The sequence below is a fragment of the Halorussus ruber genome, assembly GCF_004765785.1.
Classification (GTDB): Archaea; Halobacteriota; Halobacteria; order Halobacteriales; family Haladaptataceae; genus Halorussus; species Halorussus ruber.
This window is the reverse complement of sequence record NZ_SBIT01000009.1, coordinates 280,286-325,637: the sequence shown is the minus strand read 5'-3', so window position 1 is coordinate 325,637 and position 45,352 is coordinate 280,286. Positions and strand designations below refer to the sequence as shown.

General features: G+C 64.3%; 52 protein-coding genes and 2 tRNA genes (1 of these 54 only partly in view). 29 read left to right on the top strand and 25 right to left on the bottom strand.

From position 1 onward, the window contains the following. The 3 genes from EPL01_RS16195 to EPL01_RS16185 form a co-directional block, all read left to right on the top strand. The coding region (locus EPL01_RS16195; protein WP_135824065.1) for an integrase core domain-containing protein at positions 1 to 119 on the top strand (119 nt) is incomplete at its 5' end. Between the two features lie 437 nt (positions 120 to 556). Then, positions 557 to 2,131 (top strand): aminodeoxychorismate synthase, component I, encoded by a 1,575-nt coding sequence (gene pabB, locus EPL01_RS16190; protein WP_135826311.1) that lies wholly within the window; start codon positions 557 to 559, stop codon positions 2,129 to 2,131. A gap of 7 nt (positions 2,132 to 2,138) precedes the next feature. Continuing rightward, positions 2,139 to 2,714: an anthranilate synthase component II gene (locus EPL01_RS16185; RefSeq protein ID WP_135826310.1), complete on the top strand. Its 576-nt coding sequence runs from the start codon at positions 2,139 to 2,141 to the stop codon at positions 2,712 to 2,714. A 196-nt stretch (positions 2,715 to 2,910) separates the two neighbouring features. Here EPL01_RS16185 and EPL01_RS16180 read toward each other — a convergent pair whose 3' ends face one another. From EPL01_RS16180 to EPL01_RS16160, 5 genes are all read right to left on the bottom strand, one after another. Next, positions 2,911 to 3,306, bottom strand: coding sequence for an OsmC family protein (locus EPL01_RS16180; RefSeq protein ID WP_135826309.1), 396 nt, complete (start codon positions 3,304 to 3,306; stop codon positions 2,911 to 2,913). Between the two features lie 89 nt (positions 3,307 to 3,395). Beyond that, on the bottom strand, positions 3,396 to 4,403 hold the full coding sequence (locus EPL01_RS16175) for a lysylphosphatidylglycerol synthase domain-containing protein (protein ID WP_135826308.1): 1,008 nt from the start codon (positions 4,401 to 4,403) through the stop codon (positions 3,396 to 3,398). Positions 4,404 to 4,606: 203 nt separating this feature from the next. Beyond that, positions 4,607 to 5,341, bottom strand: a complete 735-nt coding sequence (locus EPL01_RS16170; protein WP_135826307.1) for a metal-dependent hydrolase — start codon at positions 5,339 to 5,341, stop codon at positions 4,607 to 4,609. Between the two features lie 59 nt (positions 5,342 to 5,400). After that, a complete protein-coding gene (locus EPL01_RS16165) occupies positions 5,401 to 5,673 on the bottom strand; it encodes a hypothetical protein (protein ID WP_135826306.1) in 273 nt (90 codons plus the stop codon). Between the two features lie 80 nt (positions 5,674 to 5,753). Further along, on the bottom strand, positions 5,754 to 6,578 hold the full coding sequence (locus EPL01_RS16160; protein WP_135826305.1) for a CAP domain-containing protein: 825 nt from the start codon (positions 6,576 to 6,578) through the stop codon (positions 5,754 to 5,756). Positions 6,579 to 6,812: 234 nt separating this feature from the next. Between EPL01_RS16160 and EPL01_RS16155 the strand changes: the two genes are divergently transcribed. Together EPL01_RS16155 and EPL01_RS16150 are read left to right on the top strand one after the other, a co-directional pair. Then, complete coding sequence (locus tag EPL01_RS16155; RefSeq protein ID WP_135826304.1) at positions 6,813 to 7,376, top strand: gluconate 2-dehydrogenase subunit 3 family protein; 564 nt, start codon at positions 6,813 to 6,815, stop codon at positions 7,374 to 7,376. Then, positions 7,373 to 9,016 carry a GMC family oxidoreductase gene (locus EPL01_RS16150; protein ID WP_135826303.1) on the top strand — a complete coding sequence of 548 codons (1,644 nt, stop codon included), beginning with the start codon at positions 7,373 to 7,375 and terminating at the stop codon, positions 9,014 to 9,016. The genes EPL01_RS16155 and EPL01_RS16150 overlap by 4 nt, the downstream gene beginning before the upstream one ends. Positions 9,017 to 9,309: 293 nt before the next feature. Here the strand turns inward: EPL01_RS16150 and EPL01_RS16145 are convergent, their stop codons facing one another. Further along, positions 9,310 to 10,293 (bottom strand): DUF4349 domain-containing protein, encoded by a 984-nt coding sequence (locus EPL01_RS16145; protein WP_135826302.1) that lies wholly within the window; start codon positions 10,291 to 10,293, stop codon positions 9,310 to 9,312. A gap of 126 nt (positions 10,294 to 10,419) precedes the next feature. Between EPL01_RS16145 and EPL01_RS16140 the strand changes: the two genes are divergently transcribed. Then, on the top strand, positions 10,420 to 10,839 hold the full coding sequence (locus EPL01_RS16140) for a VOC family protein (RefSeq protein ID WP_135826301.1): 420 nt from the start codon (positions 10,420 to 10,422) through the stop codon (positions 10,837 to 10,839). 12 nt (positions 10,840 to 10,851) lie between these two features. Here EPL01_RS16140 and EPL01_RS16135 read toward each other — a convergent pair whose 3' ends face one another. After that, the gene (locus tag EPL01_RS16135; protein ID WP_135826300.1) at positions 10,852 to 11,817 is read right to left on the bottom strand and encodes a TIGR03557 family F420-dependent LLM class oxidoreductase; all 966 of its coding nucleotides are present in this window, start codon (positions 11,815 to 11,817) and stop codon (positions 10,852 to 10,854) included. A gap of 192 nt (positions 11,818 to 12,009) precedes the next feature. Between EPL01_RS16135 and EPL01_RS16130 the strand changes: the two genes are divergently transcribed. Continuing rightward, positions 12,010 to 12,510 carry an SHOCT domain-containing protein gene (locus tag EPL01_RS16130; RefSeq protein ID WP_135826299.1) on the top strand — a complete coding sequence of 167 codons (501 nt, stop codon included), beginning with the start codon at positions 12,010 to 12,012 and terminating at the stop codon, positions 12,508 to 12,510. 220 nt (positions 12,511 to 12,730) lie between these two features. Here EPL01_RS16130 and EPL01_RS16125 read toward each other — a convergent pair whose 3' ends face one another. Continuing rightward, positions 12,731 to 12,961: a hypothetical protein gene (locus tag EPL01_RS16125; protein ID WP_135826298.1), complete on the bottom strand. Its 231-nt coding sequence runs from the start codon at positions 12,959 to 12,961 to the stop codon at positions 12,731 to 12,733. On the opposite strand from EPL01_RS16125, the gene EPL01_RS16120 reads away from it, so the two are divergent. The 7 genes from EPL01_RS16120 to tpiA all read left to right on the top strand — a co-directional run bounded on the left by EPL01_RS16120 (position 12,938) and on the right by tpiA (position 18,476). Next, complete coding sequence (locus tag EPL01_RS16120; RefSeq protein ID WP_135826297.1) at positions 12,938 to 14,041, top strand: hypothetical protein; 1,104 nt, start codon at positions 12,938 to 12,940, stop codon at positions 14,039 to 14,041. The two genes, EPL01_RS16125 and EPL01_RS16120, sit on opposite strands and share 24 nt — an antisense overlap. Positions 14,042 to 14,179: 138 nt before the next feature. Continuing rightward, complete coding sequence (gene hisC / locus EPL01_RS16115) at positions 14,180 to 15,253, top strand: histidinol-phosphate transaminase (protein WP_135826296.1); 1,074 nt, start codon at positions 14,180 to 14,182, stop codon at positions 15,251 to 15,253. Beyond that, the gene (locus tag EPL01_RS16110) at positions 15,250 to 15,756 is read left to right on the top strand and encodes an adenylate kinase family protein (protein WP_135826295.1); all 507 of its coding nucleotides are present in this window, start codon (positions 15,250 to 15,252) and stop codon (positions 15,754 to 15,756) included. The genes hisC and EPL01_RS16110 overlap by 4 nt, the downstream gene beginning before the upstream one ends. Then, positions 15,753 to 16,361: a CDP-alcohol phosphatidyltransferase family protein gene (locus tag EPL01_RS16105; RefSeq protein ID WP_135826294.1), complete on the top strand. Its 609-nt coding sequence runs from the start codon at positions 15,753 to 15,755 to the stop codon at positions 16,359 to 16,361. The genes EPL01_RS16110 and EPL01_RS16105 overlap by 4 nt, the downstream gene beginning before the upstream one ends. A 78-nt stretch (positions 16,362 to 16,439) precedes the next feature. After that, entirely contained in the window at positions 16,440 to 16,691 is a 252-nt protein-coding gene (locus EPL01_RS16100) for a hypothetical protein (protein ID WP_135826293.1), read from the top strand. 85 nt (positions 16,692 to 16,776) lie between these two features. Further along, complete coding sequence (locus EPL01_RS16095) at positions 16,777 to 17,298, top strand: multiprotein bridging factor aMBF1 (RefSeq protein ID WP_135826292.1); 522 nt, start codon at positions 16,777 to 16,779, stop codon at positions 17,296 to 17,298. A 533-nt stretch (positions 17,299 to 17,831) separates the two neighbouring features. After that, a complete protein-coding gene (tpiA, locus tag EPL01_RS16090) occupies positions 17,832 to 18,476 on the top strand; it encodes a triose-phosphate isomerase (RefSeq protein ID WP_135826291.1) in 645 nt (214 codons plus the stop codon). A 171-nt stretch (positions 18,477 to 18,647) separates the two neighbouring features. Here tpiA and EPL01_RS16085 read toward each other — a convergent pair whose 3' ends face one another. The 4 genes from EPL01_RS16085 to EPL01_RS16070 all read right to left on the bottom strand — a co-directional run bounded on the left by EPL01_RS16085 (position 18,648) and on the right by EPL01_RS16070 (position 23,691). Continuing rightward, positions 18,648 to 20,975 (bottom strand): PAS domain S-box protein, encoded by a 2,328-nt coding sequence (locus tag EPL01_RS16085; protein WP_135826290.1) that lies wholly within the window; start codon positions 20,973 to 20,975, stop codon positions 18,648 to 18,650. 90 nt (positions 20,976 to 21,065) lie between these two features. Then, entirely contained in the window at positions 21,066 to 21,341 is a 276-nt protein-coding gene (locus tag EPL01_RS16080; RefSeq protein WP_135826289.1) for a hypothetical protein, read from the bottom strand. A 23-nt stretch (positions 21,342 to 21,364) separates the two neighbouring features. Further along, entirely contained in the window at positions 21,365 to 21,925 is a 561-nt protein-coding gene (locus tag EPL01_RS16075; protein WP_135826288.1) for a CBS domain-containing protein, read from the bottom strand. Positions 21,926 to 22,026: 101 nt separating this feature from the next. Beyond that, positions 22,027 to 23,691 carry a helicase HerA domain-containing protein gene (locus EPL01_RS16070; RefSeq protein ID WP_135826287.1) on the bottom strand — a complete coding sequence of 555 codons (1,665 nt, stop codon included), beginning with the start codon at positions 23,689 to 23,691 and terminating at the stop codon, positions 22,027 to 22,029. Positions 23,692 to 24,197: 506 nt separating this feature from the next. Here EPL01_RS16070 and EPL01_RS16065 point away from each other — a divergent pair. Continuing rightward, positions 24,198 to 25,109 carry a DMT family transporter gene (locus EPL01_RS16065; protein WP_246045719.1) on the top strand — a complete coding sequence of 304 codons (912 nt, stop codon included), beginning with the start codon at positions 24,198 to 24,200 and terminating at the stop codon, positions 25,107 to 25,109. Positions 25,110 to 25,597: 488 nt separating this feature from the next. On the opposite strand, the gene EPL01_RS16060 is transcribed toward EPL01_RS16065, so the two are convergent. Beyond that, positions 25,598 to 27,049, bottom strand: a complete 1,452-nt coding sequence (locus EPL01_RS16060; RefSeq protein ID WP_135826286.1) for a DHH family phosphoesterase — start codon at positions 27,047 to 27,049, stop codon at positions 25,598 to 25,600. A gap of 184 nt (positions 27,050 to 27,233) precedes the next feature. Here EPL01_RS16060 and EPL01_RS16055 point away from each other — a divergent pair. After that, positions 27,234 to 27,307, top strand: a tRNA-Lys gene (locus EPL01_RS16055). Between the two features lie 281 nt (positions 27,308 to 27,588). Here EPL01_RS16055 and EPL01_RS16050 read toward each other — a convergent pair. From EPL01_RS16050 to EPL01_RS16040, 4 genes are all read right to left on the bottom strand, one after another. After that, the gene (locus tag EPL01_RS16050; protein ID WP_135826285.1) at positions 27,589 to 28,035 is read right to left on the bottom strand and encodes an ATP-binding protein; all 447 of its coding nucleotides are present in this window, start codon (positions 28,033 to 28,035) and stop codon (positions 27,589 to 27,591) included. Further along, entirely contained in the window at positions 28,032 to 28,352 is a 321-nt protein-coding gene (locus EPL01_RS16045; protein WP_135826284.1) for a hypothetical protein, read from the bottom strand. Before EPL01_RS16045 ends, EPL01_RS16050 begins: the two co-directional genes overlap by 4 nt. Before the next feature lie 70 nt (positions 28,353 to 28,422). After that, positions 28,423 to 28,551 (bottom strand): hypothetical protein, encoded by a 129-nt coding sequence (locus tag EPL01_RS22510; RefSeq protein ID WP_281275379.1) that lies wholly within the window; start codon positions 28,549 to 28,551, stop codon positions 28,423 to 28,425. A gap of 15 nt (positions 28,552 to 28,566) precedes the next feature. Next, positions 28,567 to 28,797, bottom strand: a complete 231-nt coding sequence (locus EPL01_RS16040) for a DUF7979 domain-containing protein (RefSeq protein ID WP_135826283.1) — start codon at positions 28,795 to 28,797, stop codon at positions 28,567 to 28,569. Between EPL01_RS16040 and coxB the strand changes: the two genes are divergently transcribed. After that, the gene (coxB, locus tag EPL01_RS16035; protein ID WP_449272274.1) at positions 28,789 to 29,598 is read left to right on the top strand and encodes a cytochrome c oxidase subunit II; all 810 of its coding nucleotides are present in this window, start codon (positions 28,789 to 28,791) and stop codon (positions 29,596 to 29,598) included. The two genes, EPL01_RS16040 and coxB, sit on opposite strands and share 9 nt — an antisense overlap. 3 nt (positions 29,599 to 29,601) lie before the next feature. On the opposite strand, the gene EPL01_RS16030 is transcribed toward coxB, so the two are convergent. Both EPL01_RS16030 and guaB read right to left on the bottom strand, forming a co-directional pair. Further along, positions 29,602 to 30,048, bottom strand: coding sequence for a GNAT family N-acetyltransferase (locus EPL01_RS16030; RefSeq protein WP_135826281.1), 447 nt, complete (start codon positions 30,046 to 30,048; stop codon positions 29,602 to 29,604). Between the two features lie 427 nt (positions 30,049 to 30,475). Then, complete coding sequence (gene guaB, locus EPL01_RS16025) at positions 30,476 to 31,969, bottom strand: IMP dehydrogenase (RefSeq protein ID WP_135826280.1); 1,494 nt, start codon at positions 31,967 to 31,969, stop codon at positions 30,476 to 30,478. 276 nt (positions 31,970 to 32,245) lie between these two features. Between guaB and EPL01_RS16020 the strand changes: the two genes are divergently transcribed. From EPL01_RS16020 to EPL01_RS21790, 4 genes are all read left to right on the top strand, one after another. Beyond that, complete coding sequence (locus tag EPL01_RS16020) at positions 32,246 to 32,467, top strand: DUF8099 family protein (RefSeq protein WP_135826279.1); 222 nt, start codon at positions 32,246 to 32,248, stop codon at positions 32,465 to 32,467. Between the two features lie 6 nt (positions 32,468 to 32,473). Next, the gene (locus tag EPL01_RS16015; protein WP_135826278.1) at positions 32,474 to 33,415 is read left to right on the top strand and encodes a DUF5794 domain-containing protein; all 942 of its coding nucleotides are present in this window, start codon (positions 32,474 to 32,476) and stop codon (positions 33,413 to 33,415) included. 144 nt (positions 33,416 to 33,559) lie between these two features. Continuing rightward, positions 33,560 to 33,787: a DUF5795 family protein gene (locus tag EPL01_RS16010; protein ID WP_135826277.1), complete on the top strand. Its 228-nt coding sequence runs from the start codon at positions 33,560 to 33,562 to the stop codon at positions 33,785 to 33,787. A 41-nt stretch (positions 33,788 to 33,828) separates the two neighbouring features. After that, positions 33,829 to 34,008, top strand: a tRNA-Trp gene (locus EPL01_RS21790). Positions 34,009 to 34,236: 228 nt separating this feature from the next. Here the strand turns inward: EPL01_RS21790 and EPL01_RS16005 are convergent. After that, the gene (locus EPL01_RS16005; protein WP_135826276.1) at positions 34,237 to 34,830 is read right to left on the bottom strand and encodes a hypothetical protein; all 594 of its coding nucleotides are present in this window, start codon (positions 34,828 to 34,830) and stop codon (positions 34,237 to 34,239) included. A 239-nt stretch (positions 34,831 to 35,069) separates the two neighbouring features. Here EPL01_RS16005 and EPL01_RS16000 point away from each other — a divergent pair, with 239 nt between their 5' ends. From EPL01_RS16000 to dinB, 6 genes are all read left to right on the top strand, one after another. After that, the gene (locus tag EPL01_RS16000; RefSeq protein ID WP_135826275.1) at positions 35,070 to 35,693 is read left to right on the top strand and encodes a hypothetical protein; all 624 of its coding nucleotides are present in this window, start codon (positions 35,070 to 35,072) and stop codon (positions 35,691 to 35,693) included. Positions 35,694 to 35,741: 48 nt separating this feature from the next. Continuing rightward, positions 35,742 to 36,155 carry a hypothetical protein gene (locus EPL01_RS15995; protein WP_135826274.1) on the top strand — a complete coding sequence of 138 codons (414 nt, stop codon included), beginning with the start codon at positions 35,742 to 35,744 and terminating at the stop codon, positions 36,153 to 36,155. Between the two features lie 244 nt (positions 36,156 to 36,399). Beyond that, the gene (locus EPL01_RS22505) at positions 36,400 to 36,525 is read left to right on the top strand and encodes a hypothetical protein (RefSeq protein WP_255198431.1); all 126 of its coding nucleotides are present in this window, start codon (positions 36,400 to 36,402) and stop codon (positions 36,523 to 36,525) included. After that, positions 36,526 to 37,755 carry an RNA-guided endonuclease InsQ/TnpB family protein gene (locus EPL01_RS15990; RefSeq protein ID WP_135826273.1) on the top strand — a complete coding sequence of 410 codons (1,230 nt, stop codon included), beginning with the start codon at positions 36,526 to 36,528 and terminating at the stop codon, positions 37,753 to 37,755. A gap of 374 nt (positions 37,756 to 38,129) precedes the next feature. After that, positions 38,130 to 39,035: an AlbA family DNA-binding domain-containing protein gene (locus EPL01_RS15985; RefSeq protein WP_135826272.1), complete on the top strand. Its 906-nt coding sequence runs from the start codon at positions 38,130 to 38,132 to the stop codon at positions 39,033 to 39,035. 216 nt (positions 39,036 to 39,251) lie between these two features. Then, the gene (gene dinB / locus EPL01_RS15980) at positions 39,252 to 40,820 is read left to right on the top strand and encodes a DNA polymerase IV (RefSeq protein WP_135826271.1); all 1,569 of its coding nucleotides are present in this window, start codon (positions 39,252 to 39,254) and stop codon (positions 40,818 to 40,820) included. Positions 40,821 to 41,190: 370 nt separating this feature from the next. Here the strand turns inward: dinB and EPL01_RS15975 are convergent, their stop codons facing one another. Next, positions 41,191 to 41,484 (bottom strand): PRC-barrel domain-containing protein, encoded by a 294-nt coding sequence (locus EPL01_RS15975; RefSeq protein WP_135826270.1) that lies wholly within the window; start codon positions 41,482 to 41,484, stop codon positions 41,191 to 41,193. A 174-nt stretch (positions 41,485 to 41,658) separates the two neighbouring features. On the opposite strand from EPL01_RS15975, the gene EPL01_RS15970 reads away from it, so the two are divergent. Next, a complete protein-coding gene (locus EPL01_RS15970) occupies positions 41,659 to 41,910 on the top strand; it encodes a hypothetical protein (protein WP_135826269.1) in 252 nt (83 codons plus the stop codon). 39 nt (positions 41,911 to 41,949) lie between these two features. Here EPL01_RS15970 and EPL01_RS15965 read toward each other — a convergent pair whose 3' ends face one another. The 3 genes from EPL01_RS15965 to EPL01_RS15955 all read right to left on the bottom strand — a co-directional run bounded on the left by EPL01_RS15965 (position 41,950) and on the right by EPL01_RS15955 (position 44,383). After that, positions 41,950 to 43,101 (bottom strand): pyridoxal phosphate-dependent aminotransferase, encoded by a 1,152-nt coding sequence (locus EPL01_RS15965; protein WP_135826268.1) that lies wholly within the window; start codon positions 43,099 to 43,101, stop codon positions 41,950 to 41,952. Between the two features lie 373 nt (positions 43,102 to 43,474). Then, entirely contained in the window at positions 43,475 to 43,942 is a 468-nt protein-coding gene (locus EPL01_RS15960) for a type IV pilin domain-containing protein (protein ID WP_135826267.1), read from the bottom strand. 15 nt (positions 43,943 to 43,957) lie between these two features. Further along, a complete protein-coding gene (locus EPL01_RS15955; RefSeq protein WP_135826266.1) occupies positions 43,958 to 44,383 on the bottom strand; it encodes a type IV pilin domain-containing protein in 426 nt (141 codons plus the stop codon). A gap of 306 nt (positions 44,384 to 44,689) precedes the next feature. On the opposite strand from EPL01_RS15955, the gene EPL01_RS15950 reads away from it, so the two are divergent. Continuing rightward, positions 44,690 to 45,238, top strand: coding sequence for a homing endonuclease associated repeat-containing protein (locus EPL01_RS15950; protein ID WP_135826265.1), 549 nt, complete (start codon positions 44,690 to 44,692; stop codon positions 45,236 to 45,238). Between the two features lie 57 nt (positions 45,239 to 45,295). Here the strand turns inward: EPL01_RS15950 and EPL01_RS15945 are convergent, their stop codons facing one another. Continuing rightward, positions 45,296 to 45,352: the 3' portion of a plastocyanin/azurin family copper-binding protein gene (locus EPL01_RS15945; protein WP_135826264.1), read on the bottom strand. Its footprint extends 543 nt past the window's final position; the window shows 57 of its 600 coding nt (coding positions 544–600); its start codon lies off the right edge, out of view; the stop codon is at positions 45,296 to 45,298.

The following is a 45,352-nucleotide window of genomic DNA, read 5'->3' as shown; positions in this document are numbered from 1 at the left end:
GGGTGGGCAGTCAGCAAAGCGCCCGCGAGTGGCTTGTACAGTTCACCCATTATTATAACGCACAACGACCGCATCAAGCACTCGATGGACGCACCCCGATTCAGGAGGTGCGTAACTAGACAGTGCCCTTTAAACCAATATTTTTATTTCCAACGCCGATTTCCGGTGCCGGAGACGCCGCCGGGCGCGCTCGGCCGACCAACCACCGGCGAACGCTCGGTGAATCAGCCGAGGGGTGGGATGAAGGGGCCGCCCGGTCGCGGGTCGAAGACCCGTGGTCGTCTCTGCGGGCAACTATCTGCGCCGGGCGGTGTCTCACCGAACGGAGTGAGGTGATGGCTCGGAAGACGGGGATTGTCTTCCGGTGCGGAGAGGCGCAGATATCCCGCAGAGCGGCCGCGACCGGGCGGGGCTTCAGAGGCGTTCACGGCTACGAATCTCGTCGAGTCGGCAACGGCGTAAAACGACCAGCCAAGTCCCGTCCCCACGCCCAACGACAAGGTTCATTTTCGCAGTTCTGCTACGTACACCCACAATCGCGGTTCACGTGACGAGAATGAGCGAAGAAACCCACCGAACCGACCCCCGACCCGGCGACTCCCCCGCAGTCGTGACCTCCTTCGAGGAGTTCCGCGACACCGCCGAGAGCGCCCCGACCGGCGCTCGGGTCCCGGTCGAGGTCCGAGTCGAGGTCGAAGACCCCTTCCTCGCGTACCGCCGCGCCCGGAACGACTCGGGCGGCGTCTACTTCGAGACGACCGGCGGCGAGGCCGGATGGGGCTACTTCGGCGTCTCGCCGACCGAGTGGCTGGAAGTCGGTCCCGAAGAGGTGCGCGACAGAGGTGACGAAATCGAAGCGACCGGGGAAAACACCAGTTTCGACGCGCTCGAATCCCTCCTCGACGGCGAGACGTTGGCCCGAGGAGACTGCGACGTGCCCTACCCATGCGGCGCGTTCGGGTGGATTTCCTACGACGTGGCCCGCGAACTCGAAGCCCTGCCGGAGACGACCGCCGACGACCGCGGCCTGCCCCGGTTGCAGTTCGGCGTCTACGACCTCGTGGCGGCGTGGGAGGAGCCGTGGGACGAGAGCGCGACGCTCCGGATTACGGCCTGTCCCGAAGTCGAGTCCGGCCACTCGCTCCGCGAGATGTACGACCGCGCCGCCGAGCGCGCCCGCAGCCTCGCCGAGGAGGCCACGACCGGCGACCCCGCGGTCGGCGACCCGCCCGCGGAGGGCGACATCGCCGAGTTCACCAGCCAGTGTGGCCGCGAGGAGTACGCCGACCGCGTGCGGAGAGTCAAGGAGTACGTCCGCGACGGCGACACCTTTCAGGCCAACGTCTCCCAGCGACTGGTCGGCCCGGCAATCGTCCACTCGGTGGACGTGTTCGAGGCCCTCCGCGAGGTCAACCCCGCGCCCTACTCCGGACTGCTGGAGTTCCCCGGTGTGGACCTCGTGAGTACGAGTCCGGAACTACTCCTCGACGCCGACGGTCGGGACCTGCTGACCGAACCCATCGCCGGGACCCGACCCCGAGGCGACACCCCCGCCGAGGACGACCGACTCCGCGAGGCCCTGCTGGACAGCGAGAAGGAACACGCAGAACACGCGATGCTGGTCGATTTGGAGCGCAACGACCTCGGGAAGGTGTCGGAGTACGGGAGCGTCGAGGTCACCGAGTACCGGCGCATCGACACCTACTCGGAGGTGATGCACACCGTCTCTGCGGTCGAGGGGCGACTGCGCGAGGACGAGTCCGTCGTGGACGCCATCGCCGCGATGTTCCCCGGCGGCACCATCACCGGCGCGCCCAAGCCCCGCACGATGGAGATTATCGACGAGGTCGAGGAGTACCGCAGAGGCCCCTACACCGGGAGCATCGGCGTCGTCGGCTTCGACCAGAAGGCGACGATGAACATGACCATCCGGACGCTGACCCGCCACGAGGACCGGTTCTACCTCCGGGTCGGGGCCGGAATCGTCCACGACTCGGTGCCAGACGCCGAGTTCATCGAGACCCTCGACAAGGGCCGGGCGCTGGTCAACGCCATCGACGCCGCCCTCGACACCGGGCGCGAACTGACGACCGCCGACTGGCCGACGCAGGACGACTTGGAGGATAGATGACGTCGCCATGATTCTGGTCGTCGACAACTACGACTCGTTCGCCTACAACCTCGTCCAGTACGTCGGCGAGTTCGCCGACGAAATCGAGGTCCGGCGCAACGACGACATCGACGTGGCGGGCATCCGCGACCTCGACCCGGACGGCATCGTCGTCTCGCCCGGACCGGGCACCCCCGAGGAGGCAGGCGTCTCCATCGACGTGTTCGCCGAGACCGAGTACCCCGCGCTCGGGGTCTGTCTGGGTCATCAGGCCCTCTGCGCCGCCGAGGGAGTCGCGGTCGGCCACGCCCCCGAGGTGGTCCACGGCAAGCCCTCGAAGGTGCGCCACGACGGGAAGGGCCTCTACGCCGACTTACCCCCGGAAATCGAGGTCGGGCGCTACCACTCGCTGGCCGCGAGCGAGAATCTCCCGCCCGCGCTGGTCGAGACCGCGTGGACCAGCGACGACCGCGAGGTGCTGATGGGCGTCCGCCACGCGGACAAGCCCCACTTCGGCGTCCAGTTTCACCCCGAGAGCATCCTCACGCCCGCCGGGAAGCGACTGGTCGAACGCTTCTGCGAAGATATTGCGGGGAAGTCGTGATTGCGGACAGGGAAAATTGGGTTTCGAAAGCCCTCGCGCGGTTCGCGGTCGCCCTTTCATTCCACCAGGAACAGTGGATGCGTCACCGAGCGACGCAGGTGGTTGGTTCACCGGCCGAAACCAGTCGGTGAATACCCTTTTCGAGAGAGCGTCAAAGATGAGAAGGCTGGAAAACTCGCTAGTCGCGCGAACCGATTCAGAACGCGCCGCTCTCGACCGCGACGCTGGCTTCGATTTCGGCCTTCAGCGCGTCGTGGACTTTACATAGTTGATTCGCGCGCGTGACGACTTCGTCGGCCTCCTCGTCGGTCATCTCGGCCTCGGTCCTGACCGTGAACTGGACGGCTTGGAGTTTGTCGTCGTCGTTGAGGTCACCCGTCGCGTCGATTTCGATGCGGCCGAGGTCGCCGACGTCGCGCTGTTCGGCCCCGACTCGGAGCGCGGGGACGTAGCACGACCCATAGGCCGCCAGCAGTGATTCGAGGGTGTCGGGACCCTCCTCGCCCGTGGCGTCGATGGTCATCTCGAAGTCGCGGACCTCGTTGTCGGACGTGTACCCCTCGTCGGAGACAGTTGTCACTTCTTTCGTCATGCCCTCGGACGTTTCTCGGCCAGTTCCCTAAGGCTTGTTCACCGTCAAGGAGCGCCCGAGGGAACACTGACAGAATCGGCCGCCGTCGGTCACGCTCGGGGCCGCCAGCCTCGCAGGAAAGCGACCGCGAGGCCGCCCGCCGAGAGGCCGAACGGGAGGCTGACGGTCCGCACGACGACCACCGCGGCGGCGGCCGCCGCGGAGGGTGCGCCCGTCATCGCCACGAGCGCGCCAGCCAGCAGGATGTCGTACGCGCCGATGCTGGCCGGAACCGGGACCGCGCTGGCGACCTGCGGCAGGGGCACGATGGCGACGATGGGCAAGAGTGCGACCGGCGTCCCGGTCCCGGCGAGCGCGACCCAGAGCGCGCTCGCGGTCAGAATCTGCTCCAGAACGCCCCCGAGACCGATGAGCGCGACCAGCCGAGGAGTGCCCTGAAACGCCACGACTCGGGACCAGAACCGGTCGAGCGCCTCCTCGACCACCGACCGGTCGTGGGGCGTCTCCCGATAGAGCGACGAGACGAGGGTGACGACCGGTCCGAGGAGCGCCGCGAGACCCTTCGAGACGACCGCCCGAGAGCGGACCGCCAGCCCGCCGACGACCGCGAGGCCGACCAGCGACCCGCCGAGCGAAATCACGAGGAATCTGGCCGAGGGCACGTCCACAAGCAGGACGAGCGCCAGCGCGGTCGAGACGAGCAGTTGGGTCCCCGACTTGACGTACTTGGCGACTCCGCGGACTCCGAGCGCCTCGCTGTAGGTCGTGGCGGTCTCGACGCCGAAAAAGCGGGCCATGATGGGTTCGGAACTCACCGGTCCGGCGGGACTCAGGGTGTCGAAGAAGTCCCCGGCGAGCGCGAACTGGACGGCCCGGACGGGCGAGAGGCCGCTCCCGAGCGGTTTCACCGAGGCCCAGACGCCGATGCCGTCGGCGAGGCCCTCGGCGACCACGAGGGCGACGACGACCGGAATCGCCCACGGCGCGATGGCGGTGGCGCGCTCGATGACGCTGTCCACGCCGACGAACCAGAGGTAGGCCGCGAAGGCTCCGCCGCCGAGGAGGACGCCGACGAGAAACCGCATCAGGCGGCGCATCGCTGTCCCTCCGTCACGCGGTGCGCCGGAACCTCCGGCGAGGCCGGTCGAGCAGTCGCCGAGCGACGGCGCAGACGTTCCATGCGAGTGCAACTGCGCGTCACTCGGTTTACGGTTTCTATGATGTCTATATTCAACTATATATTTCTGATGAAAAATGGGGTCGGAAAGTCGGGCGCGAACGCGACGGCGAGGCGCGGGCCTCAGTAGAGTTCGTCGCCGAGGTCGAACGTCTCGTCGCCTTCGAGAATCTTCACTTCGGCGTCGCTACCCGTGCCCTTGACCTCCTTGCGGAAGTCCTCGGGGTCCTGCTCGATCGGCGGGAAGGTGTCGTAGTGCATCGGGAGCGCGTAGTCGGCGTCGACCCAATCGACCGCGATGGCGGCCTGCATCGGTCCCATCGTGAAGTGGTCGCCGATGGGCACCGCGGCGACGTCGGGTTCGAGGTACGGGCCGATGACCTCGCGCATCTCGGTCTGGAGCGAGGTGTCGCCAGCGTGGTAGAACGTCTGGCTCTCCTCGTCGCTAACCTGCGTCGGCTTGGTGTCGCTGACGACGAAGCCAGCGGGCATGCCGCCGGAGGTTCCGTAGGAGGTGTCCATCCCGTTGGTGTGGTCGGCCCGGACCATCGTGACGAAGGCGTCGTCGCACTCGACGGTCCCGCCGAGGTTCATCCCCATCCCGCCGACGGCCTCGAAGTCGCCGTACTCGTCGCGGCAGTACTCCACGACTTCGGGCGTGGCGACCAGCTCTGTGCCCTCGTAGCGGTCCACGTCGCCGATGTGGTCGGCGTGGCCGTGGGTCAGAAGCAGGTAGTCGGGGTCGAGTTCCTCGGGGTCGGAATCCGTCTTCGGGTTGTCGAAGAAGGGGTCGATGAGCAACTCGGTGTCGCCGACCTCTACGTGCCACGTCGAATGGCCGTACCAGGTAACCTTCATGGTCGGGTGGGTCTACGCCCGTTTCGCACTTAAAGGATGTTGGCGGCGAACGGCGAGTCTCACTCTCCTCGGTCCCGCTCTCGGTTCGACGCGAACAGGTTCCACCCGACCGCTCGCCGGACGCCCCAGCCCAGAGTCAGGCCGAGCGCGACCACCGCGAGCGAGAATCCGGCGAACAGGCCGACTAACTGACCGGTTTCGCCCGCCGTCGCCGTCGTCAGGAGGCCGACGACGAACAGCATCGAGGCCATGAACAGGACGGGCACGACGAACCGCTTCAGCACCCAGTGGTCGTCGAGATAGCGACTCGTTCGCCGGACGAAGTCTGACATAGTCGTGTCACCTACCGTCGAAGTTCGATGGCAAAAGTCATAACTCTAACCGTTAGAAGAGTTACACCGTTCAGACGAGTTCAACAGAACGCCACCGTGGCGTAGATGTCTCCGTTTTCGGCGACGTGAACGTCGATACCCACGCTGGACGACGTTCGGTCGAGGAGAATCGGTCGCGTTCCCGAGTCCTGTAACCAACTGTCGGCGAGAGCGTTCGCCAGTTCTGTTTCCGAGGTGTAATGTTCGATGGCGCGCTCCTCGCTCACAGTCTCGTAGCCGATTCTGTTGTAGGTTAGTGAGGGGTCCGCGCAGGAACCGAACCGCTCGAAAATCTCCTTCGAGGACTCATCTAAGGGGTACTCGCCGCGTTTGACCATCGATTTAGTGTAGTAATCCGCGATTGTCGTCACGTCGGGTTTTAACGAGAGCGTTTCGACGGCCTCGGCCGACCGCTCTCCGTTGAGTCGCTCGTAGACGTGGTACTCGACCGTGCTGAGGTCGAGGCCGCTCGACTCGTTCGCCTCGCCCGGGACGTTCTCGACCGTCGGCGGCTGCGTCTGGTCGAGGATTCCGGTACTGAACGCGGCGAACAGAACTAGCGCAACGATTGCGAGCGCGCCGACGAACTTCGCCACGTCGAAGAGGCCGAGTCCGCCCGAGAGTTCGTCCTCGTCGAACTGGTTCGCTTCGACGGACTCCAGTTGCATATTTCCGCACCGGCTACAGGGCGGGGAGTTCTTCGGATGGGTCCGGCCGCACTCGGTACACTCCCACTCGACGCTCACCGGGTCGTCTTCCGGTCGCTGTCGGACGACCGTCTTCTCGAACTGCATCGCTCCGCAGTTCTTGCACGGCGGGTTGTTCTTCGGGTGGGGTGCCCCACACTCGGCGCACATCCATTCCATGCGTCCCCTCCACCAATCGAAATTAGTTAAATTCTGTGAAATTTTCGGTAGACGAGTGACCGGACCCGCGGGGGTGACGAGTCTACGTATAATAGAGGAATCATCTATGCAATTATTTAGTTATTGTACAGACATGTCCATCATATATTTAGCTATCTCTTATGGACCTTCGGGGTAGCGCTGACCGCACCGACATGGCAACCCATAAGTTTTAGGCCAGCCTAATCCACCGACATGGAACTGACTCGTCGGGACGCGCTGGCCGCGCTGGCCGCGAGCGGAGTCGCGGTCGGAACCGCCGCGGTCCTCGACGATGACCTCGCCGACGCCTTCGATGGGGACGCCTCCGACGCTTCCGGGGGCCCGTCAGACTCCGCACCCGAGGAGCGCATGGCGACCCTCCTCGCAATCGCGGACGTCGTCTACCCCTCCCGACTCTCGGGCGTCGAGGAGTTCGTCCGGACCTACGCGCTCGGTCGAGTCGAGGACCGCGAGTCCTACCGCGAGGGGATGGTACAGGCGCTCTCGACGCTGGACGACTACGCCCGGACGTGGCACGACGCCGAGTTCCGGGAGTTGGACCCCGAGACCCGCGAGTCCGTGCTGGACCAGATGGGCGCGGACACCGCCGACCCCGACCCGGAGGGCGGCGACTCGGCTCGGGTGCGCTACTACCTCGTGAACGAACTCCTCTACGCGCTGTACTCCTCGCCCACGGGCGGGAAGTTGGTCGGCATCGAGAACCCGCAGGGCCACCCCGGCGGGACCGGAAGCTACCAGCGAGGGCCGCGACGATGACCGGGAGCGGAACGGACCGAACCCCCTCCGAGCGCGCCGACGTGTGCGTCGTCGGGGCCGGACCCGCGGGCGCGCTCGTCGCTCACCGACTCGCGCGCCGGGGCTACGACGTGGTGGTCCTCGAAGCGGGCGAGCGATTCGACTTCGAAGACCGAAAGGAGAGGATGGAGCGAGCGATTCGGCCCGGCCGCGGCCCCCTCTCGGTCTGGGAGATGGGCGGCCCGCGAGATGCGTACTCCTCCGAGGGAGAGTGGTTCTACCCCCTGAATCGCGCTCGCGTCAAGGGCGTCGGCGGCACCACCCTGCACTGGCAGGGGATGGTCATGCGCCTCCACGAGTCGGACTTCGAGGCGTGGCCCATCGAGTACGGGGACCTGCGACCCTACTACGCCGAGGCCGAGGCGGCCCTCGGGGTCGCTGGCGCGGACGACAACCCCTACGCGCCGCCCCGCGAGGAACCCTTCCCCATGCCCGCCTTCTCGCCCTCCTACAGCGATTCTCTCTTCGCGGAGGCCTGCGAGCGATTGGGGGTCACGATGCACTCGGTGCCAAACGCCCGCAACTCCGAGGGCTACGACGACCGGAGTTCGTGCGTGGGGTACGGCACCTGCAAGCCGGTCTGCCCCTCCGGCGCGAAGTACTCCGCCGACCACCACGTCGAGAAGGCCGAGGAGGAAGGCGCGCGCGTCATCGACCGAGCCCCGGTTCAGCGCCTCGAACACGACGACGCCGGGGAGCGCGTGACCGCCGCGGTCTACGCCACCCCCGAGGGCGAGACCCACCGACAGGAGGCCCGCGAGTTCGTCCTCGCGGCGGGCGGCGTCGAGATTCCCCGCCTGCTTCTCCTCTCGGAGTCGCCCCGGTACCCCGACGGCCTCGCCAACTCCTCGGGCGCGGTCGGGCGGTACTTCATGGACCACCTGTTCGCGGGCGTCGGCGGGACCGTGGACCGCGAGACCCGCCAGAACCACGTCGGGTTCATCACCAGCGAGTGCCACCAGTTCTACGACGACCCGACCCGCGGAACCGAGGGGACGGACGGAGGCATCCCCGAGTGGTCGGGCAAAGGGGAGAGAGACGGCGAACCGAGGCCAGACAGCATCAAACTGGAGTTCCTGAACTACGCCGGACCCTCCCCGGTCGAGATGGCCCTCTCGGGCGACCAGTGGGGCGACGACCTGCTCGACACCCTGCGGGAGGGCTACGGCAACTCGATTGCGATGGGCGGACTGGTCGGCCAGCGCCCCCGGAAGGAGAACCGAATCGCGCTCGACCGCTCCACGACCGACGACCACGGCAACCCGGTCCCCGAACTCCACTGGCGCGTGGACGACCGCACCAAAGCCTCGCTCCGGCGCGCGAACCGAATCCAGCGCGCGATTCTGGACGAGTTGGGCGCGGACATCTCGTGGACGGTCGGCCCCGAAAACACAGGGCCTGCCTTCCACCACATGGGCACGACACGGATGGGCACGAACCCCGACGAGAGCGTGGTGAACCCGCGACTCCGGACCCACGACTTGCGGAACCTCTCCATCGCGTCGAGTAGCGTCTTCCGGACCGGCGGTGCTCTGAACCCGACGCTGACGATTGCGGCGCTCGCGCTGAAGGCGGCGGGTCACGTCGAAGAGCGATTGTGAGTCGGTTCTGGGTTTGAATCCGGAGAGTCGGCTTTCGAAGACGGTGAATGCGAGACGAAGCTAGCTAGTGCCGAAGCCGAGGCGTCACCGCGTCCGCCCCGCACAGCACCGCCCCGCACAGCACCGCCCCGCACCGCGAACCTCACGCCTCCCCAACCTCCTCGTTCACTCCTGCTGGTCGCTCACTCGTCCCTCGCGCGTATGAGCGCGCTCACGAGAGAGCGCGCTCGCCCACGCGCCGACGTTTTGAATGTAGTACCGAGACGAGGAGAACAGCGAAATCGGGTATCGACTTAATCGTCGTCTTCGTCCGACGAGCCCCCAGACTGCGGCGACTGCGGCGAGTCGGGGAGGTTCGCGCCCGCGGATTGCCCGGAGGTGCCGGGGTTACCGGACTTGCGCCGACGCCAGAGGACGAGACCGCCGCCAATCGGGACGCCGAAGACCAGCACGTAGGGGAGCGCGTAGGCCAGTCCGACGACGAGGCCCCGGAGGACCACCACGACCCCGTTGGCCGACGAGGCGAACGCCGCGAGGAGGCCGGTCTCGTACCACGCGCTGTGGTCGTTGGTCGGTTCGTAGTCGGGCGGACGCTCCTCGAGTCGGACCGTCAGCGTCGAGTAGGCGACCTGCCGCTTCAGGGACTCGCGCTGGGCTTCGAGGGACTCGATTTCCGACTGGACCTCAGAGAGTCGCTCCTGCACTTCGAGGACGTTCTCGGTGTCGTTGGCCTCCTGATAGAGGTCCCGCAATTTCTCGCGCTGGGCCTTCAGGTTCTTGAGTCGGGCTTCGATGTCCACCAGTTTCTTGGTCACGTCCTCGGTGTTAGTACTGGCCTCTCGGACCTCGCCGGACTGCTTGGCCCGGGCGACCAGCGTCGAGAAGTTGTCCTTCGGGACCCGGAGGACGAGTTTGCCGGAGGTCCACGACTGGTTGCCTCGCGTATGGACCACCTGCGAGGAGTCGCTGACGAACCCGCCGAGTCGCCGGGCCTCTTTCGAGAGGTTGCGCCGCGTCCGGTCGTAGTCGTTGACCTCGACCGCGACTTCGCCGGTCCGAATCAGCGCGCGCTGACTCGCCTGAAAGTTCGCGCTCCCCGAGTCGCCGTTCGGGCCGCCCGCGGACACCGTCTGCCGTCCGGTCTGTTCGTAACTCGCTGCTTGGTCGCCCGACGTGGCCTGCATCGCGTCACTCCCGCCGCTGCCGGAACAACCGGCGAGGACGAGCAGAAGCGCGAGCGCCACGGGGACCAACCACCGCCGTCCTTCGCGTGCCATGTAGCCTACACGAAACTCGACTGATGTAAAACTCCGGATGGGTGAAACTCGCGTTTGAGCTACCCGCGACTATCGACGCGGTCCGACGACCGAGGACATTTATCACTCGCCCGTGCAACGACGCCCGTGAGCTACGACCACGCCGACCCCGAGCGCGCCGGACAGCTCCATCACGTCGAACTCTACGCCTCCGACCTCGGCGCGTCGGTCGAGTTCTGGGACTGGTTGCTCGGCGAACTCGGCTACGACGAGAAAAACGACTGGGACGGCGGGCGCTCGTGGATACGCGGGCCGACCTACGTCGTCCTCGTGCAGGCCGACGAGACCGACCACCCCTTCGACCGGCGGGCCGCCGGGTTGAACCACCTCGCGTTCCACGCCGAATCCCGTGAGCAGGTCGATTTGCTCACCGAGACCGTCCGCGAGCGCGACGATTCGAGCCTGCTGTTCGAGGACCGACACCCCTTCGCCGGCGGCTACTACGCGCTCTACTGCGAGGACCCGGAGGGCGTGAAAGTCGAAGTCGTCGCCCCCGAGGAAGGGTGAATTCCCGCGAACTCACTGGAATTCCGGCAGAATCTCGTCCTCGTAGAGGTCGAAGAGCTTCTCCTGGTCCGGGCCGATTTGGTGGACGTAGACGTGGTCGTAGCCCGCGTCGATGAACTCCTGAATGCTCTCGACGTGCGCCTGCGGGTCGGGGTCGGTCACGATGCTGTCGGCCTCGCGCACGTCCTCCTTCTCGACCATCTGGCAGGCCTGCTCGAAGAAGTCGGGAATCGCCAGTTCGGCCGCGAGTTGGCCCGGCAGGAGGCTGTTGGGCCACCACTCGTAGGCGGTCTCGACCGCCTCGTCCTCGCTGTCGGCGTAGCAGACCGTGAGCTGGCTGAACTTCGGGCCGTCGCCGCCCTCCTGCTCGTATTTTTCGACCACGTCCTGCGGGCCGACCGACCAGAACCCGTCGCCGAAGTCGGCGGCGTGGCTGGCGGTCTGGTCGCCGTAGGCCGAGACGCAAATCGGCGGGTTCTCGTCGGGCAGGGTGAACAGCTTGGCGTTCTCGACGGTGTAGTGGTCGCCGTAGTGGTTGACCATCTCGCCGGTCCAGAGTTTGCGAATCGCGGAGACGGCCTCTTCGAGCATGTCGAGGCGGACGTTGTGCGAGGGCCAACCTTGACCCGTGACGTGTTCGTTCAGGTTCTCGCCCGTGCCGACGCCGAAGTAGAACTGCTGGCCCGAGTCCTCGAACATGTCGGCGACGGTCGCGGTCGCCTGCGCGAGGAGCGCCGGGTGGTAGCGGATAATCGGGCAGGTGACCCCGACGCCCACGTCGATATCGTCGGTCGCGGCCGCGACGCCGCCGAGCGCGGACCAGACGTAGGGCGCGTTGCCCTGCTGGCTGACCCACGGGTGGAAGTGGTCCGAGATGGAGGCGAAGTCGAAGCCCACCTCCTCGGCGCGGGTCGCGTGGTTCACGAGGTCCATCGGGCCGTGCTCCTCGCTGGAGAGGGTGTAGCCGAGTTCGACCATAGACGTTGCACGGGAGGCGTCGGCAAGGCGGTTGTGGCCAGTCAGAAAGAAACTATATTAATCTCCTAAAAAATATCTATATTTCTCTACCGATTGTATTTGTTTCTTGTATAGGGTGAAGCAGGCATCCCGGCGAACGAACCCTGTTCCACCGAAAGTCGTTTCAAGCCGCTGTGAGATGTATCGGCTGACATGAGCCCTCCCCGCGACTCCTCCGGTGCCCTGCGAGCGCTCGCTAGATTCACCCCCGACAGCCGTCGGTGGCGGCGGTGGGTCGCCGGGCTCGCGGCGGTCGGAAGCGCACTCTCGTTCTACGCGGCGTTTGCGGTCGCTTCCGGCGTCGAGAGCGGGACGGTGTACAATCTCCTCATCGTGCTGTTTGCCGTTCTGACCCTGACTCTCCCCGCGATCGCGTCAGCGACCTTGCTCGCTCCCGATTCTGGTCTCACTCGGACGAAGACGGCCGGGCGAGGGACTACTCGAACGAGAGCGACCTCCACGGGGGCGACCCGCGGCGAAGACGCGGTCGAGACGTTGAAGCGCCGATACGCCGCTGGCGAAATCGACCGCGAGGAGTTCGACCGACGCCTCGACGACCTCGTGGAGGTGTCCGGCGATACCGGCTGCGAAACGGCCGACGCAGTCGAGACTCGCGCGGCGCGGGACCCGGAACTCGACCGCGCCGGACGGTAGCGACACCGCCAAGCCATTGGTAATTCTGCGACTTGTCGGCGTCATCGAGCCGACCGAGGTGGAGATAGAGCGCGTCCGAATCCTCGGAAAGCGAGGCGAGCAGGTGCTTCGGTACTGAGCGGCGGTTTCACTACCGTCTCGACGCTCCGGGAACGACCCGACGCTCCACGAACGACCGGACATTCGGCAAAAAAGGACGGTTCGGACGCGCAGTCCGCAGTCAGTACTGCAAGCGCTCTTCGCTACGGCGTCCGCGCTGGGACTCCTCGTCGCGGCCGCTCTGGCCGTGCTGGCTACTCTGGCCGTGCTGGCTACTCTGGCCGTGCTGGCTACTCTGGCCGTGCTGGCTACTCTGGCTCTGCTGGCCACTCCGGCCGTGCTGGGACGACGTGCCCCCGCCGCCGTATCGTCGCTCGCTCTGGCGGCCGTGGTGTTCCTGACCGCGCATCATCGTCTGCTCGACGGGGCTGAAGCCGCTTTCGGAGCTACCGCCGTACTGGTTCTGGCCCTGCTCGCGCCGACCGGACTCCTGTCCCGACTGGCCGTGGCGCTGACTCGTCTCGTGCTGACTGGTCTGCTGGTGGCCGGTGTGCTGTTGCCCGGGCTGGTGCTGACCGGCGTGCTGCTGACCACTCTGTTGGTGGCCACTCTGTTGGTGGCCACTCTGCTGGCCCGACTGCTGTTGCCCGGACTGCCGGGTCTCGTACTGGCCACCGGTTCCGCCGTGCTGGCTCAGTTCGTGGATGCCGCTCTCCTGATGGCGGGACTGGCCGCGCTCCTGATTCTGGCCGACTTCGTGGCGCTGACTCGACTGGTGACGGCCAGTCTGCTGCTGGCCAGACTGCTGACCTTGCTGGTGCTGTCCGGACGACTGGTGCTGTCCGGACGGCTGGTGCTGACCGGACTGCTGGTGGCTCGACTGCTGCTGGCCCGACTGCTGCTGGCCAGACTGCTGTCCGGACTGTCGCCCGGACTGGTAGCGCTTGCTCTGGCGACCGCTCTGCTGGCTCTGGCGACCGCTCTGTCGACGCTGGCTACCGTATCGCTTGCCCTGCTGGCCGTGCTGGCCCGACTGCTGGTGGCCAGACTGCTGATGCTGGCCGGACTGCTGATGCTGACCAGTTTGCTGGTGCCGACCGGACTGCTGGCCCTGAATGTCACTGCCGCGCGTCTGGTGTTGCGCGGTCTGATGGCTCGTCGGTTGCTGGCCCTGCTGGTGCTGACCGGACTGCCGATGCTGTCCCTGCTGGCCGTGCTGACCGGACTGCCGATGCTGTCCCTGCTGGCCGTGCTGGCTCGACTGCTGATGGCCGGTCTGGTGTCGTCCGGTCTGCTGGTTCTCCCCCATCTGGTGGCCGGACTGTGGCTGTCGGCCGGACTCTCCTCGTTGCTCTCGGCCACCCGAGGAGTATCGACCACCCTGCGTGTCGCCTTCGCCCTGCGAACTGCGCTGATGGCGGCTTGCTTCTTGACGGGTCTCTCCCCAACGGTTGCGATGTTCTCGTGCCATAATCAATCTCTCCCGTGGTGAGACTCCACAGGACTTTCCTTAGGTATACTGGGCGGAGTCTGACAGAACTCCGGCCGGGCGTCGGGGCGGACCCCGCGCTCCCGAGGGGAGACACTCCCTATAAGCACTCTTAAGGCGAGTCGCCCACACCTCTCTCACATGGAACCACGGGACCTCTCCTCGCACACGGTGTATCAGGCCGGGCGAGGCATCGAGGAGGTCGCTCGGGAACTCGGCCTGAATCCCGACGACCTCGTGAAACTCGCCTCGAACGAGAACCCCTTCGGCCCGAGTCCGGCCGCGGTCGAGGCCATCGAGGACGCCGCGGGGTCGGCCAACTCTTACCCCAAGGCCTCCCACGCCGACCTCACCGAGAAACTGGCCGCGAAGTGGGACGTCGAACCCGCGCAGGTCTGGCTGGGCAACGGCGGCGACGGGGTGCTTGACTACCTCGCCCGCGCCATGCTCGAACCCGGCGACACCGTCCTCGTGCCGGAACCCGGCTTCGCCTACTACGGGATGAGCGCGCGCTTCCACCACGGCGAGGTCGAGCAGTATCACCTCTCGAAGGACGACGACTTCGCGCTGACCGCCGAGACTGTCCTCGGCGACTACGACGGCGAGCGAATCGTCTACCTGACGAGTCCGCACAACCCGACCGGCAAGCGGTTCGACCTCGACGCTGTCGAGGAGATTGCCGACCGAACCGCCGACCACACCCTCGTCGTCGTGGACGAGGCCTACGGCGAGTTCGCCGACGCGCCGAGCGCGGTCGAACTCCTCGAATCCCGCGACGACGTGGCGGTCCTCCGAACCTTCTCGAAGGTCTACGGCCTCGCGGGCGTCCGACTCGGCTACGGCGTTGTTCCCGAGGAATGGGCCGACGCCTACGCCCGAGTCAACACCCCCTTCGCCGCGAGCGAAATCGCCTGCCGGGCGGGCCTCGCCGCGCTGGACGACGACGACCACGCCGAGAAGACCGTCGAAACCGCCGAGTGGGCGCGGGAATACATGTACGAACACCTCGACGCGCCGACGTGGGAGAGCCACGGCAACTTCGTCCTCGCGGAGGTCGGCGACGCCGCTGGCGTCGCCGACGAACTCCAGCGCCGGGGCGTCATCGTCCGCGACTGCTCCTCCTTCGGCCTGCCCGAGTGCGTCCGCATCACCTGCGGGACGAAAGACGAGACCCGGCGCGCGGTCTCGGAACTCAACGAGGTGTTGTCGTCGTGAGAGTCGCGGTGACGGGCACCCCCGGAACGGGCAAGACCTCGGCAGTCGAGCAGTTGGACACTGAGATGGAGGTGGTCCACCTCAACGACCTCATCAAATCCGAGGACCTCTGGAACGAGCGCGACGACGAGCGCGACAGCCTCGTCGCCGACCTCGACGCGGTGGCCGAGCGACTGGCAGACCGCGAGGACCTCCTCGTCGAGTCCCACCTCGCGCACCACCTCGACGCCGACAAGGTGGTCGTCCTGCGATGCCACCCCGAGGAGTTAGAACGCCGCCTCACCGAGCGCGGCGAGTCCGAGGCCAAGGCCAAAGAAAATGCCGAGAGCGAGGCCCTCGACGTGATTCTCTCGGAGGCCGTCAACGCCCACGGCGTCGAGAACGTCTACGAGATCGAGACCACCGACTGCACGCCCGGCGAGGTCGCCGACGAGATTTCGGCGGCCGTGGCGGGCGAACGCGAACCGAGCGCGGGCGAGGTGAACTACGTCGAGTACCTATGACTCTCGACCAGTTCCGACACGTCGCCGACCGGGCGCTCGAACCGTTCGTGAACCTGTCGACCCGACTCGGCCTGACCCCCGACGCGGTCAGCGTCGTCGCCTTCGCGCTGGCGGGCGGCGCTGGCGGTACCTTCTATCTGGGCGGCCAGAACCCGGTCTGGTACCTCGCCGGGTCGCTCCTCGTCTTCCTGAACGGGTGGCTCGACCTGCTGGACGGCGCGCTGGCCCGCGAACTCGGCACCGACTCGAAGGCGGGCGACCTGCTCGACCACGTGCTGGACCGCTACGCCGACATCGTGGTCATCTCGGGGTTGGCGGCCGGAATCGGCCGGTACGCCCTCGGCCTCGCGGCCGTGACCGGCGTGCTGATGACCTCGTACCTCGGCACGCAGGCCCAAGCCGTCGGACTGGACCGGGTGTACGGCGGCCTCCTCGGGCGGGCCGACCGACTCGCGCTCATCGGCGTGACCGGCGTCCTCGCGGCGGTCGTGACCGGAACGGTCGCCGGATTCACGGTCGTCGGGTGGTTGCTGGTCGTGTTCGCAGTCGTGGGCCACTTCACCGCCCTCCAGCGATTCTACTACGCGTGGCGGGCGCTGTCGTAGGTCGGTGTCGGTCGAGAGACGTTTAGATACCTTTTTTACGCCCGCTAGAATTGAAACTAATCGAGGTAGCGAAGTGTAATGACGGATGAAAGACCGGGCGAGTCGGGCATCAACGTGGACTTAGACGATATCCTGCCGGCGAACAGCCACATCACGATGGAGGAGTTCCTCGAAGTCGCCGAGGAGGTAGACTCGCTGTTCGAGTTGAGCAGGGAGACGCGCCTCTCGCGCGAGAAGTGCCGCCGGATTCTCAAGTACTTCGAGCGGAGCGAGGAGGTAAAGCAGGGCTTCGGGTTCCTCCGCGACCAGCGCGACGAGCGCGTCCCGTAACCGGGAGTCGAAGTCCGGGACGAATCGTCGTTCCGCCCCCCGCATCGGCGTGTAATTTAAGAGCGGCGACAGACTACCTCCCAGTATGGTTCAGTGTGAGATGTGCGGTGCCGAGACAGGCTCCCCCAAGACCATCAAGGTCGAGGGAGCCGAGTTGGACGTCTGCGACAACTGCTCGGACTTCGGGACCGAGGTCAAGACCCAAGACACCAGTTCCACGTCCACGAAGTACTCGACGTCTTCGTCGTCGAGTAGCTCCTCGTCCTCCTCGACGAGTACGTCGTCGAGTTCGTCCCAATCGCGGCGCTCGGACATGTTCGACGACATGGACGAAATCGCTCAAGACTACGACGACCGCATCCGGAACGCCCGCGAGAGCGCCGGTCTGAGTCAGGAGGAACTCGCCAGCGAACTCAACGAGAAGGCCAGCCTCATCCGAAAGCTCGAACGCGGCGACGTCCTGCCCAGCGACGAGGTCCAGACGAAGCTCGAACGCAAGCTGGACATCGCGCTGACGACGGGCGGCTCCGCGGACGACGAGGAGTGGAGCGGCAGCAACTCGACCGGCGAGTACACGCTCGGCGACGTGGTGAAGCGTAAAGATTAGAGACGAGCTTTTTATGCGAGCGCAGTCGCCGACGGCGACTGCGCTCGCTAAAAACCTCGATCAAAAACACGGCGCTCCTCGCTCCGCTACGCTCCGGTCGTCGCTTGGTCCGCTCGGTCGCTTCGCTCCCTCGCGGTACAACCGCTGCCGGGAGTCCGGAAGGGTCACATAGCTCACGCTCGGCTTTTCTCAGCCCCGCGATAGCTGTCTGACCCATCTGGCGTGGGTGAGGTTGGCTGACCAGTCCACCGTGAACGAGCTTTACCGACCAATCCACCGTGAGTGGGATGCGGGGGTCGCCCGGCTCGCGCCCGAGGACAAACCGCGTCCGCCGAGGTCACACTCGCTCCGCTCGCGTGACCGCGACCGGGCGGGGGCTTCAAGAGGCGTTCACCGAGACGGTTCTGCGGTTCGTAAGTTCCCAGTCCTGCGGCTCGTGACTCCCGTCACCGTGTCCTCCTCTCGCTATCCGGAGTGTACTTTTCTGTTCCGTTCTCGCAACCTATTAGTCGCGCCCGACGGTCGATTCGGGTATGGAAATCGTCGTCAATCTCAAGGCGTACCCCTGCGACCCCGTAGAGGTCGCTACCGCCGCCAGGGACGTGAGCGAGGAGACGGGCGCGAGCATCGCAATCGCGCCGCAGGCCGCCCACCTCCAGCGCGTGGCCGAGACGGGCGTCGAGACGTGGGCACAGCACGTCAGCCCGGTCGAGTACGGCAGTCACACCGGTTCGACGCTCGCGGAGGCCGCCGCCGAGGCGGGCGCGACCGGGACGCTGGTCAACCACTCCGAGCGCCGCCTCAAACTCGCGGACATCGACGCCGCGGTCGAGGCCGCCGAGCGCGCGGGCCTCGAAACCTGCGTCTGCGCGAACAACCCCGACCAAATCGGTGCGGTCGCCGCGCTCGGCCCGGACGCGGTCGCGGTCGAACCCCCGGAACTCATCGGCACCGGCACGCCGGTCAGCAAGGCCGACCCGGACGTCGTGACCGACGCCGTGGCCGCCGCCGAGGCCGTGGACGACTCGGTGCCGGTCTACTGCGGCGCGGGCATCTCGACCGGCGAGGACCTGACCGCGGCCGAGGAGTTGGGCGCTGAGGGCGTCCTGCTCGCCAGCGGCGTGGCGAAGGCCGACGACCCCAAGCGGGCGCTGGAGAATCTGGTCGAGCCGCTGTAGCCGCGTTTAGAAAATAATATTGTTTCTTTAAGCAATAATTTTATTTTCATGGGCGATAGTCTCCGTTTCGAGAGGTGATAGTCTCCGTTTCGAGAGGCGGTCGTCCGGCGCGGACGACCGCCTCCAAGCGGTAGCCGACTGCCTCGAAACGCCACCAAATCCCTCGAACCCTCACTCCTCGTCGCTCGTCTCGTTCTCGACGCCGCGAATCTCGAAGCGCGCGCCGCCGTCGGTGCCGTCGGTCACAGACACGTCCCAGCCGTGGGCCTCGACGATGTCGCGGACGACAGCGAGGCCGATGCCGGTGCCGCTCTCGCTGGTGTAGCCGTACTCGAAGACCTCCTCGCGGTCCGCTGGCGGGATGCCCGGCCCGTCGTCCTCGACGTAGAAGCCGGGTTCGCCCTCGCCCGCAATGGGACCCACGCGGACCGACACGTTGTCACCGCCGTACTCCACCGCATTGCAGAACAGATTCTCCAGCGCCATCTGGAGCTGGTCCTCGTCGGCCACGACCTCGCCGTCGTCCTCGACGGTCAGGGTCGCGTCGCTCGTCTCGACGTTCCGCCACCCGGCCTCGCTGACCGCCGCGAGTTCGACCGGCTCCGGCTCGGAGGTGGTTTCGCCCTCCAGCGCAGTCGTCAGCAGGTTCTGGATGATGCGCTCCATCCGTTCGAGTGCTTGGCCCACTTGGTCGAAGGCCGCCGGGTCGCCGTCGCGCGCTTGGTCGAGGTAGATTTCGGCGATGGTCAGCGGGTTCCGCAGGCCGTGGGAGACGACGCTGGCGAACCGCTCCAGTCGTCGCTCGCGTTCCTTGCGGTCGGTGATGTCTTGAGCCATCGCTAACCCTGTGACGGCCTCGCTCCCGTCGTCGGAGACCGGAACTGCGCGGACCATCCAGTCCCGACCGGCGTACCGGATTTCGACCGACGTCGGTTCGCCGTCGAGCGCGCTCCGGAAGGCGTCTTCGAGCGCCCCGCCGACCTCGTCGCCGAACACCTCGCGGGGACACCGCCCTTCGAGTTCGTCGCCCGACACGGGGAGTTTCTCGAACGCCTGCCCCGCGGCGATTTTGTACCGGAGGTCGTCGTCGTAGAGGGTGACGACGCCGTTCGGGAACTCCTCGGCCAGCGTCCGATACCGGCGCTCGGACTCGGCGAGCGCCTGCTCGCGTTCGACTCGCTCGGTCACGTCGCGGAAGTAGACCGACACGCCCGTCTCGGAGGGGTAGACGTTCGCTTCCACCCAGAAGTCCAGCGGCGGAAAGAACAACTCGAAACTGGTCGGCTCTTGGGTGTCTATCGCGGTCTGGAAACTGTCCCACACGTCGTCCTCCTCGGCGGCCTCCGGAAACACGTCCCAGAGCGACCTCCCGAGGAGTTTCTCCTCGGAGTGCTGAAGCAGTTCCTCGGCGCGCTCGTTGACGTGCGTGAACCGGTACTCCTCGTCGAGCGCGTAGAAGGCGTCGGAGACGCGCCCCAGAATCTCGCTGAGTTCGGTCTCCAACTCCTGCTCGCGCTCCTTGAGCGCGGTCACGTCTTCGCCGACCGTAATCACGCGCTCGACGTCGCCGTCCGGCCCCGGCACGGGAGCGGCGTTCAGCGAGAACCACCTGCGCTCGCCGTCGGACTTCTCGACGACGAGTTCCCGGTCGGTGACGGGGTCGCCGGTCTCCAGCACCGTCGCCGCCGGCAGGTCGTCGGCCGTCATCGGTTCGCCGTCGGCCGTGTAGAAGGCTACTTCGGAGGTGACGGACGACACTCCGTGGAGTTCCGCCTCGGATTGCTCCAGCAGCTTTTCGGTTCGCTCGTTTGCGATGACGATGTTCCCGTCGTCGTCCCGCACCGAAATCGGAACCGGCGAGGTTTCGAGCAGTCGCTCGGTCTGGTCGCGCTCGCGTCGGAGTTGCTCCTCGCGCTCCCGGCGCTCAGTCATGTCCCGCGTCACTTTGGCGAACCCCTGCAACTCCCCCTCGTCGTCCCGAATCGCGGTGATGACGACGTTGGCCCAGAACCGCGTGCCGTCCTTCCGGACGCGCCAGCCCTCGTCCTCGACGTGGCCCTCGGTTCTGGCCGCTTCGAGGTTCTCCTCGGGGACGCCCGCCTCGCGGTCCTCGTCGGTGTAGAACGTCGAGAAGTGTTCGCCGACGATGTCCTCGGGGTCGTAGCCCTTGATTCGTCTGGCCCCCTCGTTCCACGTGACGACGTGCCCCTCGGGGTCGAGCATGAAGATGGCGTACTCGTCGACGGCCTCCACGAGCGACCGGAATCGCGCCCGGTCGAGTCTGCCCGCGTCCGGCGGCCGCCACCACACCCGCCGGTCCCCGCCGACCGTCTTGGTCGCTACGTCGCCCTGCTCGGCCAGTTCGGCGAGTCCCTCGGTCGCCACCTCCCGAGAACAGTCGAGTTCCGCGGCGATTTCGTTCGCGGTGACCGGTTCGCACTCGCCGCCGAGCGCGTCGAGCGCCGCGAGGACTCTGGCGCGCGTCGGGTCAGGACTCATTGGTCCTCTCGGTTGAAGTGATACAGTCGCGTCTCTTATACAATCGGGTAGAACCGCGCCAGTATCGGACAGAATCGGACCACTCCCCGGTCACGCTTCGATAATCCAGTGGTCGTCGTCCTGCTTTCGGAGGAGGGCCTCCTCGCGCATCCGGACGACGTAGCCGGTGACGGTGTTCTCCAACTCGTGGTCGGCCTTCACCCGGACGAGATTGCCCAGCACCTGCGCCGAGGGCGGTTTCTGGGCCGCGCCGCAGTCGTAGATGGTCAGCAGTTCCGTCTCGCGCTCGTCGTAGACCACGACGTAGGCGTGTCGGGGGAGTCGCCACTCCTCGTCGTTCTCGTCGGTCGGGGCCAACCTGTTCATGAGAATAGATACTCGAAACGGACCTAAAAGTCTCCCGTCGCTCGGTCCACCTCGGCGTCCGACTCGGTATTCGACCCCGCGTCCGACCCGATGTCCGACCCCGCGTCCGACTCCGCGTCCGATTCGACCGGCCGGTCGCGGTCTATCGCCGTCAGTTCCCGACGCTCCCGTTGTTCCCGGCACTCCCGTCTCATCTCGCACACGTCGTCGAAGGCCCGCTGATGGTGGGCGGCGACGTCCGTGGTGGTCACGATTCCCCGCAGTTCGCCGTGGGCGGTCACGGGGAGATGCTTGACCGAGTTCTCCTTCATCATCTCGACGGCCTCTCGGAGGGTGGCGTCCGGTCCGACGGTCACCACGGGGTAGTTCACGACGGTACTGAGCGGAATCTGGTCGTAGGGCTTGCCCGAGGCGACGCCCGCGTACAGGATGTCGGACTTCGTCACGATGCCCGCTGGCGTCCCCTCGTGAGTCACGATGATACTCCCGACGTCCTCCCGAAGCATCTGCGTCGCGGTCTGTTGGATAGACGAGTCGCTCTCGACCGTCACGACCGTCTCCGTCATCACGTCTCGAACGAACATGTTCCGAGAATTAGCAGTTTCGATATAAAAATCCCGAGCGGTATTTTCACGACGTGAAAATCGCCGAGGAGGCTCCGTCGAAACGAATCGAGCGACTTCCGTCAGTCCGACTCCACGTCCGGCAGTTCCTCGGCCACCCGCGCCAGCGTCTCCTCGCGGGTGTCGTCGTCCATCTCGCCGTCGGTCAGCGCCGCCAGCAGACTCGGCAGAGCCGCGACGTACTCCCCGCTCCCGGCGTGCTGGACGAACCCGCGCTGGCGGAGCGTCCGGTTGTGGTTGTACGCGAGTTGTCGGTCCTCGGACCCGCCCGCGGCGACGTGGGACTCGACCGGACTCGCCGGTCCCTCGCGGAGGTAGTAGGCCAGCATGGCGCGCTCGACCGGTTCGAGTGCGTCGAGCTCCTCGCGGATGGCGTCGAGCGGGCCGCGATTTTCGTCTCGGTCCTGATTCCGGTTCTGGTCCCGATTTTCGCTTTCGTCGGTGCGTTCGTCGGCGTCGGTCTCCGTCCCGGCGTCTCCGGCCTCCGGTCGGTCAAACCCACCGAGGTCGGCCTGCTGGGCCTGCTCGCTACCCTCTCCGGCCGGTGGCGAACCCGCCGGTTCATCTCCCGCCGGTTCATCTCCCGCCGGTCGGTCCGCCGGACCCTGCCCGGCGGGTTGATCGCGGACGATTCGGCCCCCGCTCTCGCCCGCGTCAATGTAGGGGTTCGCGCGCCGGTTCCGCGACTGGTCGAGCATCGCCTTGGCGAACTTGTCGGCGACCTCCTCCATCTCGCGGGCCTCCTCGAGTTGACGTTCGAGGTCGGTGATGCGCTCTTCTTTCTTCTGGATTTCCTGCTCGAGTTCCTCGATTTCGTCCTCGCGGCGGGCCTCCTCCTCGCTGATTTCCCGCAGGTCGCTCACGAGGTCGTCGCTGACCGACTTGAGGTCCGGGCGCTCGAAGTCGTCCAGTCCCGGCGTGGCCCCGGCGTCGAACGTCTGCTTGCGGTGGAACTGGACCCGGCGAGTCTCCTCTGACCAGTCGGTCGTCAGGAAGGCCTCGCCGTCGCCCATGTCCTCGATTGCGTCGGCGTACTCCTTGCCGAGGATGCGCCCGACGACGTTGGTGTCGTTGTTCCACGTGAGTCGGTGCCAGACCAGCCAGTCGCACTGCGTGATGAAGTCCTTCTTCACGTCGGCGGGGCGCTGGCTGATGCCCGCGATTCCCAGTCCGTGCTTGCGCCCTCGCTTGCCGATTTTGATGAGCATCCGACCGCACTCGTCCATCCCGCCGCCCTCGGGGATGTACTCGTGGACCTCCTCGACCACCATCAGGAAGGGCTTTTTGAGCTTCTTCTCCTTGGCGAACAGCTGCTGGGCGACGGCCTTCAGCAATTCCTTGCCGTCGTCCTCGTCGAGGTAGCCCGACACGTCGAGGATGATGGGGACGTTGTCCTCCAGCGCGAGCGAGGCCAGTCGCTCGGCGTGCTCGGGGTTGACCTGGATGTCGCACTCCTCGTCCGCCCCGGCGTGTAAAAGTTCGTACTCCTCTTTGAGGCCGTAGTACTCCCCATCTGTGTCCACGAGCATTACCGGGTATCCGCCGTCTAAGAGCTTCTCGGCGATGACGCTCATGGTGTTCGACTTCCCGCTTCCGGACTTACCGGTCACGAACGCGCGGCCGGTCAGCACCTCCACGACGGGCAGTTCCACGGGGTCGCCGGGTTCGCCAGCGGTTCCTCCCTTCCCGGCGCTGACCTCGGCCACGTCGATGGTCTCCTGCGACATTTCTTGGGGGCAACCTCTCACGCTGACCCCATAAACTGTCGGGCACCGATGCTCGCAAACGTTTCAGGTCGTGGGTCGGTACTCGTCCGAGGAGTAGACGAGCCAGAAACGATGGTTTCGAAAGCCCTCGCGCGGTTCGCTGTCGTTCCGGCGGATATTCTCACGCCTCGCTTCGCCCGGCGCTCGAATAGAGCCGCCGGAGACGACCACGTAAACGCCGGAAGACAAACCGCGTCTTCCGCGGTCACCCTCGCTCCGCTCGCGTGACCGCGCCCCGCGCTCGCCCTTTCAGTCCGCCAGGAAACGACGGTTGGTCCACCGAGCGAAACGGTTGGGTGGTCATATTCTCGAAAGCGGAAAGCTGGAGTCGCTCGGCAGAAAGCCACCCAGATAAACGCACACAATTGTCTAGGAAGGGAATAAAATCCCAAAAACAATCTAATCACGTCCCTATCGGGAACCACACCCACGTAACGACTTTCCGCGCCACCGCCGTAGCCGGTGAGGTGACCCGCACGCGAGACCTCACGGCCTTCCTGCTGATGACCCTCCTGTTCGGCGGGGCCTTCCCCGCAATCGAGGTCGGCCTGCGTTACCTCCCGCCGCTGGCGCTCGCGGCGGTGCGCTACGCCGCCTCGGCCGCGCTCCTGCTGGGGTACGCCCTCGCCACGACCGACTACTGGCGACCCCGCACCCGGGCCGACTGGCTGGCGGTGCTGGCGGGAGGAGTCTTCTTCATCGGCGGAAGCGGCCTCACCTTCGTCGGCCAGCGCTACACCACGGCGGGCATCGCCGCGGTGGTCTTCAGCGCGATTCCGATTCTCACCGTCCTCGTCGGGCACGTCCTCCTCCCCGACGAGCGCCTCTCACGGCGCGGCGCGCTCGGACTGGTCGTCGGGTTTCTCGGGGTCGCCATCTCGGTCCGACCCGACCCTGCGAATCTCGGGAGTGGCGTCCTCGGCCCCGCGCTCGTCTTCGCCGCCGCGCTGAGCGTCACCGTCGGCACGGTGCTGGTCCGGCGCGTCTCCCCGCCGATGCCCACCGTCGCGCTGACGGGATGGGCGATGGCCCTCGGCGCGACGATGCAGGCGGGCCTGAGCGCCGCCATCGCCGAGGAGACTGCGGCGGTTCGCCTCGACCCCGCGGCGCTTCTCGCGGTCGGCTACCTCGCGGTGTTCGCCAGCGGTATCGGCTTCGTGGTCTACTTCGACCTGCTCGCGCGGTTCGGCCCGTTGGAGGTGAATCTGGTCTCGTACCTCGTGCCGGTGGTCTCGGTCGCGGTCGGGTGGTGGTTGCTCGACGAGGCGGTGTATCCCTCGACGCTGGCGGGCTTCGGCGTCGTGGTGGTCGGGTTCCTCCTGCTGAAGAACCGGGAGTTGGCGGCCGAACTGGCGAGGTATCGAGGTGCGGCGAGGTAACCACGTCTGCATTTCGTTTCTGTCTTCGAGATTCGGGCAGTCGGTTTCGGTGGTTGTCGGGTTGCTTCGGTGGTTGTCGGGGTGTTTCGGTGGTCGTCTGGTCGTTTCGGTGGTTGTCGGATTGTTTCGGTGGTCGTCCGGTCGGTCCCGAAACAACCAACGAAAGCATCGAGGAGTTAGCTTCAGGCTTGAGCCGAGGAGTCACCGCAACCGCTCCGCACGGCACCGCCCCGCACCGCGACCGCGGACCTCACACCTCCCCAGCCTCCTCGCTCGCTCCTTTCAGTCGCTCACTCGTCCACCGTCAGAGGCAAGCTCTGACGAGCCTCACTTCGCTACGCTCAGCGAGACCTCGCACGAGGAGTGCGCGCAGTTCTGCGCGCACTCCCGCGCGCCGGACAGGAAAGTCAGAAAGTCGGGAACGTCGCAGATTCGACAGTCGAGCAAAATTGAGCGCCGAGAAGTCTCCAGAGAATCCGCGAAACTGATTAGCTCCCGTTGCTTCCCTCGCCGCTCTCGACGCCCATCGCGTCGAAGAGCTTGCGCTTGACGGCCTCCTCGGTCAGCGAGAGGAGCGTGTCGCGGTTGTCGTCGGTGGTCTCGATGCCGGTGAAGATGCCCAGCGGAATCTCGACGCTGGCCTGCGTCGAGTGGCCCGCGGCCTCGCCGATGTCGCTGAAGGCGTCCTGTAGCACCTTGCCGATGTTCATCCGGATGTCCTTCGAGCGCGCCGCGAGGTAGATGGTGTCGTCGGCGATGCCGAAGACCGCGGTGGTCGTGATGCCCTCCAGATTCAGCAGGTGGGAGGCGGCTTGGGTCAGGGCGTCACGGTCGCGGATGAAGCCAGCGTTGCTCACGAGGTGGCTCCCCTGCACCTCGCGGTTGGTGATGGCCTCCGCCAGCACGTCGAGGGTCTCGGGGGACATCGAGGGCGACTCGACCTGTTCGAGCGTGTCGTGGTTGGCGAAGGGGTAGAGGTAGGCGGCCGCGGTGAGGTCCGCCGGGGTCGTGTCGCGCTTGAAGTCCAGCGTCTCGGCCCGGATGCCGTAGAGCAGGGCGGTAGCGACCTCCTCGCTGACGTTGAGGTCGAACTCCTGAATGTACTTCGTCATGATGGTGGAGGTCGAACTCACCGAGGGCCGGATGTCCACGAACTCGGCCTCGTACTCCTCGTCGGGCTCGAAGTGGTCGATGAAGATGTCTACCGGTTGGTCGAAGGTGGCCTCGGTCGCCTTGGCGTGGTCCACCAGCGCGATGGTGTCGTAGTCGTCCACGTCGGCCTCGTCGTAGGGGAACAGTTCGATACCGAGGAGATTGACGAACGCCCGGTTCTCCTGATGGCCGATGTCGCCGATGTAGAGGATGTCGGCCTCGACGCCGAGGGTGTCGGCGATGGCTTGGAGCGCCACCGCGCTGGCGATGGAGTCGGGGTCGGGATTGTCGTGCGTGACGATGGCGAGTTGGTCGTCGGTCCCCTCCAAGACCTCGGCGAGCTGTTGGGCCTTGTACTCCAACTCGCCGGTTTCGAGCGCCCGAAGCGCCGAGTCGGCGATGACCTCCGAGGGGTTGATGACCACGTCCGCGCCGAGGTCGGTGAGTTCGTCCTCGGAGACCGGGTCGCTCGCGCGCACGACGATGAACTGTTCGCCGTCGTGTTCGCGGATGTTCCGGACGGCCTCCTTGTTCGCCTCCACGTCGGAGGCCATGATGAGGACGACCTCGTTGTCGGAAATAGTCTCGTAGAGGTCCTCCTCGCGGATGTCGGCGGTCTGAGCGTTGAGGTCTTGGTCGCGCAGGGCTTCGACGCGGTCGGCGTCGCGGTCGATGATGAGTACGTCCTTGCCCTGCTCCACTAGCTCCTCGGCGACAGCGTGCCCGACGCTACCACAGCCCAAGATGGCGTAGTCGGACATAGAGGAGATGGTAATCCCGGCGCTCATGATACTGTGGCGTAGTTTCGGGCCACACTTAATGTTCCCGAAGCCGTCCGTCGCCGGAATTTCGGGGACCGCGCCCGGACGCGACCGGATAGCCCTCGCCCGATTTCGACGCGAATCGAAAGCCGTAACAGTTCGGCGAAACGGAAACGTATTTACGTAACCCACGGCAAGGATGGGATGCATTGGGCCGGTAGCTCAGTTAGGGAGAGCGTCTGACTCTTAATCAGACGGTCAGGGGTTCAAATCCCTTCCGGCCCGTGCTACGACCTTTTACTGCACTCACGACTTGGGAGCCACCGGCTCGCAAGTCGTTCGCTGGTAAAAGCTCGACCAAAACCACTTCGTCACCCCCTCAAGCGCGCCTCCGGCGCGCTTTCGAGGGATTCCTTGGTCCGCTCGCTCACGTTCGTTCGCTCGCGGTGAATCGCTGCGCTTGGGTTCTCCGAACCGCTCGCTTGCGAACGCTAGCCCGGTTGGCAAATTGGGCACATCTCTCGATAAAGAAATGAAACCAATTTCTAAAGAAACGTATAGTTGTCCTAAAACCAAGTAAGGATATACCTCCCGATGGCATCCGCCGCTTCGGAGGCCGACAACTCCTCGGTGTCCAGCGCCAAATCCGGATTCTCCGGCGGCTCGAACCGCCCGTGCATCGCCCGCACGCCGCTCTCGGGAATCGAGTTCTCCCGCGTTCGATTTCGCTCCAGCGCGGTCTCCAGACTCGCGGTGAGATAGACCAGGTGCGCGTCCGGAAGCGCCAGAAAGCGGTCCTGCCACTCGCGCTCGAAGAAGGTGCCGTCGAGAATCCAGTCGGTGTCGGGGTCGGCCTCGGTCACGCGCTGGTACATCTGGTGGTAGGTGTTCCGCGAGAAGTCGTCGGAGTGGAGGAGGCGGACCTCGCGGCCCGCTTTTCGCAGTCTCCTCGCCAGTCGCTCGGCGACGGTGGTCTTGCCGACGCCCGGCGGCCCGCAGAGGACGAGCTTCACATCCTGCCCACGACGCAGGCCAGCAAAAAGCTCACGCGACTGCCGACTGCCGCCGACCGCCGCCGACCGCCGCCGACCACACTCGAACTTTTGTCGCTCGCGCTCGTCACCAGACTGTGATGGGGGCAGGGGACGCGCACGGCACCGAGCGACCGGAGGACCGCGGCGAAGACACCGACCACCACGAGCGGAGTCGCTGACCGCTCGTCGGCGCGGCGGGCGCGGGACTGCTCTACGCCGGGGTCACGCTGGCGCTCGCCGGTCAGTACGGTCCGGACCGGGACACTTCCGTCTCCACCGTCTCGCTGTACTGGCACTTCGTGGACGCGGTCTGACTGCTCCTCGTGGCGGTGCTGTACGTCGGCGCGGTCGTGGGATTCTGATTCTTCACCGAATCCACCGACTCCCCGAGTCGGTCTCGCTGGCGAGCAACCGCCGGTAGGCTGGCGGCGTGAGGATACCGGCGACGCCCAGCAGGATGGCGACGAGTCCCAGCGGGAGCAACAGCGGGTCCACGCCGAGGCACTCGATTCACGAGACGACGGTGACGTACTGCACGCTCTCCTCGTACTCGACCAGCGCGCCCCGCTCGAAGGCCTCGCGGTTCGGCGACGCCCCGCGAACGTCGGCCTCGCGGCCGGGGTCTTCGAGCGCCGTTTCGATGGCGCGGCGTTCGGCGGGCGAGAGGTCCTCGGCGTCGAGTCGGTCGAGCGAGGGGGCGTTCGGGTCGGTGGCGAGTCGCTGGCTCTCGGAATTCGACATGGGGTGGTAGCGTGGACAGTCCTCGGACTGCTCGTCGGCCTTGCGACGCCAGCGGCGGCCCAGTCGGTCAACCGGAACCTCATCGACCAGTTGAACACCCAGTTGCTCTACGTCGCGCTCCCGCTGACGCTGTTCGTGGAGGTCATCCTCGTCTACGCCGTCGTCCGGTTTCGGGACAACGAGAACCCGGAACCGACCGCCGAGGACCCGGCGCTCGAAATCACGTGGACCGTCGCCACCGGCATCGTCCTCGTGTTCGTCGGCGTGGCGGCGTACACCGTCCTCACCAGTCCGTTCATCACGCCGACCCCCGAGGCCGAGGAGTCGCGGGTGGAGAACGACGTCACCGTGGACGCGCTGGCCTATCAGTGGGAGTTCGAATACGAGGAGGCCAGTCTGACGACGCAGGACCTCCTCGTGGTGCCGCGGGACCGGAACGTCTCGCTCGAACTCCGGTCGGCCGACGTGCTTCACTCGATGTACGTGCCGGAACTCGGCCTCAAGCAGGACGTGTTCCCCGGCAACGACACGATAATCAAGACGAGAGTCCTCCAGACCGGCGAGTACCGCGGGTACTGCGCGGAGTTCTGCGGCGCGGGCCACGCCCGGATGCGGACCCGCGTCGTCGTGCCCCCCGACACGTATCGCCAGTGGCTGGCGGACCACGAGGGCGAGCGAGACGTGACGGCCCCGCCGAACGGCACGGCAGTCGGGTCGAACGGGACTGCCGTGGAGTCGAACGGGGCGGGAGTCTCGCCGAATAGAACTGTAGACTCTGCGGTCAGCACCGCCGAAAACTAGCGTTCAGGATAGCGACTTCTCCATCTCGACGTGGGGAATCCCGGCCTCCTCGAACTCGCCGCTGGTGGTCTCGTAGCCCAGACTCCGGTACATCCCCTCGACAGGGGTCTGGGCGTGCATCGTGAGCGTCGAGAGGCCGCGCTCGTCGGCGACGGCTTCGAGTTCGGCGACGAGGTCGCTCCCGATTCCGTTCCCGCGGTGGGGTTCCAGCACCGCGATGCGTTCGAGTTTCCCGACGCCCTCCTCGACCTCGCGCAGGCGGCCCGCGCCGACCGGGGTCGAACCCTCCCCTCCATTTTGATAGGCGACGACGTGGACGGATTCGTCGTCCTTCCCGTCGATTTCGAGCGACTCGGGGACGCCCTGCTCCTCGATGAAGACGGCCCGGCGGACTTCGAGGGCGTCGGCCTGCTGGGCGTCGGTCTCGGCGCGACAGACTCGGTAGCTCATCGGTCTGGCTACCTGTCCCACCGGCCTGAACGTTTCGGAACGAGAAATTTTTGGCTTCGGCGACCCAATCGCCCGCCGCAATGTCGGACTTCGAAACCTACACCTGCGACAACTGCGGTGACGAGTTCAAGGCGCACGAGAGCGCGAACGCCGCGGAAAACGGGTACTGTAGTCCGAAGTGCCAGACCAGCAGTTGAATCAGGCGACCGACTCGTCGTTTCGTTTTTTGTCGGGGTTCGGTTGATGTTCGGAGTTGGATAGAGGGACAACAGGAGCCGACAAAACCGCAGTGTCCTCGAAAGCCCTCGCGCGGTTCGCCCTTTCAGTCCGCCAGGATGGCAGCTGTCTCACCGAGCGAGACAGGGTGGTCAGGGTCGTCTACCCCTCACTCTCGCCGTACTCACGATTCTGACTCAGCTCCGGGCGTTTACTCGCTCGGGCTGTAGTTCGGCGCTTCGTCGGTAATCATCACGTCGTGGGGGTGGCCCTCGGTCTGGCCCGCCGAGGAGACCCGGATGAACTCGCTTCGCTCCTTGAACGCCGGAATCGTCTCCGCGCCGACGTAGCCCATGCCCGACTGCATCCCGCCGACGAGCTGGTGGAGTTCGCTTTCGAGGCTTCCCTTGTAGGGTTCGGCGGCCTCGACGCCCTCGGGGACGTACTCTTCCTCCTCGTCGGGTTCGTCCTTGAGGTAGCGGTCGCCGTCGCCGGACTGCATCGCGCCGACCGACCCCATGCCGCGGTACTGCTTGTACTTCTTGCCGTCCACGGTGATGACTCGGCCGGGCGCTTCGTCGGTGCCCGCGAAGTACGACCCGAGCATCACGGCGTCAGCGCCCGCCGCGATGGCCTTGATGGCGTCACCGGAGTATCGGATGCCGCCGTCGGCGATGACTGGCACGTCCTCCTCGGTGGCGACGTCCGCGACCTCTGCGACCGCGGTAATCTGGGGCATTCCGGCCCCGGAGACGACTCGCGTCGTGCAGATGGATCCCGGACCGATGCCGACCTTGATGCCGTCGGCGAAGTCCACGATGTCCTCGGCGGCCTCGCGGGTGCCGACGTTGCCGACCACGACGTCGGCCTCGACGGACTCCTTGATTTCGCGCGCGCCGTCGATGACGTTGAGGTTGTGCGCGTGTGCACAGTCGATAAAGAGAACGTCGGCACCGGCCTCGTCCACGGCGACGGCGCGGTCCGTCTCGAAGGGGCCGACCGCGGCCCCGACCAGCAGGTGCCCGTTCTCGTCGCGGGCGGCGTCGCCGTACTCGCGGCGTTGGAGGATGCCCTGCATCGTGACGAGACCGGTGAGGCGGTCGTCCTCGTCCACGATGGGGACGCGCTCGATTTTGTGTTCGTACATGAGTTCGAGCGCCTCGCGGGGGGTCACGTCCTCGCCAGCGGTGATGACCTCGTCGGTCATGGCCTCGCGGACCTCGTCGCTCTCGCCGACTTCGAGGTAGGGCCGGATGTCGGTCCCCGAGATGATGCCGAGTACTTGGTCCTCCTCGTCGATGACGGGCGCGCCCGAGACGCCCCGTCGGTCCATCATCTTGTCCACCTCGCGGACGGTCTGCTCGGGGTCGGCGGTCACCACGTCGCGGATGACGAGTTCGTCGGCGCGCTTGACGCGCTCGACTTCCGCGACCACTTCGTCCACGTCCATGTTTCGGTGGAGGACGCCGAGACCTCCCTGTCGAGCCATGGCGATGGCCATCTGGCTCTCGGTGACGGTGTCCATCGCGGCGGACAGAATCGGGACGTTCAACTCGACGTTGGTCGAGACGCGAGTCGAAACGTCGGCCTCGTCGGGTTCGACGCGGCTCTCTTTCGGGCGCAGAAGTACGTCGTCGAACGTCAACGCTTCCGGTACGCGGAGTTTATCGGTGAACGCTCCGGTCCGCTCAGAATCTCTCTCCATGTAAGGCGAAGGTAGCCCCCCGTCAAAAACGTTGCGAGATTCTGCAACCTTTACCATTCAGTCACACACCGATATGCACGGTCGTGTAACACTTCCACCGAGAGTGTAACACCCTCGCCGCGACAGTATGTCAGCAGAGGTATCTGAAGAACGTGGAAATACTGTGGTCATAGGTGTATATCTTTGACTCACTATTTGAACTTAATCTACTATTTTCTGTTGATTGGGGTTCTCTCTCACGCAACGTTTATGCTCCAAACCCGTTTTTTGTCTAACATGGACTCTACCAGTCCCATCGCCGCACGCATTGCAGGTCAGACGAGTGCTGACTCCGCAGTTTCCTGCAAACCGATTTTTGCGATGGGACTCCTTACACTGGTAGAGAATCTATTCGTGGGACGGCGATGGAATTTCGGCGAGAACCTCTCGACCGGCGACCATCGTAGGTACCGCGAGTATCACTACCGCTCGGCCGGTGGTTACGGCCACGCCAGCTAGTGTCCAATGAGTAGCTCACAGCATCCGGTCGCACTCCGCTTAGAGCAACAGGTAGGCGGCGCGACGAAGCTGTTAGCCACCGTCATGGGCCTCCCGCTGGTGGACGGCATCTTCCCCGCGCTCGTCCTCGCAGGGGGCGTCAGCACCGTCACGGGCATGTTGCAGGTCGGCCTGCTCGTCTTCGGCGGGAGCGCGACCGTCGCGGTCATCCTCGCCGAGATGGACGGCACGCCCCGCCAGCAGGCCGCCTCCGTGCTGACCGTCGGCGTCGGCATCGTCGCGCTCGCCGCGGTCGAGGCCGCGTTCGCGCCGACCATCGAGAGCGTCCTCCGCCCCGAGACGTTCAAGCGGTTCGCCGCGCTGGTCATGCTCGCCATCGCCGCGAAGACGGCGAGTTCCCGCATCGGCGAGTACCTGCCCGGTCCGGGCGTCATCGTCGGTCTGGGGATGATAGCCAGCTTCCAACCCTCCGGGTTCGAGCTGGCCGTGGTCGATTACGGACTCATCCTGCGCGCCACCGCGGCCGCCGCGACTGGCGTCGGGTTCGCGCTGGCGGTCGCGCTGACCTCGCCGTGGCTCCGCGACGTCGTGGACATCGACCGCTTCCGCTTCGGGAGCGCGGTCGCGCTGGGCGTCCTGCCCCTGAGCCTGCTCGGCCTCGCGCCCGGCAACGCCCCGCTGGCGGTGCTGGCGGTCACGAGCCTCCTCGCGTTCGACCCCTCCTCGGTCGAGTCCGAGGAGGCCGAGGAGTCTGAGGACGACACCGAGCAGACTGCCGCCACCGAGGCCATGAACGCCGAACCCACGGCCGAGACCGAACCCGCGCCGACCGGGGTCGCGCAGGCGGTCGCCACCGACGGCTCGGGCGGGTCGAGCAGTTCGGACGCCGCCGACGCGGGCTACGGTTATCCCAACGAGGACGGCGACGAGCGCGAACCGTGGCTGTGACTGAGTCGTAACCCGACGAAACTGGTTCTCGATGGCCGATTCGCTGATTCGCTCGGCCTGACTCGCCGACTGGTCTCGTATTCCCGAACGTCTGAGCGACCAGCAACGGGAAGGCTTACCCCGCCGGACCCGCTTTCGTAGGACATGGCCGACAACCGCGTCGTGCAGGGTCGCATGGTGACGCCGGTGGCCCTCGCCGAGATGATAGAGGGCGAGGACGTGATGGACGCCGAGTCCATCGAAGACACCGACCGCGAGTGCCCGGAGTGCGGCGAAGACGTACTGGAGGTCGGGTACATGCCGAGCGTGACGGAGTTCGTCACCGGCTGGAAGTGCCAAGAGTGCGACTGGTCAGATACCGACCGAGAATAAATCGAAACCCCTTTAGTGAGAATCCACCAACGAATGCCTGCGGGGTCGTGGCCAAGTCAGGGATGGCGACTGACTCCAGAGGCTACGCGCCCGGGACGAAACTCCAGCTGATATACCGAGCGGCCGACTGATCATCGGTCCGCGACGACGACCCTCTGGAGTTCCGAGGCGCACACACCGGAGATATCAGTCGATCGGGGGTTCAAATCCCTCCGACCCCACTACCTTATCGACTTATTCCTAACCCACAGACAGCGGCGGATTTCTTATAAAGAACACCCCTACCCCGTGGTTCAGTTTTCAGTCGTTCGGGTTACAGTGGTCGCTCCCGTACCGCGATTACATCCAATGATACCTCTCTCGACGCACCAATTGGAGTATCTCCGACTAGTGAAATCCAAGATAGAAAAGAAGTATGGAGTCGGTACAGACTGGACTCCGGCAACTTACTACTGATCTTGGTTTCCGAACTCTGTTCTGGCATCAGAAACGGTCTCAGCCATTAGCTTGATATAGTACCGAATGTCGTCTTCAGCATCTCCGGGACTATCGAGTTCTGGAATGAGGAGTCCTGTCTCAATCTCTATTCCATCTGGAATCTTGACATAGAATTTCTTTTCTTCTCCATCTCGGGTTTCGATTGTGTATCCAGAACCTCCATACTGGTCGCCGATAAAGATTGACTTTGCTTCTGGAGGAGCTATGCTCCGTATTTCTTGACCTGTTGCACTAATCTTAGCATAATTACTAACACTCGCCTCGCCCTCCTTCAGTATCTCATTTCGCATTTCAGAAATTCGTCGGCATACCTCATCCTCTCGAAATACCTTCTCTCTCCAAGCATACCACTCGTCGAAGTCCCGTCCATAAATCCCCCGTAGCTTCTGCAAAACAAAAGTAACAGACCGACCAAACACAACCGCATTCCGAAGCCCGATTAGCTTTGTTTGGCCCTCGCCTTGCTGAAACTGTTTGTATCCTCGATAGGCCGTTTGTAGTGTCGTCCTTGCATTATCAAGTATCTCCTCGGTCTCATCTGTCATAAGACCAGATAGACTGTAGCTTGACTATAATGTTTCTGTCTGGTTAATGGGACAGACAAAACAACCAACCGTCACGGCCTTCCTCGATGGCTGACCCGCCTGTGATACCTTGAAAATTAGAGCAAGTCAAGATATTCCTTCCGAGCCTGTCCTCCTGTTTCTTTGTCCGCACATCATGATGCTTGGAGCAAACCCCGCCACAACAGTAACCCGTCCTCATCCACTACCCAACACACTCAATGCCCACCCATCACATCGCCTCGTGGCTCGTCAAACACAGCGACATCCCGCTCACGGTCGTCAAGCCGGTCGCAACCAAACTCGGCATCTCGACCAACTACCTCGGCGCGGCGCTGTTCGCCGGGCAAATCGTCTACGAGAATCAGGGCACTATCGTCAAGTACGCCAACACCGGAGGAGTCGCCGTCGGCGGGTTCCTCCACGACCGCGCCGCCGAGAAGTACGGCGAGGAGCACGCCCTCACGGAGTACCTCGGCGAGAACGTGGCGGCGCTGAACGAGGCCTTCGAGGGGACCGAGGAGGAAGCCATCACCTTCGCCGAGTTCTACCGCCAGTTCCGGACGGTCGAGCGCGACACGCCCGACGTGGCGGAGGAAATCGAGATGCCGGACGCTCCGGAGGTCGGCCTGCCGGATGCCACCCCGCCGGACGCCCACCTGCCTGACTCCGCGCCGGACTTCGCCCTGCCGAAGGCGTCCGACCTCGCCGACGCCGGGCCGGAACTCGGAATTTCGGAGGCCGTGCGCGAGGCGGTCCCCGACCGGCCGGGTTCCGGGTCTGAGGACGATTCAGAGCCAGACCCCGAGGACGCGGTCCAGATTCCGGTCAGCGAGAGCGGGTGACGGGAGGACCCCAACCAACTAACTCCCCGGCCTGCGAACCCCCGGGCGATGAAGTCCCCCGAACACGCCACGCTCGGCGCGCTGGCGTCTGGACTCCTCGTCGCGGCGCTCCCCGAGGTCGGCTTTCCGGTCGAGGCGCTCGCGCTGGTCGCCTACGGCGTCCTCCTCTCGGTGTTCATCGATCTCGACCACTTCGTCGTCGCGCGATACCACGCGGGCGACTGGTCGCACTTCCGGCGGTGCGCCACCGACCCGAAGTTCGCGTTCACCGAGCAGGAGCGGGTCTTCGACGGCGTTGACACCCGGACGCTCGAAACGCATCGCCTGCTCTCCCACGCGCTGGTCGGCGGCGCGCTGGTCGGGGGCCTCGCGCTGGTCGCGCCGGTCTACGGCCTCTTTACCGCGGGCGTCCTCTACGTCCACGTCGTCGCGGACCTGCTTCGGGACGGCGAAATCGTCTGAGACGCCGGTTTTTCCGGAGTGGGAGAAAGCGAACTCGCGGACGAGCGCGACCGAACTGAAGTTTTAACTGTTTTCAGGCGCTAAGTCCCCTTCCTCAACGAGCAACACAGGGAGCGAAGCGACCGAGTAGCGCAGTAGGGAGGGGATACAGCGCTGTCATCATCTCCTAAACACTTTGCGACGACTGGCCCACAGGCCCACGTCAATCACAAACCTTATTTACATAAGTTATGTAAAGTATGTTGTGACAACGCGAAAGAATATCTCTATCCGCGACGACCAAGAGGAGTGGATTCAGGACAACCATCTGAACCTCTCTTCGTTCGTCCAAGAGAAACTGGACGAACTTATCGAAGAGCGAGAATCATAGATGTACTATAACTACAAGTATCGACTCGACCCACCAGAAACCCTCACCGAGACGCTTCTGCACCACGTCGATACTTGTCGGCAACTCTATAACCACGTCCTCTACAAACTCAACGAGGCAGACGAGATTCCAGCACGCTACAAGGTACAGGGGACGCTTCCCGACCTGAAATCGTGGTGGGACGACCTCGGAGACGTTCACTCGAAAGTGTTGCAGATGGTCGTCAAGCGCGTCTACGACAACCTCTCCTCGCTCAAAGCACAGAAGGAGAATGGGCGTGCTGTGGGAATGCTCAAGTGGAAATCGCCTCGGGAGTATCGGTCGCTCACCTACAACCAGTCCGGCTTCGAACTCAAGAATACGAGTGGTCGGCCTGTCCTATGGTTGAGCAAAATCGGTGAGATTCCGATTCACCTCCACCGCGACATCCCCGAGAACGCGACCATCAAACAGGTCACGGTCAAGCAAGAACCCACGGGCGAGTGGTTCGCCACGTTCGGTATCGACGTGGACGAAGCCACGCCCGAGAAACCGGAGAGTCCGGAGCGAGTCGTCGGGATTGACGTTGGTATCCTGAAGTTCGCACACGATACTGATGGAACAGCCGTCAAGTCGCCAGACTTCTCCGACGAGCGCGAACGGTTGGAACGCGCCCAACGCGAACTTTCGCGGAAAGAACACGGCTCGAACAACTGGGAGAAACAACGCAAGACAGTCGCTCAACGCCACGCCGACCTGAAGCGGAAGCGTCAAGATTTTCTCCACAAGTTGTCGAACTACTACGCCCGAGAATACGACTTGGTGGCCGTTGAGGACTTGGACGCGAAGGGCTTGGTCGAACTCCCCGGAAACTCTCGGAACCGAGCCGGAGCCTCGTGGGGGACGTTCCTCCGAATGCTCGAATACAAATGTAAGCGCGAAGAAACGCACTTCGTTGCCGTAGACCCCCGAGGCACGACCAAAGAATGCACATCGTGCGGAACAGAGACGGACAAACCGCTCTGGGTCCGCGAGCATTCGTGTCCGACGTGTGGGTTCGAGGCAGACAGAGACGCGAATGCGGCGCGGAACATTCTTTCTCGCGGTCTCGAAGACGTAGGAGTGGGACACTCCGAATCAATGCCTGTGGAGACTGCGCTCCCTGCGGATACACCCGTATCTGCAAAGCGCGTCGTGGAAACAGGAAGCCCCACCCTCACCGAGCGAACCGCGTCAGCGGTGAGCGAGTAAGGTGGGGTAGTTCACCCCGCCTCGTTTCCCAACCCCGGACGATGACTGCCGACGGGTCGCGCCTCCCCGGAACGCCCGACGAGGAGAGTGGCGACCCAATCGTCCTCCCCGTGGACATGGACTGCTTCTACGCGGCCTGCGAGCGCCGCAGAAAGCCATGAAATCTCGGGGTTTCGTTCGACAATTCGGCTCGTCCGCGTTTTAAATTCACTCGTTAGACCACCGTTTCAGTCTAGCCGTCTCGCTGTCTTGGACTTCAATGTAATTGAATACATCGGTACTCGAATAGGAGTAGGTAGCGGAGAATTTTACTGATACCAAAACCACTCAACGAAGAGCAAGGCCTTAGGAGGTGAAAGAAAACACTTACTGTAATGGATCTACCCTTTCCGACTGACGTAAATGAGTGGTCGTGGGAGACACTTAATTCTCTCTCAAACCAGTCTGAAGGTCAGTACCTTGAATACAAGGAAAAACTCCATGCGAAAAACGAAGAATCCAAAGACAAGTGGAAGAGGAGTTTAGAACGCGAAATCACTGCATTTGCAAACGCGAGCGGCGGTATCCTCGTTTTCGGTGTGAACGATGATGGCGGTCCGTCGCCTTTTGAGCCGCCAGAACACGAGGTGAAGCAGTCCGTTACTCGACTTGTTCAAAACACTACCCCTGTTGTAGAAACAAAGATTTCCGATCCAATTCAGGCACCGAGTGCTAATACTGACCGTATTGGTCTGGTGGTAAGGGTACACGAAGCAACCAGAAAGCCAGTTCTCACAGGAGATTCTGCAATCTATGTCCGTATCAACGACCGCAAAGAACCGATGAGCCGTGAGCAAATGGAAGCCATGTTCGTGGAACAGGATCGATACCAGCAGGCTATTCGTCAGTTAGAGATAGAGATAGATCGGTTCCACAATGCAGTTAATCCCCCAAGTCAGGTAGTGGAAGTTCACGGCGACTCTCCACCCGATTTCCATCTGCTGAATACTGAATCTCTCCGAGAGGTTCTTCAGGAGAGTACCCATCTCTATGCCGACGAGGAAACGAGAGAAGCCATTATAGACGTATTCGAACGCATACGACCGATTGACGATATTGAGGCCTTCCTTGAGAGAGTGCTTAATGGCCAGACTCAGTCGTTCTCCAACACTCAAGAGGAGTTATTTAGGAGAGAACGGAAAAAGCTTAAAAGAATGGTTGAACGATTAGAATATTCATTAAAACGATTAGCAGCAGTTGCAGACCTCCAGGTTGATCTCTTGGAAGACGAGACACATTAATCTGGCCGCTTTTCCGATGTACACCTACTAAATAAAAAGTGATCTATGTATTCATGTCCTAACTGTTATTCCCCGTCACCGAGGATTTGAAGAAATAAACCAGTCAGAAGCTGTTTTCGTCGTCCTCGGTGAGAGTTCATCAGAAACGTCTTCAGGGTATATTTCCAATGCGTCTCTTGACGTGATAGGTCCGAGTTCGGTCATAGGTATGCACTTATGAAGCCCTCGAAACGAGACGGTGAACTGGGTCGCTGGTCCGATGAGAGCCCTCGTGGGAGAAGTACGGAGGACGCCGACCCCATCGTCCTCCATGTGGACATGGACTGCTTCTACGCGGCCTGCGAGCGCCGCAGAGAGCCGAAGCTGGAGGGCGAACCGGTCGTGGTCGGGATGGGCTATGAAGGTGGCGAGACCCACGGCGCGGTCGCCACCGCGAGCTACGAGGCCCGCGAGTACGGCGTCGACAGCGCACAGGCCATCTCGACCGCGCTGGAGCGACTGCCCCGGAAAGCCGAGGTTGGAGAAGAAGGGCAAGCGGCCGACGACGCGGGCTACTACCGCCCGGTGGATATGGACTACTACGAGGCGGTCAGTTCGGAGGTCAAGGAAATCCTCCACGACTCGGCCGACGTAGTGCGCGAGGTTAGCATCGACGAGGCGTACCTCGACGTGACCGACCGAACCGCGTGGGAAGTCGCCGAGGGGTTCGCACGCCACGTCAAGCACCGCATCGACCGCGAGGTGGGCGTCACCGCCAGCGTCGGCGTCGCGCCGAACATGTCGGCCGCGAAAATCGCCAGCGACCACGACAAGCCCGACGGCCTCGTGGTAATCGAACCCGGCGAGGTCCGTGACTTCCTCGCGCCCCTCGACGTGGGCGAGATTCACGGCGTCGGCCCGGTCACGGCCCGCGAACTGAAGGAGTTGGGCATCGAGACCGCGGGCGACCTCGCCGAGGCCGACCGCGGGGAACTGACCGAGCAGTTCGGCGAGCGCGGCGCGGAGATGCACCGCCGCGCTCGGGGCGAGGACCAGCGCGAGGTCACGCCCACCGGCCGACCCAAGAGCCTCTCGCGCGAATCGGCCTTCACCGAGGCCACCGACGACGACGAGCAGAAGCGCGACCAGATTCGGACCCTCGCCGAGGCGGTGGCCGACCGCGCGAGCCGGAAGGGGGCGCTCTATCAGACCATCGGTATCAAGGCCGTGACGCCGCCCTACGACGTGAACACCCGGGCGAAGTCCTTGCCCGGTCCGGTGGACGAACCGGAACTGGTCGAGGAGGTCGCGCTCGAACTCTTCTCGGAGTTCGACGGCGTCGAGGTCCGGAAAGTCGGCGTCCGCGTCTCGAACCTCTCGTTCGCGGCGGGCGAGCAGGCGAGTCTCGGCGACGGGTGGGAGTCCGCGGAGTCCGGCGACGAGGACACCGAGGGCGTCGCCGAGAGCGACGACGAGCAACGCTCGCTCGGCGAGGGGTGGGAGACCTCGGGGGGCGGAACCGGCGACTCCGGCGATTCCGGCGACTCCGGCGATTCCGGCGATTCCGGCGATTCCGGCGACGAGAGAGCAGACGCGATGGAGCAGTCCGACCCCGACGGCCAGTTGTCGCTCGCCCGAGAGTGGGACGCGGCGGCCGAGGCCTCCGACGAGTTGGCGATGAACGACGGCGGCGAAGAGACGGACGCGGGTGGCGATTCCGAAGCAAACCTGTCCGACGACTCGACAGACGACCACCCGGACGACTCGGACCCCGAGGGGCAGGTCTCGCTCGGGGACTTCGGGTAGTTTTCGGGGCGAATTTCCATTCTCACCTTCTACTCCGGCGCTCGTTCGCTCGTCCGGCGCGCGGGAGTGCGCGCAGAACTGCGCGCACTCCTCGTGCGAGGTCTCGCTGAGCGTAGCGAAGTGAGGCTCGTCAGAGCTTGCCTCTGACGGTGGACGAGTGAGCGACTGAAAGGAGCGAGCGAGGAGGCTGGGGAGGTGTGAGGTTGTCGCGGGGCGGTTGCGGTGCGGTCCTCCTCGGTTTCGGCAGTAGCTAGCTCCCCCCTCCGGAAACTAAACTAACTATTCCCCGAAACTGCCAGTAGTCACTATCTGTCGTCAGAAAACTCGGAAATCGAAAATCCTCGAAACCCGCGAATCCCCAAATCCCGATTCAGACCGCGATATCTTCCTCGTCAGCGTCTGGCTGACGGAGGCGCTCGATGGTGTCGTTGATGAGGACAACGTCGCCGACGGCGCGTACCCACCGATACGGAATCATCACGCCGTTCTCGCCGCCAACCACGTCCGAGAACAACTCGCGGTTGAGTTCGCCGAGCGCGAGGCCCGTGACGGTACAGGCGTCCACGTTCAATCGAACGTCCTCGACTTCCCCGACGAAGACGCCGTTGTTAGAGTACACCTCCCGGCCGACCAAGTTCGTAATCTCCTGCGGAGTTCCGTCCATGTGGGCAACGATGGTATCGGTGGGTCTTAACTTTTGGCAGACTCCCCCCGAAACTGACACCCGGATTCGAGAGACGGGGCTGCCCGGAACTCGTCGCTATCACTTCGCCCCTGCCACTTCGTCCCTGTCACTGACTGACACGGATCTTTTCAGACTTCGTGACTAATGGCTAACATGTCTGGCGGAATTGACAGCCCACAGAGCAATCAAGACGTGGACACGCAGGGGAACTGGGTCACGAGAAACTTCTGGATACTGAAGGGAGTCGCCGCGGTCGGCGTACTTTTGGGACTCGCCTACGCGAATCTGGCGGTGTTCGACGACGAGTTGGCGAACGTCCTCTGGGCGATTTTCGTCACGCTGGCCGGGATGGTCGCGCTGTTGCAGGTCGGATTGGGCGCACTGCAAGTCGTCCGGTCGGCGTGACGCCCCGCACACCATCGTGCTTTTTCCGGACCTCGCGGTCTACTCGGCGAGCGAGTCAAGCACGCCCCCGAGTCGGTCGAGTCCGGCCCGGACCGTACTCGGTCGCCCGCAGGCACTGATTCGGAAGCTATCCGGGGCGTCGAAGAACCGGCCGGGGACGACCAGCACGCCTTCGTCCCACGCCGCCCGGACGACTTCGTCGCCGTCGGCCGACTCGTGGCGCAGGAAGGCGTAGGTGCAACCGGGTTCGACGCGCTCGGTGAGGTCACCGCGGCTGTCGGCGAACTCGGCCAGACTCTCGCGGTTGGCCCGGATGCGCTCGCGGGACTCGACGCCGAGTCGGTCGGCGTCGGCGAGCGCCCGGCGGGCGAGTCGCCTGCTCGGCTCCGCGACCGCGGGGACGTGGTTCCGGACCGACCGGGCGCGGTCCACGAAGTCGGCGTCGGCGACCAGCCAGCCGAGGCGAATCCCGCCGAAGCCGAGGAACTTGGTGAGCGAGTTCGTGACGACCGTGTTCGGCAGTCCGGCCGCCGAGGGACCGCCGAAGGGACCGTCCGTCGGTTCGTCACCGAAGGGAGCGTAGACCTCGTCCACGAGGAGGGACGCGCCGCCGTCGCCAGCGGCGCGAGCGACCGCCGCGAGGTCCTCGCGGCCGACGCGCCGACCGCTCGGGTTGTGGCGGTTCGTGACCGTCACGAGGACGGTGTCCTCGAGCAGGGCGGCAGACACCCTGTCGGGGTCGAGCGGGTGGCCCTCCTCGGGCGGGCGGCGGAACCGGTCCACGGTTGCGCCCAGTCCCTCCGGGGTCGCCAGCAGGGGTTCGTAGCCGGGTTTCTCGACCAGCACGCGATGGGTCGCGGAGGCTTCGGCGTCAGTCGCCTCGGTGCCGCCCGTCTCGTCGCCCTCGGCGTCCGCCGCCTCGGCGTCGGCCTTCGAGAGGGCGGCCGCCGCGGCGAGGAAGTTGGCGTGGGTCGCGCCCGCCGTCACGAGGACGTTCTCGGGTCCGACGCCGTACTCCTCGGCGAGGAGGCCCTCGACGGTCTCCTCCGGCGTCGTCGTGCCAGCGAGCGCGGGCGGAACGACCTCGTTCGGTTCGGCGGGCGCGCGGCGTAAGTCCGACGACCCGAGGTCGAACTCCGCGCGTTCGGGCCGTCCGAAAATCCAGTCGAGATACGCGATGTCGGGGAACACGCCTCGAACTACCGGGGAGTAGGAAATTAACCTTCGGGAACCGGTCGGTTTGGGTCGGCGCTCCTCGGAAGCGAGTGCGACGGCCTGATACGACGCGCTCGCGGCGGCGTTCGAGGCGCATCCGACCTCCGAGGCGGTGGTCGTCCGCGAGTTGGTGCTGACGCTCGACGCCGCGATGGACGCCGTGGAGGACGTAGGCGACCACGTGCTGTTTCTGGCGAGTGGTGAAGTAGAGGTTTAGAGAATTGTTTTTGTTTGTTTTAGCAATAGAAGTTTGATTTAGAAGATTGTAGAGGATTGTTTCCGGAGTGTCGCGTAGATTTGGGAGTGGTGATGAAGTGAGGCACGAAAAATCGAAAAAGTCGCAAGCGGATTAGTTCGGTGCAGTCGATTCGCCGACGGTTGCAGAGTTCTCGCCGGAATCGCTCTTCCAAATCACTTCGACAGTCTCTCCGCTCCAGTCCGTGCCAGTTCCAGTTTTCACGACTTTCTCGGTCGAACCGGCAGCGATTTCGCTACCCCACGCGTCACCGTCCTTATAGCTGAAGTCGCTACTTGAACTGACAGCGTCTCCGTCGACCTTCGTTGTCAGTTGGCCACCTTCAAGAGTGTCACCTCCATCGTGAATAATGGAGACAATCGCATTGTTGTTCGCAGCAGCGTCTTGCTGGAACTCGAATGAGAAGCTCGCCTGTGGCGCAGTAGATTGGATATTTTGCCCAAGTCCAAGGACAAACGTTCCAATCACGGCCGCCAGAATCACCGTAATCGCCACCATCAGGATGACGCCGATGACTGGCGAAACCGCGCTGTCGTCTTCAAAGAGTGCTTTTAGTTTCATGGTTCGACTCTCTGATTAGGCGTTAGGACCTTCCCACTCCGAGAGGGTTGCAGAGTTGTCACCATTCGACGATTCCCAAACGACACGCGCTGTATCGGAATCGCCAGCACCAACTTTTACGGTGTCGCCAGCAGAGACATCATAGCCCGTACCACCGTCGTCGCTGACTGATTGCCATTTTCCGGTTTCATCGACCGATCCCCGAATGTACAACACGTTCGACTTGATGGTGTCACCGCCATCGTGAGTGATAGTCAAATCGGAACCATCGTAGTCAAACGAGAAACTTGACTGCGGTGCTGTCTGTTGAACTTCGTTTCCAAGACCCAACACGAACGTACCAATCACGGCCGCCAGAATCACCGTAATCGCCACCATCAGGATGACGCCGATGACGGGCGAGACCGCGCCGTCGTCTTCGAAGAGTGCTTTTAGTTTCATGTTTCGTATTTCTCCGTTTTCCGGCACGTTATCATCCCTGAGAAGTGGCCATACACTTTATGATGGCCGACGAGCAACGCACACTCGTCGGCGGGGGACCGCCAAAGCCGCCCCGGACCGGCACTTCTCTGGCGATGACACGTGCTTAATTGGCTCGTTCGTAGCCCCACTATATAAATACTTGCTTACCTGAAAATGCAATTATATCATTTGAGAGATTGAGGATAGTCGAACGCGCATGCATTATAAAGTTAACAGGTGGCAGAACGCTCAGTTTTAAGACTATTGGCTCCTATCTGGAAACTGATGAGCCAGCAAGTGTCTCCGGAGACGCTTCGGTCCGCGTTGCAGTCGCTGGCCGCCCGGCTCGGCAAGACGCCGACCGTGGTGGACATGCACGAGAAGGGCCAGTACGCGCCGAAGGTCTACCAAGAGGTCTTCGGAAGTTGGAACGAGGCGCTGGAGGCCGCCGGACTCGACCCCGACGAAATCGGGTCCAAGCGCATTCCCGACAGGGAACTGCTGGCCGAACTCCAGCGACTCTACACCGAACTGGGCAAGCCTCCGACCCAGCGCGACATGACCGAACACGGCGAGTACTCGAACAGAACCTACCAGCTCCGATTCGGCAGTTGGTCGGCGGCGCTACAGGAGGCGATGTTGGAGACCAACGACGGCATCTCCGAGGAGGAACTCCTGCGAGAAATCGAGCGCCTCGCCGAGGAACTCGGGCGAGCGCCCAAGGCCGCCGAGATGGACGACCAAGGCGAGTACGCCCCCGTGACCTACCACCGCCGATTCGGGTCGTGGCGCGAGGCGCTCACCGAGGCCGACCTCGACCGCGACGACTCGTAACCGAGCGCCCGAACACCGACGCTTCTCCGGAGGCCCCGCGCCTCGTTTTCCCGACGATTAGCCGTTGCCGCCGCCAGCGAAGTCGTCGTAGGGAATCGACCCTTGGTCGACGAT

Bases quoted from the DNA above. Each gene is read 5' to 3' on its own strand.
- EPL01_RS16155 (WP_135826304.1), top strand. From the start codon at position 6,813: ATGGAACTGACTCGTCGGGACGCGCTGGCCGCGCTGGCCGCGAGCGGA.
- EPL01_RS16160 (WP_135826305.1), bottom strand. From the start codon at position 6,578: ATGGAATGGATGTGCGCCGAGTGTGGGGCACCCCACCCGAAGAACAAC.
- tpiA (WP_135826291.1), top strand. From the start codon at position 17,832: ATGGAAATCGTCGTCAATCTCAAGGCGTACCCCTGCGACCCCGTAGAG.
- EPL01_RS15985 (WP_135826272.1), top strand. From the start codon at position 38,130: ATGGATCTACCCTTTCCGACTGACGTAAATGAGTGGTCGTGGGAGACA.
- EPL01_RS16105 (WP_135826294.1), top strand. From the start codon at position 15,753: ATGACTCTCGACCAGTTCCGACACGTCGCCGACCGGGCGCTCGAACCG.
- EPL01_RS16145 (WP_135826302.1), bottom strand. From the start codon at position 10,293: ATGGCACGCGAAGGACGGCGGTGGTTGGTCCCCGTGGCGCTCGCGCTT.
- EPL01_RS16095 (WP_135826292.1), top strand. From the start codon at position 16,777: ATGGTTCAGTGTGAGATGTGCGGTGCCGAGACAGGCTCCCCCAAGACC.
- EPL01_RS16010 (WP_135826277.1), top strand. From the start codon at position 33,560: ATGGCCGACAACCGCGTCGTGCAGGGTCGCATGGTGACGCCGGTGGCC.
- EPL01_RS16040 (WP_135826283.1), bottom strand. From the start codon at position 28,797: ATGTCGAATTCCGAGAGCCAGCGACTCGCCACCGACCCGAACGCCCCC.
- EPL01_RS16015 (WP_135826278.1), top strand. From the start codon at position 32,474: ATGAGTAGCTCACAGCATCCGGTCGCACTCCGCTTAGAGCAACAGGTA.
- EPL01_RS16000 (WP_135826275.1), top strand. From the start codon at position 35,070: ATGCCCACCCATCACATCGCCTCGTGGCTCGTCAAACACAGCGACATC.
- EPL01_RS15975 (WP_135826270.1), bottom strand. From the start codon at position 41,484: ATGGACGGAACTCCGCAGGAGATTACGAACTTGGTCGGCCGGGAGGTG.
- pabB (WP_135826311.1), top strand. From the start codon at position 557: ATGAGCGAAGAAACCCACCGAACCGACCCCCGACCCGGCGACTCCCCC.
- EPL01_RS16130 (WP_135826299.1), top strand. From the start codon at position 12,010: ATGAGCCCTCCCCGCGACTCCTCCGGTGCCCTGCGAGCGCTCGCTAGA.
- EPL01_RS15960 (WP_135826267.1), bottom strand. From the start codon at position 43,942: ATGAAACTAAAAGCACTCTTTGAAGACGACAGCGCGGTTTCGCCAGTC.
- dinB (WP_135826271.1), top strand. From the start codon at position 39,252: ATGAAGCCCTCGAAACGAGACGGTGAACTGGGTCGCTGGTCCGATGAG.
- EPL01_RS16060 (WP_135826286.1), bottom strand. From the start codon at position 27,049: ATGAGCGCCGGGATTACCATCTCCTCTATGTCCGACTACGCCATCTTG.
- hisC (WP_135826296.1), top strand. From the start codon at position 14,180: ATGGAACCACGGGACCTCTCCTCGCACACGGTGTATCAGGCCGGGCGA.
- guaB (WP_135826280.1), bottom strand. From the start codon at position 31,969: ATGGAGAGAGATTCTGAGCGGACCGGAGCGTTCACCGATAAACTCCGC.
- EPL01_RS15950 (WP_135826265.1), top strand. From the start codon at position 44,690: ATGAGCCAGCAAGTGTCTCCGGAGACGCTTCGGTCCGCGTTGCAGTCG.
- EPL01_RS16180 (WP_135826309.1), bottom strand. From the start codon at position 3,306: ATGACGAAAGAAGTGACAACTGTCTCCGACGAGGGGTACACGTCCGAC.
- EPL01_RS16005 (WP_135826276.1), bottom strand. From the start codon at position 34,830: ATGACAGATGAGACCGAGGAGATACTTGATAATGCAAGGACGACACTA.
- EPL01_RS15995 (WP_135826274.1), top strand. From the start codon at position 35,742: ATGAAGTCCCCCGAACACGCCACGCTCGGCGCGCTGGCGTCTGGACTC.
- EPL01_RS16100 (WP_135826293.1), top strand. From the start codon at position 16,440: ATGACGGATGAAAGACCGGGCGAGTCGGGCATCAACGTGGACTTAGAC.
- EPL01_RS16125 (WP_135826298.1), bottom strand. From the start codon at position 12,961: ATGATGCGCGGTCAGGAACACCACGGCCGCCAGAGCGAGCGACGATAC.
- EPL01_RS16075 (WP_135826288.1), bottom strand. From the start codon at position 21,925: ATGTTCGTTCGAGACGTGATGACGGAGACGGTCGTGACGGTCGAGAGC.
- EPL01_RS16150 (WP_135826303.1), top strand. From the start codon at position 7,373: ATGACCGGGAGCGGAACGGACCGAACCCCCTCCGAGCGCGCCGACGTG.
- EPL01_RS15970 (WP_135826269.1), top strand. From the start codon at position 41,659: ATGTCTGGCGGAATTGACAGCCCACAGAGCAATCAAGACGTGGACACG.
- EPL01_RS16080 (WP_135826289.1), bottom strand. From the start codon at position 21,341: ATGAACAGGTTGGCCCCGACCGACGAGAACGACGAGGAGTGGCGACTC.
- EPL01_RS16170 (WP_135826307.1), bottom strand. From the start codon at position 5,341: ATGAAGGTTACCTGGTACGGCCATTCGACGTGGCACGTAGAGGTCGGC.
- EPL01_RS15990 (WP_135826273.1), top strand. From the start codon at position 36,526: ATGTACTATAACTACAAGTATCGACTCGACCCACCAGAAACCCTCACC.
- EPL01_RS16030 (WP_135826281.1), bottom strand. From the start codon at position 30,048: ATGAGCTACCGAGTCTGTCGCGCCGAGACCGACGCCCAGCAGGCCGAC.
- EPL01_RS16165 (WP_135826306.1), bottom strand. From the start codon at position 5,673: ATGTCAGACTTCGTCCGGCGAACGAGTCGCTATCTCGACGACCACTGG.
- EPL01_RS16135 (WP_135826300.1), bottom strand. From the start codon at position 11,817: ATGGTCGAACTCGGCTACACCCTCTCCAGCGAGGAGCACGGCCCGATG.
- EPL01_RS15955 (WP_135826266.1), bottom strand. From the start codon at position 44,383: ATGAAACTAAAAGCACTCTTCGAAGACGACGGCGCGGTCTCGCCCGTC.
- EPL01_RS16070 (WP_135826287.1), bottom strand. From the start codon at position 23,691: ATGTCGCAGGAGACCATCGACGTGGCCGAGGTCAGCGCCGGGAAGGGA.
- EPL01_RS16020 (WP_135826279.1), top strand. From the start codon at position 32,246: ATGGACTCTACCAGTCCCATCGCCGCACGCATTGCAGGTCAGACGAGT.
- EPL01_RS16085 (WP_135826290.1), bottom strand. From the start codon at position 20,975: ATGAGTCCTGACCCGACGCGCGCCAGAGTCCTCGCGGCGCTCGACGCG.
- EPL01_RS16185 (WP_135826310.1), top strand. From the start codon at position 2,139: ATGATTCTGGTCGTCGACAACTACGACTCGTTCGCCTACAACCTCGTC.
- EPL01_RS16175 (WP_135826308.1), bottom strand. From the start codon at position 4,403: ATGCGCCGCCTGATGCGGTTTCTCGTCGGCGTCCTCCTCGGCGGCGGA.